Source organism: Caulobacter sp. 1776 (assembly GCF_040545685.1).
Taxonomy (GTDB): domain Bacteria; phylum Pseudomonadota; class Alphaproteobacteria; order Caulobacterales; family Caulobacteraceae; genus Caulobacter.
The window spans coordinates 1-56,537 of the sequence record NZ_JBEPMI010000007.1 but is presented as its reverse complement, the minus strand read 5'-3'; the positions used below and the strand labels follow the sequence as shown (position 1 = coordinate 56,537).

The 56,537-nt window shown below is 67.6% G+C and carries 51 protein-coding genes (1 of these 51 running past the window's edge); 22 read left to right on the top strand and 29 right to left on the bottom strand.

The genetic code is table 11. From position 1 onward, the window contains the following. A protein-coding gene (locus ABIC66_RS18950; protein WP_354072114.1) for a DUF805 domain-containing protein crosses the window boundary here: on the top strand, positions 1-135 show its 3' portion. Its footprint begins 354 nt before the window's first position; 135 of the gene's 489 nt are visible here — the last part of the coding sequence; its start codon lies beyond the left edge, outside the window; the stop codon is at positions 133-135. A gap of 75 nt (positions 136-210) precedes the next feature. Here ABIC66_RS18950 and ABIC66_RS18945 read toward each other — a convergent pair whose 3' ends face one another. Beyond that, entirely contained in the window at positions 211-744 is a 534-nt protein-coding gene (locus ABIC66_RS18945) for a porin family protein (protein ID WP_354072112.1), read from the bottom strand. A gap of 250 nt (positions 745-994) precedes the next feature. Here ABIC66_RS18945 and ABIC66_RS18940 point away from each other — a divergent pair, with 250 nt between their 5' ends. Then, positions 995-2,110 carry a beta-ketoacyl-ACP synthase III gene (locus tag ABIC66_RS18940; protein ID WP_354072110.1) on the top strand — a complete coding sequence of 372 codons (1,116 nt, stop codon included), beginning with the start codon at positions 995-997 and terminating at the stop codon, positions 2,108-2,110. A gap of 114 nt (positions 2,111-2,224) precedes the next feature. Here ABIC66_RS18940 and ABIC66_RS18935 read toward each other — a convergent pair whose 3' ends face one another. Further along, complete coding sequence (locus ABIC66_RS18935; protein WP_354072109.1) at positions 2,225-3,409, bottom strand: M48 family metallopeptidase; 1,185 nt, start codon at positions 3,407-3,409, stop codon at positions 2,225-2,227. Positions 3,410-3,584: 175 nt separating this feature from the next. On the opposite strand from ABIC66_RS18935, the gene tcyJ reads away from it, so the two are divergent. The 5 genes from tcyJ (at position 3,585) to recG (ending at position 8,327) form a co-directional block, all read left to right on the top strand. Next, positions 3,585-4,370, top strand: a complete 786-nt coding sequence (gene tcyJ, locus ABIC66_RS18930; RefSeq protein ID WP_354072107.1) for a cystine ABC transporter substrate-binding protein — start codon at positions 3,585-3,587, stop codon at positions 4,368-4,370. Between the two features lie 4 nt (positions 4,371-4,374). Next, positions 4,375-5,034, top strand: a complete 660-nt coding sequence (tcyL, locus tag ABIC66_RS18925; protein ID WP_354072106.1) for a cystine ABC transporter permease — start codon at positions 4,375-4,377, stop codon at positions 5,032-5,034. Continuing rightward, positions 5,031-5,771 (top strand): amino acid ABC transporter ATP-binding protein, encoded by a 741-nt coding sequence (locus tag ABIC66_RS18920; protein ID WP_354072104.1) that lies wholly within the window; start codon positions 5,031-5,033, stop codon positions 5,769-5,771. Before tcyL ends, ABIC66_RS18920 begins: the two co-directional genes overlap by 4 nt. A gap of 130 nt (positions 5,772-5,901) precedes the next feature. Next, on the top strand, positions 5,902-6,204 hold the full coding sequence (locus ABIC66_RS18915) for a hypothetical protein (protein WP_354072102.1): 303 nt from the start codon (positions 5,902-5,904) through the stop codon (positions 6,202-6,204). Between the two features lie 41 nt (positions 6,205-6,245). After that, the gene (gene recG / locus ABIC66_RS18910; RefSeq protein ID WP_354072100.1) at positions 6,246-8,327 is read left to right on the top strand and encodes an ATP-dependent DNA helicase RecG; all 2,082 of its coding nucleotides are present in this window, start codon (positions 6,246-6,248) and stop codon (positions 8,325-8,327) included. Here recG and ABIC66_RS18905 read toward each other — a convergent pair. Beyond that, the gene (locus tag ABIC66_RS18905; RefSeq protein ID WP_354072099.1) at positions 8,324-9,268 is read right to left on the bottom strand and encodes a DUF808 domain-containing protein; all 945 of its coding nucleotides are present in this window, start codon (positions 9,266-9,268) and stop codon (positions 8,324-8,326) included. The two genes, recG and ABIC66_RS18905, sit on opposite strands and share 4 nt — an antisense overlap. Positions 9,269-9,375: 107 nt before the next feature. Here ABIC66_RS18905 and ABIC66_RS18900 point away from each other — a divergent pair, with 107 nt between their 5' ends. Together ABIC66_RS18900 and ABIC66_RS18895 are read left to right on the top strand one after the other, a co-directional pair. Continuing rightward, on the top strand, positions 9,376-10,341 hold the full coding sequence (locus ABIC66_RS18900; protein ID WP_354072098.1) for a phosphotransferase family protein: 966 nt from the start codon (positions 9,376-9,378) through the stop codon (positions 10,339-10,341). Then, positions 10,338-10,718 (top strand): DUF6285 domain-containing protein, encoded by a 381-nt coding sequence (locus ABIC66_RS18895; RefSeq protein ID WP_354072096.1) that lies wholly within the window; start codon positions 10,338-10,340, stop codon positions 10,716-10,718. The genes ABIC66_RS18900 and ABIC66_RS18895 overlap by 4 nt, the downstream gene beginning before the upstream one ends. Here the strand turns inward: ABIC66_RS18895 and ABIC66_RS18890 are convergent. The 5 genes from ABIC66_RS18890 to kdsA form a co-directional block, all read right to left on the bottom strand. Next, positions 10,683-11,831: a DUF3089 domain-containing protein gene (locus tag ABIC66_RS18890; RefSeq protein ID WP_354072094.1), complete on the bottom strand. Its 1,149-nt coding sequence runs from the start codon at positions 11,829-11,831 to the stop codon at positions 10,683-10,685. The two genes, ABIC66_RS18895 and ABIC66_RS18890, sit on opposite strands and share 36 nt — an antisense overlap. A 31-nt stretch (positions 11,832-11,862) precedes the next feature. Then, positions 11,863-13,065: an acetyl-CoA acetyltransferase gene (locus ABIC66_RS18885; RefSeq protein ID WP_354072092.1), complete on the bottom strand. Its 1,203-nt coding sequence runs from the start codon at positions 13,063-13,065 to the stop codon at positions 11,863-11,865. A 9-nt stretch (positions 13,066-13,074) separates the two neighbouring features. After that, the gene (locus ABIC66_RS18880) at positions 13,075-14,541 is read right to left on the bottom strand and encodes a hydroxymethylglutaryl-CoA synthase family protein (protein ID WP_354072090.1); all 1,467 of its coding nucleotides are present in this window, start codon (positions 14,539-14,541) and stop codon (positions 13,075-13,077) included. 86 nt (positions 14,542-14,627) lie between these two features. Then, entirely contained in the window at positions 14,628-15,629 is a 1,002-nt protein-coding gene (rfaD, locus tag ABIC66_RS18875) for an ADP-glyceromanno-heptose 6-epimerase (RefSeq protein WP_354072088.1), read from the bottom strand. A gap of 3 nt (positions 15,630-15,632) precedes the next feature. Continuing rightward, positions 15,633-16,499 carry a 3-deoxy-8-phosphooctulonate synthase gene (gene kdsA, locus ABIC66_RS18870; protein WP_354072086.1) on the bottom strand — a complete coding sequence of 289 codons (867 nt, stop codon included), beginning with the start codon at positions 16,497-16,499 and terminating at the stop codon, positions 15,633-15,635. 61 nt (positions 16,500-16,560) lie between these two features. Between kdsA and ABIC66_RS18865 the strand changes: the two genes are divergently transcribed. The 4 genes from ABIC66_RS18865 (at position 16,561) to sseA (ending at position 21,348) form a co-directional block, all read left to right on the top strand. Next, positions 16,561-18,000 carry a cryptochrome/photolyase family protein gene (locus tag ABIC66_RS18865; RefSeq protein ID WP_354072084.1) on the top strand — a complete coding sequence of 480 codons (1,440 nt, stop codon included), beginning with the start codon at positions 16,561-16,563 and terminating at the stop codon, positions 17,998-18,000. A gap of 54 nt (positions 18,001-18,054) precedes the next feature. Continuing rightward, positions 18,055-19,284 carry a class I SAM-dependent methyltransferase gene (locus tag ABIC66_RS18860; protein ID WP_354072082.1) on the top strand — a complete coding sequence of 410 codons (1,230 nt, stop codon included), beginning with the start codon at positions 18,055-18,057 and terminating at the stop codon, positions 19,282-19,284. A gap of 173 nt (positions 19,285-19,457) precedes the next feature. Continuing rightward, a complete protein-coding gene (locus ABIC66_RS18855; protein WP_354072080.1) occupies positions 19,458-20,456 on the top strand; it encodes a cysteine synthase A in 999 nt (332 codons plus the stop codon). Positions 20,457-20,490: 34 nt separating this feature from the next. Then, a complete protein-coding gene (gene sseA, locus ABIC66_RS18850; RefSeq protein WP_354072078.1) occupies positions 20,491-21,348 on the top strand; it encodes a 3-mercaptopyruvate sulfurtransferase in 858 nt (285 codons plus the stop codon). An 11-nt stretch (positions 21,349-21,359) separates the two neighbouring features. Here the strand turns inward: sseA and ABIC66_RS18845 are convergent, their stop codons facing one another. Continuing rightward, entirely contained in the window at positions 21,360-22,442 is a 1,083-nt protein-coding gene (locus ABIC66_RS18845; protein ID WP_354072076.1) for an amino acid ABC transporter substrate-binding protein, read from the bottom strand. A gap of 76 nt (positions 22,443-22,518) precedes the next feature. Here ABIC66_RS18845 and metC point away from each other — a divergent pair, with 76 nt between their 5' ends. Continuing rightward, the gene (metC, locus tag ABIC66_RS18840) at positions 22,519-23,670 is read left to right on the top strand and encodes a cystathionine beta-lyase (RefSeq protein WP_354072075.1); all 1,152 of its coding nucleotides are present in this window, start codon (positions 22,519-22,521) and stop codon (positions 23,668-23,670) included. Here metC and ABIC66_RS18835 read toward each other — a convergent pair. Together ABIC66_RS18835 and ABIC66_RS18830 are read right to left on the bottom strand one after the other, a co-directional pair. After that, positions 23,667-24,185, bottom strand: coding sequence for a YdeI/OmpD-associated family protein (locus tag ABIC66_RS18835; RefSeq protein ID WP_354072073.1), 519 nt, complete (start codon positions 24,183-24,185; stop codon positions 23,667-23,669). The two genes, metC and ABIC66_RS18835, sit on opposite strands and share 4 nt — an antisense overlap. Positions 24,186-24,253: 68 nt before the next feature. Further along, entirely contained in the window at positions 24,254-24,664 is a 411-nt protein-coding gene (locus ABIC66_RS18830; protein WP_354072072.1) for a GFA family protein, read from the bottom strand. Positions 24,665-24,791: 127 nt separating this feature from the next. Between ABIC66_RS18830 and ABIC66_RS18825 the strand changes: the two genes are divergently transcribed. Then, positions 24,792-25,757 carry a hypothetical protein gene (locus tag ABIC66_RS18825; RefSeq protein WP_354072070.1) on the top strand — a complete coding sequence of 322 codons (966 nt, stop codon included), beginning with the start codon at positions 24,792-24,794 and terminating at the stop codon, positions 25,755-25,757. Here ABIC66_RS18825 and cobA read toward each other — a convergent pair. The 7 genes from cobA to ABIC66_RS18790 all read right to left on the bottom strand — a co-directional run bounded on the left by cobA (position 25,754) and on the right by ABIC66_RS18790 (position 35,205). Next, entirely contained in the window at positions 25,754-26,524 is a 771-nt protein-coding gene (gene cobA, locus ABIC66_RS18820) for a uroporphyrinogen-III C-methyltransferase (protein ID WP_354072068.1), read from the bottom strand. The genes ABIC66_RS18825 and cobA overlap by 4 nt on opposite strands. Further along, the gene (locus ABIC66_RS18815; RefSeq protein WP_354072066.1) at positions 26,514-29,192 is read right to left on the bottom strand and encodes a nitrate reductase; all 2,679 of its coding nucleotides are present in this window, start codon (positions 29,190-29,192) and stop codon (positions 26,514-26,516) included. Before ABIC66_RS18815 ends, cobA begins: the two co-directional genes overlap by 11 nt. A 4-nt stretch (positions 29,193-29,196) precedes the next feature. After that, complete coding sequence (gene nirD / locus ABIC66_RS18810; RefSeq protein WP_354072065.1) at positions 29,197-29,547, bottom strand: nitrite reductase small subunit NirD; 351 nt, start codon at positions 29,545-29,547, stop codon at positions 29,197-29,199. Continuing rightward, positions 29,544-32,012 (bottom strand): nitrite reductase large subunit NirB, encoded by a 2,469-nt coding sequence (gene nirB, locus ABIC66_RS18805; RefSeq protein ID WP_354072063.1) that lies wholly within the window; start codon positions 32,010-32,012, stop codon positions 29,544-29,546. The genes nirD and nirB overlap by 4 nt, the downstream gene beginning before the upstream one ends. A gap of 28 nt (positions 32,013-32,040) precedes the next feature. Further along, entirely contained in the window at positions 32,041-33,261 is a 1,221-nt protein-coding gene (locus ABIC66_RS18800; RefSeq protein WP_354072061.1) for a nitrate/nitrite transporter, read from the bottom strand. Positions 33,262-33,492: 231 nt separating this feature from the next. Next, a complete protein-coding gene (locus ABIC66_RS18795) occupies positions 33,493-34,635 on the bottom strand; it encodes an ABC transporter substrate-binding protein (protein WP_354072059.1) in 1,143 nt (380 codons plus the stop codon). After that, positions 34,636-35,205 carry an ANTAR domain-containing response regulator gene (locus ABIC66_RS18790; protein ID WP_354072057.1) on the bottom strand — a complete coding sequence of 190 codons (570 nt, stop codon included), beginning with the start codon at positions 35,203-35,205 and terminating at the stop codon, positions 34,636-34,638. It abuts the gene before it with no gap. Between the two features lie 307 nt (positions 35,206-35,512). On the opposite strand from ABIC66_RS18790, the gene ABIC66_RS18785 reads away from it, so the two are divergent. Next, positions 35,513-35,977: a DUF4126 family protein gene (locus tag ABIC66_RS18785; RefSeq protein WP_354072056.1), complete on the top strand. Its 465-nt coding sequence runs from the start codon at positions 35,513-35,515 to the stop codon at positions 35,975-35,977. Continuing rightward, on the top strand, positions 35,974-37,350 hold the full coding sequence (locus ABIC66_RS18780) for an FAD-containing oxidoreductase (RefSeq protein ID WP_354072054.1): 1,377 nt from the start codon (positions 35,974-35,976) through the stop codon (positions 37,348-37,350). Before ABIC66_RS18785 ends, ABIC66_RS18780 begins: the two co-directional genes overlap by 4 nt. On the opposite strand, the gene ABIC66_RS18775 is transcribed toward ABIC66_RS18780, so the two are convergent. The 4 genes from ABIC66_RS18775 to ABIC66_RS18760 are packed head-to-tail and all read right to left on the bottom strand — an operon-like array spanning position 37,347 to position 41,758. Further along, entirely contained in the window at positions 37,347-38,132 is a 786-nt protein-coding gene (locus ABIC66_RS18775) for an ABC transporter ATP-binding protein (RefSeq protein WP_354072053.1), read from the bottom strand. The genes ABIC66_RS18780 and ABIC66_RS18775 overlap by 4 nt on opposite strands. A gap of 12 nt (positions 38,133-38,144) precedes the next feature. After that, entirely contained in the window at positions 38,145-39,038 is an 894-nt protein-coding gene (gene ntrB, locus ABIC66_RS18770; protein WP_354072051.1) for a nitrate ABC transporter permease, read from the bottom strand. A 14-nt stretch (positions 39,039-39,052) separates the two neighbouring features. After that, positions 39,053-40,360: a CmpA/NrtA family ABC transporter substrate-binding protein gene (locus ABIC66_RS18765; RefSeq protein ID WP_354072049.1), complete on the bottom strand. Its 1,308-nt coding sequence runs from the start codon at positions 40,358-40,360 to the stop codon at positions 39,053-39,055. A 12-nt stretch (positions 40,361-40,372) separates the two neighbouring features. Further along, positions 40,373-41,758, bottom strand: coding sequence for an alginate export family protein (locus ABIC66_RS18760; RefSeq protein WP_354072047.1), 1,386 nt, complete (start codon positions 41,756-41,758; stop codon positions 40,373-40,375). A 502-nt stretch (positions 41,759-42,260) separates the two neighbouring features. On the opposite strand from ABIC66_RS18760, the gene ABIC66_RS18755 reads away from it, so the two are divergent. Then, the gene (locus ABIC66_RS18755; protein WP_354072045.1) at positions 42,261-43,334 is read left to right on the top strand and encodes an alkene reductase; all 1,074 of its coding nucleotides are present in this window, start codon (positions 42,261-42,263) and stop codon (positions 43,332-43,334) included. A 111-nt stretch (positions 43,335-43,445) separates the two neighbouring features. Here ABIC66_RS18755 and ABIC66_RS18750 read toward each other — a convergent pair whose 3' ends face one another. Beyond that, positions 43,446-45,083, bottom strand: a complete 1,638-nt coding sequence (locus ABIC66_RS18750; protein WP_354072043.1) for an NAD(P)/FAD-dependent oxidoreductase — start codon at positions 45,081-45,083, stop codon at positions 43,446-43,448. A gap of 110 nt (positions 45,084-45,193) precedes the next feature. Between ABIC66_RS18750 and ABIC66_RS18745 the strand changes: the two genes are divergently transcribed. Together ABIC66_RS18745 and ABIC66_RS18740 are read left to right on the top strand one after the other, a co-directional pair. Further along, the gene (locus ABIC66_RS18745) at positions 45,194-45,658 is read left to right on the top strand and encodes a hypothetical protein (protein ID WP_354072042.1); all 465 of its coding nucleotides are present in this window, start codon (positions 45,194-45,196) and stop codon (positions 45,656-45,658) included. A 98-nt stretch (positions 45,659-45,756) separates the two neighbouring features. Continuing rightward, the gene (locus ABIC66_RS18740; protein ID WP_354072041.1) at positions 45,757-46,116 is read left to right on the top strand and encodes a nuclear transport factor 2 family protein; all 360 of its coding nucleotides are present in this window, start codon (positions 45,757-45,759) and stop codon (positions 46,114-46,116) included. 76 nt (positions 46,117-46,192) lie between these two features. On the opposite strand, the gene ABIC66_RS18735 is transcribed toward ABIC66_RS18740, so the two are convergent. The 5 genes from ABIC66_RS18735 to ABIC66_RS18715 form a co-directional block, all read right to left on the bottom strand. Next, complete coding sequence (locus tag ABIC66_RS18735) at positions 46,193-46,513, bottom strand: L-rhamnose mutarotase (RefSeq protein ID WP_502910375.1); 321 nt, start codon at positions 46,511-46,513, stop codon at positions 46,193-46,195. A 73-nt stretch (positions 46,514-46,586) separates the two neighbouring features. Then, positions 46,587-47,399 (bottom strand): amidohydrolase family protein, encoded by an 813-nt coding sequence (locus ABIC66_RS18730; protein WP_354072038.1) that lies wholly within the window; start codon positions 47,397-47,399, stop codon positions 46,587-46,589. Next, complete coding sequence (locus ABIC66_RS18725; RefSeq protein ID WP_354072036.1) at positions 47,393-48,406, bottom strand: zinc-binding alcohol dehydrogenase family protein; 1,014 nt, start codon at positions 48,404-48,406, stop codon at positions 47,393-47,395. The genes ABIC66_RS18730 and ABIC66_RS18725 overlap by 7 nt, the downstream gene beginning before the upstream one ends. Before the next feature lie 2 nt (positions 48,407-48,408). Beyond that, complete coding sequence (gene fucP, locus ABIC66_RS18720; protein WP_354072034.1) at positions 48,409-49,710, bottom strand: L-fucose:H+ symporter permease; 1,302 nt, start codon at positions 49,708-49,710, stop codon at positions 48,409-48,411. Between the two features lie 171 nt (positions 49,711-49,881). Beyond that, positions 49,882-51,450 (bottom strand): alpha-N-arabinofuranosidase, encoded by a 1,569-nt coding sequence (locus ABIC66_RS18715; RefSeq protein WP_354072032.1) that lies wholly within the window; start codon positions 51,448-51,450, stop codon positions 49,882-49,884. A 225-nt stretch (positions 51,451-51,675) separates the two neighbouring features. Between ABIC66_RS18715 and ABIC66_RS18710 the strand changes: the two genes are divergently transcribed. Both ABIC66_RS18710 and ABIC66_RS18705 read left to right on the top strand, forming a co-directional pair. Continuing rightward, a complete protein-coding gene (locus ABIC66_RS18710; protein ID WP_354072029.1) occupies positions 51,676-52,980 on the top strand; it encodes a sugar MFS transporter in 1,305 nt (434 codons plus the stop codon). Positions 52,981-52,991: 11 nt separating this feature from the next. Next, positions 52,992-55,313: a beta-L-arabinofuranosidase domain-containing protein gene (locus ABIC66_RS18705; protein WP_354072026.1), complete on the top strand. Its 2,322-nt coding sequence runs from the start codon at positions 52,992-52,994 to the stop codon at positions 55,311-55,313. Between the two features lie 15 nt (positions 55,314-55,328). On the opposite strand, the gene ABIC66_RS18700 is transcribed toward ABIC66_RS18705, so the two are convergent. After that, a partial coding sequence (locus ABIC66_RS18700; RefSeq protein ID WP_354072025.1) for a dihydroxy-acid dehydratase domain-containing protein occupies positions 55,329-56,537 on the bottom strand: 1,209 nt, incomplete at its 5' end.

Sequence of the window (56,537 nt, the reverse complement as noted above, 5' to 3'; positions counted from 1 at the left end):
GACGGCACGCCGGGACCGAACCGCTACGGCCCAGATCCGAAGGATCGCGCCGGTCCGGCGGGCGGCGGCCCCGTGGTCCACAACCACTACTATGGCGGCGAGCCGCCGAAGCCGGCGGCCAGTATCGTCGAATAGCTGGCGTCACCGCCGCGAACGACCACGGCGCGCCTCGCGAGAGGCGCGCCGTTTTTCATGGCTTGAGGCTATCGGCTAGAAGCGGCGGACGTAGCCGACCGACACCGTGTCGGAGCTGAGATCGCCCTTGGTGTATTCCGACTTCGTGAAGTCGGCGCGCAGGCCGTTCTTGTCGTCGAACTTGTACTCGGCGCCGACGCCATAGTTCCAGCTGTCCTGGCTGCCGTCGAACTGCGCAGCGGCCGGATTGTTGGTCTTGAACTTGGTCGTGCCGTAGCCGGCGCGGGCCAGGAGGTCGAGGTTCGGGGTCACCGGCAGGTAGCCGACGGCGTAGCCCGCGACTTGGTGCTCCATCTTCACATTGGCCGGACCGCCGGGCGTATAGACCTTGTCACCGTCGACGCCGCCGGCCGCTTCGGCTTCGACGCCGAAATGCGGCGTAAGCTTGGCGCCCACGCGCCCTTGAATAGCGCCGGTGTCAGCGCCCTTCGTCCGAGTTTGGCCATAGTTCAGGGAGCCGTAGTATTCCGGCGAAGTCTGAGCCTGTGCAATGATCGGGGCCGCGAGAACCGAACCGGCGACCAGGGTGGTGGCGATGAGAGTCTTCATTGTTGTACTCCAATTCTACTCGTAGTCTTCAGCTCCCTCAGCCAGCCTAGGGCTAGGCCGATAACGCGGCGGGCATGCGGCGGTTCACGGCCGCGTTTAAGGTCATTGCGTGTCGTGGCTGAAAAGCCGCAGGGCCCGCGGAGGGATGACGGCGGCGTCATCCATGCTATCTACGGGTTCAAACAAGCGTCAGAACGCGGGCCCGCCCCAATCGAGGACGAGGTCCGCGCGTATCATCGGGACCGCCGTCTTGCCGCAAGCCGTCATCGCCGCCACGGGGCTGTACACCCCGCCCCACAGCATTTCGAACGCCGAGCTGGTCGAGGCCTTCAACACCTTCGTTGAGCGCTTCAACGCCGCCAACGCCGACGCCATCGCGGCCGGTGACGTGGTCGCCCTGGCCCCCTCCTCGCCCGAATTCATCGAGAAAGCGTCGGGCATCAAGTCGCGCTTCGTGATGAACAAGGCCGGCATCATCGATCCGGACCTGATGCGGCCGGTCATTCCCGAGCGCTCTAACGACGAACTGTCGATCCTGGCCGAGATGGCCGTCGCGGCCGCCAGGCAGGCGATCGAACGCTGGGGCAAGCCGGTCAGCGAGATCGGCGCGGTGATTTGCGCGGCCTCCAACATGCAGCGCCCTTACCCGGCCATGGCCATCGAGATCCAACAGGCGCTGGGGATCGACGGCTTCGCATTCGACATGAACGTCGCCTGTTCGTCGGCCACCTTCGGCATCAAGACCGCCGCCGACTTCGTGACGACCGGTAGCGCCAAGGCCGTGCTGATGGTCAATCCCGAGATCTGCTCGGGCCACCTGAACTTCAAGGACCGCGACAGCCACTTCATCTTCGGCGACGTGGCCACGGCCGTGATCGTCGAGGACGCCGCCCAGGCCAAGGACGGCTGGGAGATCCTGGGCGCGCGCCTGAAGACCCAGTTCTCGAACAACATCCGCAACAACTTCGGCTTCTTGAACCGCGCCGCGCCCGAGGGCGAAGGCGCCCGGGACAAGCTGTTCGTCCAGGAAGGCCGCAAGGTGTTCCGCGAGGTGGTGCCGATGGTCAGCGAGATGATCGTCGAGCACGCGGCCGACCTGGGCCTCGACCCGCACGCCCTCAAGCGCCTCTGGCTGCACCAGGCCAACATCAACATGAACGAGATGATCGGCCGCAAGGTGCTGGGCCGCGACCCGACGCCCGAAGAGAACGTCATCATCCTGGACGAATACGCCAACACCAGTTCGGCCGGCTCGATCATCGCCTTCCACACCGCCAATGACGACTTCGCGCCGGGCGAGACGGGGCTGATCTGCAGCTTCGGGGCGGGCTATTCGGCGGGTACGGTCTTCGTGCGCAAGCGGTGAACTTAAACATTGTCATCCCGGCCTTAGGGTAGCGAAGAGCCGGGACCGCCAAGAGCTCAGCGCTTCCGGCGGTCCCGGCTCGGCGCGCTCCGCGCTTGGCCGGGATGACAGATTTCAATGACCCTTCGGGTGCGTCGCCTTCCAATCCATGGCTCGGCGGATGCGCACGCCTACGGCCGGGTGGTCGTAGAACAGCACCTCCTCCAGCTTCGAGGGCGTGGCAGCGCGGTACTCGATGGTCTTGACGAGCGCCTTGGCCAGGCCGTCGGGCTCGTTGAAGTTCACCAAGCTGTAGCGGTCGGCGTCGCTCTCGACCTCGCGGATCAGGGTGTTGACGATCGGTCCGCCCACCAGGACCAACGCCGCCAAGATCACTGTCAGCACCGGCAGGCCGGCCGGATCGGCGATCCCGGTCACGCCCTTGGCGTTCAGCGCCGCGGCGAACCACGGGAAGGTCCGGTCGACGATGAAGAAGCCGCAGACGGCCAGCACCGAGAAGATCCCGGTGATCCACAGTGAGTGCTGACGAGCATAGTGGCCCATCTCGTGGCCGACGACGCCGCGCACCTCGGCGATGTCCGCGCCCTTCTTGAACATGGTGTCGCTCATCGCCACGCGGGCCGAGCCGCCCAGGCCAGAGACGTTGGCCGTATAGGCGTTGGACTGCTTGGAACCGTCGTAGACGAAGATCTTGTCGCTGGGGATGCCGACCGACTTGGCCATGGCCACGACCTCGTCGCGGACGGGACCAGCTGGCGCGGGCGTGTACTTGTTGAACAGCGGCTCGATGTAGATCGGCGCGATCAGCATACCGAACACGATGAAGACCGCCGTCAGCCCGCCGGCCCACAGCCACCACAGGCGGCGCGCGCGCCGGATCAGCAGATACAGCAGGGCGAGGAACAGCCCCGTGAATACGGCCGAGATCAAGGCCGACAGGATGTTTTCGCCTAGCCAGCCGGTGAACGCCTGGCTGGTCAGGCCATATTGCTTCTGCCTCCACCAGTCCGCGTAGACCGACCATGGCAACTCGAGCACCCAGCTGAAAGCCAGGTAGACAACCGCCACCACCAGGCTGGCCAGAAACGGTCTTCCCTTCTTCCGCTCGACGCCCTGCTCGACCTTGGTCAGCACGCCGGTGCGAATGACGATCCAGGCGGCCACGACCGAGACGACGAAGCCCCACAGCAGCAGCCAGTGTCCGCCTTGCGTGTACTGCTGAGCCTTGACGTGCGCTTCTGGCGGAAGTTGCGCCAGATAGGCGGCCGTGGCGGCCGCCGGGTCGAATGGATGTGCCATGGCCCCTCCCAGAGATGAACGAGGAGCAAGCCGCGAGTCCGCGACCGTCGTCAGCTTAAATCGACGACATGATCCGCCAACGGCGAAGTCCAGGTTGTCGGAGCCATGTTCGGGCTAGCGAACGGCGCGGTCCCGTATAGAAATGCGCGGGATTGTTTCGCTCAAAGGTCTGCCGATGCGATTCCCTGCCCGCCGCGCCGTTCTCTCCGGCCTCGGTGTTTCCTTGCTCGCCGCCTGCGCCAAGAAGCCCGCCGCCGGCGCCAGCAGCTGGGACCGGATCAAGGCCTCGGGGATCCTGCGCATCGGCCTGGAAGGCACCTATCCGCCCTTCAACTTCCAGGACAAGGACGGCGAACTGGCCGGTTTCGAGGTCGACTTCGGCAAGGCGCTGGCGGCGCAGCTGGGTTTGAAGGCCGAGTTCCATCCCGCCCCGTTCGCCGGCCTGCTCGGCTCGCTGGAATCGGGCCGCGTCGACGTGGTGATCAACCAGATCACCATCACCCCCGACCGCCAGGCCAAGTACGACTTCTCCGAGCCCTATACGGTGTCGGGCATCCAGATCATCACGCTGAAAGGCAAGACAGGTCTGACCAAGCCCGAGGACCTGGCTGGCAAGAAGGTCGGCGTGGGCCTGGGCACCAACTACGAGCAATGGATCCGCGCCAACGTCCCGACCGCCGACGTCCGCACCTATGACGACGATCCCACCAAGTACCAGGACCTCAAGGCCGGCCGCACCGACGCGGTGCTGAATGACCGCCTGGTCGCCGCCGACTTCATCAAGACCTCGCCGGAGTTCGTCGCCTCGGGCCCGCCCTTCGCGGCACAGGGCGCGGGCGTGGCCATGAAGAAGGATCCGGGCCTCAAGGTCGTGATCGACCAGGCCATCGACGCCCTGCGTAAGAGCGGCGACCTCGCCTCGATGTCGCAGCAGTGGTTCGGCATGGACGTGACCCGCTAGGCCCATGGAGACCGGCTTCGACCTGCTGCGCCAGTCCGCCCCCTTGCTGCTGAAGGGCGCGGGCTACACCGTCCTTCTGAGCGTCATCGGCATGAGCATCGGCGTGGTGCTGGGCTTTGGCCTGGCCCTGATGCGCCTGTCGCGCAGCCCGCTGCTGCGCTGGCCCGCGACGGTCTATGTCTCGGCGTTCCGAGGCACGCCCCTGCTGGTGCAGCTGTTCCTGATCTACTACGGGCTGCCGCAGTTCGGGATCGAGATGCCCGCCCTGCTCGCCGCCGGCATCGGCTTCTCGCTGAACGTGGCGGCCTACAGCTGCGAGATCTTGCGCAGCGCCATCGACGCCATCGACAAGGGTCAATGGGAGGCCGCCAGCGTGCTAGGCATGAGCCGCGGCCAAGCCTTGCGGCGCGTGATCCTGCCCCAGGCCGCCCGCACGGCGCTGGCGCCGCTGTCGAACAGCTTCATCGGCCTGGTGAAGGACACCTCCCTGGCCGCCACCATCCAGGTGCCGGAACTGTTCCGTCAGGCTCAGCTGATCACCGCGCGGACCTATGAGATCTTCACCATGTACCTGGCCGCGGCGGCCATCTACTGGATCGTCTCCACCGTGCTGGCGGGCCTGCAGCACCGCCTCGAGCGCCGCGCCGCGGAGGGCCGCCGATGAGCGCGATCGACGCCAAGGGCCTGAAGAAGAGCTTCGGCGACACGCCCGTGCTGGCGGGGGTGGACCTGACCGTCGTCCCCGGCGAGGTGGTGGCCATCATCGGCCCCAGCGGCTCTGGCAAGAGCACCCTGCTGCGTTGCCTGGCGGGGCTGGAGCCCCTGAACGGCGGCGACCTGACCATCGCGGGCGTCACCGCCGGCGGCAAGACGCCGCTGGCCAAGCAGCTGAATGGCCGGGTCGGCTTCGTCTTCCAGAGCTTCAATCTCTTCCCGCACCGCACGGCGCTGCAGAACGTAGCCGAGGGCCCCATCATCGTCCGCAAGACCGATCCCGCCCAGGCGCGCGCCAAGGCCCTGGCCCTGCTGGAAAAGGTCGGGCTGGGCGGGCGCGCCGACGCCTATCCCGCCGCGCTCTCCGGCGGCCAGCAGCAGCGCTGCGCCATCGCCCGGGCCTTGGCCATGGATCCCGAGGTCATCCTGTTCGACGAACCGACCTCGGCCCTCGACCCTGAGCTGGTCGGCGAGGTTCTCGCCGTGATCCGCGATCTGGCGATCGAAAAGCGAACGATGGTCATCGTCACCCATCAGATGGATTTCGCGCGAGATGTGGCCGATCGCACGATTTTCATGGACGGCGGCGTGATCGTGGAGCAAGGACCGTCTCGTCAGCTCCTCGCTTCGCCGCGCGAGGAGCGGACCCGTCGGTTCCTGGCCAGGTCAGGCGTTCTCCAGCCATAATTTGGCCCACGGGACGCTTCACGTCGTGGTAGCGCGTTAGGCGAAAGCGTAGGCGGCCTCGCTGCTCAGACGCGCTCTAAACATTTGAATCCAAAGCCCTACGCCGGGTGGCTTTTTTGGCGAGGACAGCGTGAAGCCTTACATCGAACTCAAGGGCGCCTCGGGCGCCGTCTATCGCTACAAGCTCGCGGAGAACGGTGATCCAAACACCACGATCGCCGGCAACTACGTCTATGTCGACAACAAGGGCGCCGTCGTCTACGCGGGCGAGGCCAACAATCTCGTCGACTCCAAGGCGCGCTGGTCCGAAGCCTATGCGCGTTACGGCGCCACGTATCTGTACACCCGCCTGAATGTCTCGGGCGCGTCTCGCGCCGACGAGTATTCCGACATCGTCATAGCCCTCACCCCGGTGATGAATCAGGCCGACTAGGGGCCTGTTCCAGGACGCGGACGCGGCTAAGGTCGCGACGGATGCGCCCTGAGATTCTCTTCCCCCTGTTCACCTCGGTGTCCACGCTGAAAGGCGTGGGCCCGCGCGTCGCGCCGCTGGTCGAGAAACTGGCGGGGCCGATCGTGCGCGATGTGCTGTTCACCGCGCCGACGGGCCTGATCCGTCGCGCGGTGACGACAATCGACCGGGCCGTCGAGGGCCAGGTCCAGACCTTCATCGTCACCATCGACGCCCACCAGCCGCCGCATCGCCTGGGCCAGCCCTGGAAGATCCGCGCCTGGGACGGCACGGGCTTTCTCACGCTGATCTGGTTCAAGGGCCACGGTCCGCACCTGGAGCGTCAGCATCCCAAGGGCGCGCGTCGGGCGGTCAGCGGCAAGGTCGAACGGCCGGATGGTTTCGCCTCCGAACTGCAGATCGCCCATCCGGACTACATCGTCGCCGAGGACCGCGCTGGCGACATCCCCGAGGTCGAGACCGTCTATCCGGCCACCGCCGGCCTGCCCTCGCGCACCTTCCGCAAGTTCGCGCTGGAGGCCTTGGAGCGAGCGCCCGAGCTTCCCGAATGGCAGGACGCCGCCTGGCGCGAGCGCGAGAAGCTGCCCGGCTGGCGCGAGGCCCTGGCGACCGTGCACGCCCCGACCAGCGAGGCCGACCTCTCGCCCCTGGCCCGCCCCCGCCGGCGCCTGGCCTATGACGAGCTCTTGGCCCACCAGCTGGCCCTGGCCCAGCGCAAGGCCTCGCGGCGATCACATCCCGCTCCGCGCATCCTGGCCGGTCCGTTGTCGGAGGCCGCCGAGAAAGCGCTGCCGTTCAGGCTGACCGGGGCCCAAATTCGCTCGCTGTCGGAGATTCGCGGCGATCTCGCCTCCGGCGAGCGGATGAGTCGGCTGCTGCAAGGTGACGTGGGGTCGGGCAAGACCGTGGTGGCCCTGCTGGCCATGGCCGACGCGGCCAGCGCCGGCTTGCAGTCGGCCTTGATGGCGCCCACCGAGATCCTGGCCCGACAGCACTTCGAGACCATCGCCCCGCCGCTACGGGCGCTGGGCTTGTCGGTGGTGCTGCTGACCGGTCGCGATAAGGGCGCGGGTCGATCGGCCAAGCTTTTGGGTCTCGCGGACGGGACGCACCATGTGGCCGTGGGCACCCACGCCCTGTTCCAGGACGACGTCGTCTTCGACTCCCTGGCCCTGACCGTGATCGACGAACAGCACCGCTTCGGGGTCAACGAGCGCCGCCGTCTGCAGGACAAGGGCGAAGGCGTCCACCTGCTGGCCATGTCGGCCACGCCGATCCCGCGCACCCTGGAGCTGACGGTCTTCGGCGACCTCGACGTCTCGCGCATCGACGAGAAGCCGCCGGGCCGCACGCCGGTCGCCACCCGCGCCGCGCCGACGCCGCGCGTACCCGAGATCGTCGAGCGTCTGCGCACGGCCGTCGCCGGCGGAGCCCAGGCCTTCTGGATCTGCCCGCTGGTCTCGGAGTCCGACAAGGTCGACCTACGCGCCGCTGAAGACCGCGCCGCCGACTTGGCGCGCCACTTGCCCGGCGTCGGCCTGGTTCACGGCCAGATGCCGGCCGCCGACAAGGACGCGGTCATGCAGCGCTTCGTCGACGGCGAGGTCAGTGTGCTGGTCGCCACGACCGTGGTCGAGGTCGGGGTCAATGTTCCCAACGCCAGCATCATGGTGATCGAGCACGCCGACCGCTTCGGTCTGGCCCAGTTGCACCAACTTCGGGGCCGCGTCGGCCGAGGCGCGCGCGAGAGCTCCTGCGTGCTGCTCTACGACCCGCCGCTGTCGGAGGTGGCCCAGCAGCGCCTCGACATCCTGCGTCGCAGCGACGACGGGTTCGAGATCGCCGAGAAGGACCTGGAGCTGCGCGGCGGCGGCGACCCGTTGGGCCTGAAACAGAGCGGCTTCCCGGCCTATCGCCTGGCCGATCCGGTGGCGCACCGCGACCTGATCGCCGTCGCCGCCGACGACGCCCGGCTCATCCTGGCCCGCGACCCCGACCTGACCTCGCCGCGTGGTCTGGCGGTGCGGATGCTACAGGAACTGTTCGACTGGAAACCAGCCTCGCCGCTGAACGAGGCGGGTTAGTGCGCCGCCGCGCCCTTGCGGTGATGCCAAAGATGCATGATCCCTGCCAGGGACCCGCCTACCACCAGGCCCACCACCGCCGAGCCCAGGGCAAAGGCCATCCAGCCGGTCAGGCCGCCGACGCCCGGAACCTGCCCGGCCCAGTGCGAGACCCCCTCGACCCAGCGCGGCACGGGCGTCAGGTGGAATTTCTCCAGACCGTGGACGATGATGCCGCCGCCGACCCATAGCATGGCCGCCGTGCCGATCACGGTCAGGGCCTCCATGGTCCAGGGCATGGCCTTGACCAGACCCCGGCCGAAGCCGGCGACGCCCTTGGACGAGCGCCGCGACAGGTGCAGTCCGATGTCGTCCATCTTCACGATCAGGGCGACGACGCCGTAGACGCCGATGGTCAGCAGCACGCCGACCAAGGCCAGAGCCCCGGCCTGGACCGGCAGCGGCTGGGCGGAAACGTCGGCCAGGGCGATGGCCATGATCTCGGCCGACAGGATCAGGTCGGTGCGGATCGCGCCGCTGACCTTCTGCTTCTCCAATTCCGGCCCGCTGAGCGCCAATTCCTCGATCGCCTCGCCCTCGGACTCCGGCGTGAAGGCCTCCAGGACCTTCTCGGTGGCTTCAAAGGCCAGATAGGCCCCGCCGCACATCAGGAGCGGTGTCACCGCCCAGGGCGCGAAGGCGCTGAGCAGCAGGGCGCCGGGCAGCAGGAACAGGAGCTTGTTGCGCAGCGAGCCCAGCGCGATCTTCCAGACGATCGGCAACTCGCGATCCGGCGTGAAGCCCATGGCGTAGCCCGGCGTCACCGCCGCGTCGTCGACCACCACCCCCACGGCCTTGGTCCCGGCCTTGCCGGCGGCGGCGCTGACGTCGTCGAGCGAGGCGGCGGCGAGCTTGGTGATGCCGGCGACGTCATCGAGCAGGGCGGCGAGACCGGAAGGCATGAGAGTTCCTGGCAGGTGCGTTGAACTTCAACGCCTAAGGCGCGCCGGGCTCGCCGTAAAGTCGCGAGGCCCTTGCCTGACGCAAGGTGAAGGCGGGACCATGTTCCATGGACGTCGCCACCGCCCTCGATCGTCTCGCCCGCCGCCTGTCGCCGACCGCGACCAGGGCGGCGAATCTCCGCCGGCTGTCGGGCGGCGCCAGCCTGGAGACCTGGGCGTTCGCCCTCGATGACGGGACGCCGCTCATCCTGCGCCGGCGGCCGGCCGGAGCGGCGATGCGCGAAACCGCCCTGCCCCTGGCGTCAGAGGCGGCGCTGATCCGCGCCGCCAAGGCGGTCGGCGCGCCGACGCCCGAGGTGGTCCATGTCTGCGATCCCAGCGACGATCTGGGCGAGGCCTATGTCATGCGTCGCCTAGAGGGCGAGACCCTGGGCCGGCGCATCGTCCGCGACGACGCCTTCGCCGCCGTTCGGCCTGGCCTGGCGCGCCGTTGCGGCGAGGTGCTGGCGCAAATCCACGCAGTCCCCGTCGACGGCCTGCCGCCGCTGGCGACCTCCGACGCGCGCGGCGAGCTGGCGCGCTACGAGGCTCTCTATCGCGACCTCGGCGCCCAGCGGCCGATCCTGGAGGCGGCGTTCCGCTGGCTGGAAACGATCGCGCCACCGCCACCCGAACGGGCCGTGCTGGTGCATGGCGACTTCCGCAATGGCAATCTGATGATCCATCCGGAAGGCGGCCTGGTCGGCGTGCTGGACTGGGAGTTGGCTCACCTGGGCGATCCGGCCGAGGACCTGGGCTGGATTTGCGTCAATTCCTGGCGCTTCGGCGAATGGAAGAAGCCCGTCGGCGGCTTCGGCGACTATGCCGATCTGCTGGACGGTCATGGCGGCGGGATCAGCTTGGAGCGCCTGCGGTTCTGGCAAGCCCTCGGCTCGCTGAAGTGGGGCGTCATGTGCCTGATGATGTATCACAGCTTCGCCACGGGCGCGGATCGCTCGATCGAGCGGGCCATGATCGGCCGGCGGACCAGCGAGGCTGAGATCGACCTTGTGGCGCTGATGGAGGCGGCATGATCTCGCACCCGACCGCCGTCGAACTCGCCGAAGCGATCGCCGCCTTCGAGGCCGAACCCGCCACGCCGGGCGACGCCCGCCGCGCCTTCCTGGACCGCGTCGCCGACAATGCCCGCGCCGCCTTGGCCCGCGAAGCCGAGCTCGGCGCAAGGCTGGAGGCCGAGGCGGTCGGACGGCTGGCCGCCTTGCTGGGCGCGCGCGGCGATCACGCCCCGCTCAATGCGCGACTGTGCGAAGCGCTGAGGGCGCGCACGATCGATCCGCAGGATCCGACCTTGCTGGCCCACCTGCGCGCCACGGCCATCGGACAGATCGCGATCGACCAGCCGAGTTACGGCGGCCTAGCGGCGTTGCTGGACGGCGGGCGTCACGGCTAGGGGCTGTCCGGTCATCGTCGCGACCCGCGCCAGGGCATCGGCCTCGAGGTCGGCGTAGAACAGGTTGTAGGCATCGACCTTGCGCCGGTCGGCCCACGACCCGCTGTCGCGCAGCGAGCTGGACTTGGGCTTGCTGGTGCGCAGCAAGCCATTCTCGCACCGCGCGGCGACCTGTCGCTGCAGGAAGGCCGGCCGAGCGCCCCAGTCCAGCCCGGTGGCGTTGGTCGCGCCCAGGTTCAGTCGCGCCGGCGCCCGCTCTAGTGTGACGCCGCCCAGCAGCGGATTGAAACACAGCGGCGTGCGGTGCTCGAGATTGATCAGCTGGTCGGCCCCGTCCCAGACCAGCGAGCGGCCGGTCAGTTCCTGGACGCCGCGGAAGTCCCCTTCCTGAGCCGAGGCCCAGGCCGCGACGCACTGGATCTCGCCGCGACGCTCGCAGGCCGGCAGCGGTGCGTCCGGCGCGTACTCGTCGGCGGGGACCACCGTCTCGATCAGATAAGCGGCGACCATGCGGCGCTTGAGCTCGGGCTTGGTGGCGATCTCCTCGCGCAACAGCCGCGCCGCCAGGGAGCCGCCCTGCTCGACTCCGACAATGATGAACGGCCGGTCGTGACCATAGCGCGACAGATAGGTCCGGAAGGCCTGCAGGACGTCGCCATAGGCGAAGCGCCGGGCGTCACGGGCGTCGTCGCGCAGCGTCAGATAGGTGTAGAGGCTGGCCTGCCGATAGCGCGGCGCGAACACCCGCCCCACGCGGTCGAACGGTCCGGCGTAGTTGGGCAGCACCACGCGCGACAGGAATCGCGCGGCCTTCGGCTGGTCGATGCCGCCGTTCCAGTCGCGCCCGCCGTCGAAGGTGGTCGGATGGACGAAGAAGACATCGACTGGTCGGTCCGCCGGCGCCGCGGCCTCGGCGTCCTTCGGCAGCAGCGCCCACGCGGCGCGCTTGCCGTAGTCCGGGGCCGGCGGCGGGCGATAGGTCAGAAACGGCACCTTGGGATCCAGGGCGTTGCTGAGGATGTCGTAGCGCCAGATGAACGCCGCCGCGACGACCAGCGCCAGGAACAGCGCCATGCCCGCGAAAATCCAGCGCCTCAGACCGATGACACCCATGCGGCCTGCCTACACCAAGGCCCGGCCCGCTTTAAGCCCCCTCTTGGCCTATGATCGCCACCGAGCAGACATTGCTGGCCGGCGCGCCGCCCAGGTTGTGAGTCATGCCGAAAACCGGATCGGCCAACTGCCGTTCACCGGCCCGTCCCTGCAGCTGCAGGTACATTTCGTAGAGCATCCGCAGGCCCGAGGCGCCGATCGGATGGCCGAAGCACTTGAGTCCGCCGTCGATCTGACACGGCAGCCCGCCGTCGGCGTCGTAAAAGCCATCCAGCACGTCGCGCCAGCCCTGCCCCTCCGGCGAGATGAACAGGTCCTCCATCGTCACCAGTTCGGTGATCGAGAAGCAGTCGTGCACCTCCATCATCGAGATCTGCTCGCGCGGCCGCTCGATGCCGGCCTCCTTGTAGGCCTTGCCGGCGGCGATGCGAGCGGTGTGGAAGTGGCTGCCATCCCAGCCGTTGTACTGGCTCTCATAGCCGTTCGAGACCGACAGCTGCAGAGCCTTGACCGTGACCAGACCGCGCTTGCCCAGGCTCCGGGCGATCTCGGGCGTGGTGACGATCGCCGCCGCCGCGCCGTCCGAGACGCCGCAGCAGTCGAACAGGCCCAGGGGCTCGGCGATCATCGGCGCGTTCAAGGCCTGCTCGGCGGTGATCGGCTTGCGGAGGTGGGCCTTGGGGTTCTTGGCGCCGTTGGCGTGGCTCTTGACCGAGACGTGGGCGATGGCGCGCTTCAGGTCGTCCTTGGAGACGCCGTGCTTGGCGCGATAGGCGCTGGCCAGTTGAGCGAAGTTGCCGGGGGCCGAGCCATTGGGCATCACCTGCGGGTTCAGCGTGCCCGGATTACCGACCGGCAGGCCGCCGTAGCCAGTGTCTTTCAGCTTCTCGACCCCGACCGCCAAGGCGATGTCGGCCGCGCCAGCCGCCACGGCGTAGACGGCGCCCCGGAAGGCTTCCGAGCCCGAGGCGCAGAAGTTCTCGACCCGGGTGACGGCGATGTTGGGCAGGCGCAGGGCGATCGACAGCGGCGTGCCGCCCTTGCCGCTACCGATCTCGTCGATGTGAGTTGAGAACCAGGCCGCATCCAGCTGGGTCGGTTCGATGCCGGCGTCCTGCATGGCCTCCAGATAGGCCTCGACCATCAGATCGTCGGGACCAGCGTCCCAGCGCTCGCCGAACTTCGAACAGCCCATCCCGAGGATGGCGACCTTGTCGCGGATACCCTGTGGCATGATCGGCTCCTATTCCGCCGCCTGGGCGGTCCGAGACGCGATGGCCGCGCGGTCGGGCGCGGCCTTCCAGAAATAGCGGACGAAGCCCCGCTTCTCGTCGACCTCCTTGATGCGGAACACCATCCGCACCGGCAGGCCGGTCTCCACATCGCCCGGCGCGACGTCGGTAATGTCCATCATGATCCGCCCGCCGCCCTCGAAGACGATCATGCCATAGTGGTTGGGCGGGCTCATCGAGAAGGTCAGGTAGTCGGCGGAGTAGCTGAGCACCGAGGCGCGGCGCTCGGCGAAGCGGTACGGTTCCTGGGTATCGACAGCCGGATTGTTCGGCGCGACCGAGACCCGGGTGCGCGGGAACTGGACAACGCCGGTCTCGCGGCAGCGGCCGCCGACCAGCCCCAGGATCATGTCCTCATTGCGATAGAGGGTGGTCAGGGCCGTCTTGTTGTCCTTCTCGGCCCGCATGCCCTTGTCCCATTCGACCAGGCCGTTGAAGGTCAGGAACTTCAGGTAGTTCGCTTCCTCCTGGCGGTCGGCCAGCGAACCGGTGACCCCGCGCGCCGGGCGTCGGCCCTGGCCCGTGGCGCGAAACACGAGGGCCTCGGCCCCTTGGCCGAACTGGGCGACCAGAATGACGTCGCCCGCCTTGGCGTCCTCCAAGGCGTGGGCCAGCATGATCGGCCCGTGCGCGCAGCCGGCCTCGCCCATGACGGCGGCGAGATTGTCGCGCACGGCCTCGGGCCGGATCCCCATCGTCTTGGCCAGGGTCGCGGCCATGCCGGCGAAGGTGGACGGAAAGCAGAAATGATCGACCTGGCCAGGATTTAGGCCGGCGACCTCGAGCGCCTGGCGGATGGCTGGCGGGACCAGCTTGACGACGCCCTCGTCGCGGATCCAGCGTTCCTCCCAATAGTAGTCGAAACCGCCGCCGTCGCCGCGGAAGTGGTCGACGAAGTCGTCGGTGACGGATCCGCGTCCCAGCAGTTCCGCCGCGCCAGGCTCCGCCGTGACCACGAAGGCCGCGGCGCCGTCGCCGAAGTCCAGCTCCTGGGTCGAGACCGCGCGGGCCTTGCGGTGCTCGCCAACGGCGACCAAGGCCGTTCCGCCCGCCGCCAAGGCCTGCCCTAGCGCCGTCAGTCCGCAGCGCTGCGAGCCGGTGATGTCGCTGGCGTTGATCGACTTTTCCAGGGTCAGGGCCGCCGAGACGATCCCCGCGTTCAGCCGGTCGGCGAACGGCGCGGTGGTCGAGGCGAAATAGAGGGCGTCGATGTGGGCGCGGTCGTCGTCGGGCCCGAGAGCGTCGCGCGCCGCCTCGACCGCCATGGTCAGGGCGTCCTCGTCCCAGTTGGCCACGGACCGTTCGCCCTTGCCCTTGGCCTTCAGGTTCGGGGCGACCCAGGCATTGGCCTCGGTCACGGCCTTGCGGCTCAAGCGCAGACGCGGCGCATAGGCGCCCCAGGCGGCGATGCCGGCCATGACGAACTCCCTGCCGTCGGGCTGAGCCCCGACTTATCGGCGTTCAGCTTACGCTCGCGGCAGAGACCGGCAACCGTGCCCTGACGTCAGCGATAAGGGTCTTCGGTGTTCAGATACCCGGCCACGTAGTCGGCCACGCCGTCCTCCAGCGCGGTCATTGGCGCATTGTAGCCCGCCGCCCGCAGCCGGCTCATATCGGCCTGGGTGTAGTACTGGTACTTGCCGCGCAGCACCTCGGGCATGTCGATATAGGTGATGTCGGGATCGCGCCCGGCGGCCTGGAAGGTGGCCGCGGCTAGGTCGCGGAACGAGCGCGCGTGACCCGAGCCGAGATTGAAAATCCCGTTCACCGCCGGGCTCTTGGACAGCCAGGCGATCACGTCGACCGCGTCGCGGACATAGACAAAGTCGCGCAGCTGGCCGCCATCCTCATAGTCCGGGTGATGGGACTTGAAGAGCTTGACGCTTTCTCCCGCGGCGATGCGCGGCCAGATCTGGGCGACGACCGACTTCATGCCGGCCTTGTGGTCCTCGTTGGGGCCGTAGACGTTGAAGAACTTCAGGCCGGCCCATTGGGCGGGCGCGCGCCCGCGATGGGCCTCGCGCACGGCGTAGATGTCGAACAGGGCCTTGGACCAGCCATAGGCGTTCAGCGGCCGCAGGGCCTTCAGCGAGTCGAGGTCGTCCTTGCCCTCGAAGCCGAGGGTCCCGTCTCCATAGGTCGCCGCCGACGACGCGTAGATCAGGCGCTTGCCGTGCTCCGCGCACCAGTCCCACAGGTCACGGGACAGCACGAAGTTGGACTGCACGATCTTGTCGGCGTCGGCCTCGGTGGTCGAGGAGACCGCGCCCATGTGGATGATCAGCTCGACGTCCTTGCCCCGGCGCGCCAGCCACTCGGTCAGCTGCTCGGGCGCGACGAAGTCGGCGATCGGGTGTTTGGCGAGGTTACGCCACTTGCCACTGGCCGCGTCGCCCAGGCGGTCGCAGACGGCGACGTCCAGCGCCGGGTCCTCGCAGAGGCGGGCCACGATGTTCGAGCCGATGAAGCCCGCGCCGCCGGTGACGAGTACGATGCGACGGCTCATGCCCTAAACCGCCGCCTTGGTCAGGGCGTCATAGGCCAGGAGGTTGGCGACCAGGGCCTCGAACTGGCTCATCGGCACCATGTTGGGACCGTCCGACGGCGCGTTGTCAGGGTCGGGGTGGGTCTCGATGAACACGCAGGCCACGCCGACGGCCACGGCCGCGCGGGCCAGGGTCGGCACGAACTCGCGCTGGCCGCCCGAGGACGTGCCCTGCCCGCCCGGCTGCTGGACGCTATGGGTGGCGTCGAAGACGACCGGGCAGCCGATCTCCTTCATGATCGGCAGGCTGCGCATATCGCTGACCAGGGTGTTGTAGCCGAACGAGACGCCGCGCTCGCAGGCCATGACGTTGGGATTGCCCGCGCCGGTCACCTTGGCGACCACGTTCTTCATGTCCCAAGGGGCCAGGAATTGGCCCTTCTTGATGTTGATCGCCCGGCCGGTATTGGCGGCGGCGACCAACAGGTCGGTCTGGCGGCACAGGAAGGCCGGGATCTGGATGACGTCGACCGCCTCGGCCACGATCGGGCAGTGGCTGGTCTCGTGTACGTCGGTCAGGGTCGGCAGGCCGGTGACCTCGCGGATCTCCTGAAAGATCGGCAGACTGTCATGCAGGCCGATGCCACGCTGGGCGTTGGCCGAGGTGCGGTTGGCCTTGTCATAGGAGGTCTTGTAGATCAGGCCGACCCCGAGGCGCTGAGCCATCTCCTTCAGCGCGTGAGCGGTTTCCAGCGCGTGCTGGCGGCTTTCCATCTGGCAGGGGCCGGCGATGATCGACAGCTTCTCGCCGTTGCCGACGCGGACGGGCGCGCCGTTGGGCGTCTTGATCTCGACCACGGCATTGGGGGCTACGGCTTGCGGCTGACTCACGGCAACTATTCCAGCTGGTAGGGATTTCAGGCGCCCAACAGGTGACCCCTTGGGCGAGGCGGTGCAAGTGCGGAAGAACAGTGACGACAGTGGGGCGATCATCGTCTGGTTCCGCAACGACCTGCGCTTAGCCGACAATCCCGCCCTGCGCCATGCCGCCGACAGCGAAAGGCCAGTGATCCCGCTCTACATCCTCGACGAGACGCCCGGCGTTCGCCCCCTGGGCGCGGCGTCGCGGTGGTGGCTGGACAAGTCGCTGAGGCGCCTGGCGCAGGACCTTGAAAAGCTTGGCAATAGGCTCGTCCTGCGCAAGGGCGTCGCCGCCGAAGTGCTTGACGACGTGATCGCCCACACCGGCGCGACCTGCGTGCTGTGGAACCGGCTCTACGACGCGGCCAGCATCGACCGCGATAGTGAGATCAAGGCGCGGCTCAAAGCCGTCGGCGTCGATTGTCAGAGCTTCAACGCCGGCCTGCTGAACGAGCCTTGGACGGTCAAGAACGGCTCGGGCCAGCCCTACAAGGTCTTCACGCCCTACTGGCGCGCGGCGCGCGAACACCTGATCCATGTCACCGTAGAACCTGCGCCGAAGACGCTGAAATCACTGGATCATTTCCCGCGAACCGAAGGCCTGGCGAACTGGAGGCTGCACCCGAGCAAGCCCGATTGGTCCAAGGGCTTCGATCTCTGGACACCCGGCGAAGCGGGCGCGCTGGAAAGGCTGAACAGCTTTCTCTCCGGTCCGGTCGGCGGCTATGGCGAGCAGCGTGACTTGCCCGGCGTGGAGGCCACTTCACGCCTGTCGCCGCACCTGCATTTCGGCGAGATCGGCCCGCGCCAGGTCTGGCTGGCCGCGCGCAACGCCGCCGACCACGGCGACGCCCCCGCGGGCGAGGTCGAGAAGTTCCTCTCCGAGCTTGGCTGGCGCGAGTTCAACCATTCGATCCTGTTCCATTGGCCGGACCTGCCGACCAAGAGCTTCCGGCCCGAGTTCGACGGTTTTCCCTGGGCGCGGAACGACGTTGCCTTCGAAGCCTGGACGAAGGGCGAAACCGGCTATCCGATCGTCGACGCGGGCATGCGCGAGCTCTGGGCGACGGGCTTCATGCACAATCGGGTGCGGATGATCGTCGCCTCGTTCCTGATCAAGCACCTGCTGATCGACTGGCGCGAGGGCGAGGCCTGGTTCTGGGATACGCTGGTCGACGCCGACCTCGCCAACAATGTCGGCAACTGGCAATGGGTCGCCGGCAGCGGCGCCGACGCCTCGCCCTATTTCCGGATCTTCAACCCCATCACCCAGGGTGAGAAGTTCGACCCGCGCGGCGCCTATGTCCGGCGCTGGATACCGGAACTGCGAGGCGTTTCAGACGAACTTATCCACAAGCCGTGGACCCGCCCCTTGCATCTGCCGGCGGAAGCCAAACGTCTCTATGAGCGACCGATCGTCGATCACGCTCAAGCGCGCGAAAAAGCCATGGAGGCCTATAGGAGCCTTTAGCGGAGCGGGGCTTTACGAGCCGGTCGTTAACGGCGTTAATAAACGCGTCACCGGATGCGAGGCCCCGCCTTGGATACTGTGCTCTGGAACGATCCTGACCTGAAGACCGCCCCGGCCGCCTTCCGCGCCGCGTTACGGGTCGTCACGACCCATTGGGAGATCGGCTCGGTCACCTGGATCCTGCCGACGGGCAAGGCCCTGACCGTCACGGGCGGCCAGTCCGGTCCCGCGGCCATTGTTCAGATCAACGACTATCACTTCATTCGCCGCGCCTTCACCTCGGGTTCCATTGGCTTCGCCGAGGGCTTCATGGCCGGTGAGTGGGAGACGCCTGACCTTTCGGCGGTGCTGGAAGCGTTCTCGCTGAACTTCGACAAGCTGACACCGCTGCTGGCAGGCAATCCGGTGATGCGGGTAGTTAATGTTCTTTACCACCTGTTCCACCGCAACAGCCGCGAAGGCTCGCGCAGGAACATCCATGCCCACTACGACCTGGGCAATAGCTTCTACTCGCGCTGGCTGGACCCTAGCATGACCTATTCCTCGGCGCTCTATGAGCGGCCGAACCAGCCGCTGCCCGAGGCCCAGCGCGCCAAGTACGCGGCCCTGGCCAGGACCATCGATCTCGCGCCCGGCAAGCACGTGCTGGAGATCGGCTGCGGCTGGGGCGGCTTCGCCGAGTTCGCCGCCAGGGAGGTCGGGGCCCGCGTGACCGGCATCACCATCTCCCAGGCTCAGTACGATTTCGCCCGCAAGCGCCTGTTCGAACAAGGCCTTTCGGAAAAGGCAGACATCAAGCTGATCGACTATCGCGACGTTCGGGGCCAGTTCGACGCCGTGGCCTCGATCGAGATGTTCGAAGCGGTCGGCGAGGAATATTGGCCGACCTATTTCGGCAAGATCCGCGAGGTGCTGCGCCCCGGCGGCCGCGCGGGCCTGCAGATCATCACCATCCGCGACGAGCTGTTCAGCCGCTACCGCAGCCGCACCGACTTCATCCAGCGCTACATCTTTCCGGGCGGCATGCTGCCCAGCGAGGCGCGCCTGAAGGAGGAGACCGAGCGCGCGGGCTTGGAATGGAGCGATCTCAAGCGCTTCGGCCAGAATTATGCCGACACCCTGGCCGAGTGGGGACGGCGGTTCGAGGCCGCGTGGAGCGATATCCGCAAGGATGGTTTCGACGAGCGCTTCCGGCGGTTGTGGCGGTTCTATCTCAGCTACTGCGAGGCCGGTTTCCGCACCGAGCGGACCAATGTCATCCAGCTGGGGCTGAGCCGGAGCTGACACAAAGCCCATCGGCTCAGTATCGCTCGCCAATATTTGTGGATAACCGGCCAAGGCCACGGCCAAGCTAGGGTTTGTCTCCGCGCCTCATCCGTCTTCAGGAAAACTGGGGTTGCGCCGGCCGGCCGCCGCACGATCTACCAGCGGTCCGGAACCGCCGAAGAAGGCCCGCCATGACCGTTCTGCCCAGCGTCCTGGACGCCATCGGAAACACCCCGCTGATCCGCTTGGCCCGCGCCAGCCAGGCCACGGGCTGCGAGATTTTGGGTAAGGCCGAGTTCATGAACCCCGGCCAATCGGTCAAGGACCGCGCGGCCTTGGGCATCATTCGCGACGCCGAGGCCAAGGGCCTCCTGAAGCCCGGCGGCCGGATCGTCGAGGGCACGGCCGGCAATACGGGCATCGGCCTGGCCATGGTCGCCTCGGCCTTGGGTTACAAGACGACGATCGTCATCCCCCGCACCCAGAGCCAGGAAAAGAAGGACGCCATCCGCCTGCTGGGCGCGGAACTGGTCGAGGTCGACGCCGTCCCCTACTCCAATCCTGACAACTATGTCCGCTATTCCGGACGCTTGGCCGAGGAACTTGCCAAGACCGAGCCGAACGGCGCGATCTGGGCCAATCAGTTCGACAACGTCGCCAACCGCGACGCCCACTATCGCACAACAGGCCCAGAGATCTTCGAGCAGACCGGCGGCGAGATCGACGGCTTCATCTGCGCGGTCGGTTCGGGCGGCACCCTGTCCGGCGTCGCCGCGGCCCTGCGCGAGCGCAAGCCGGCGGTGAAGATCGGCCTGGCCGACCCGTACGGCGCGGCGCTTTACAGCTGGTACAAGGACGGCGAGCTGAAGTCCGAAGGAACCTCGATCAGCGAGGGCATCGGCCAGGGCCGGGTCACCGCCAACCTCAAGGACCTGGTCGTCGACCATCCGTTCCGCGTCGACGACACCGAAATGCTCGAGGCGATCTACGATCTCGTCCAGTACGAGGGCCTGTGCCTGGGCGGTTCGTCCGGGATCAACATCGCCGGCGCGATCAAGCTGGCCAAGGAACTGGGCCCGGGCCACACCATCGTGACCATCCTGTGCGATCACGGCTCGCGCTACCAGTCCAAGCTGTTCAATCCCGAGTTCCTCAAGGAAAAGGGCTTGCCGACGCCGCCCTGGATGTAAGCTGCGGCCGAGTCAGAAACCGAAAGGCGTCCTCATGGCCATTCCGTCCGATCCGCTGGTCTCCACCGCATGGCTGGCCGAGCATCTCGACGCGCCGGACGTGCGGGTCGTCGATGCCTCCTGGCACATGCCGGCCGCCCAGCGCGATCCGGGCAAGGAGTTCCTGGCCGCTCACATCCCGGGCGCGGTGTTCTTCGACATCGACGACATTTCCGACGAGACCTCGGATCTGCCGCACATGATCCCGACGCCGGTGAAGTTCGCGTCGAAGGTCAAGAAGCTGGGCCTGGGCGACGGGTCGCGGATCGTCGTCTACGACAGCATCGGCATCCTGCCGGCCGCCCGCGCCTGGTGGCACTTCCGCGCCATGGGCCACGAGGATGTGGTGGTGCTGGACGGCGGCCTGCCCAAATGGATCGCCGAGGGCCGCCCGATCGAGGACGGCCCGGCCTCGCCGCAGGAACGCCACTTCACGCCGCGCTACCAGGCCGACATCTATCGCTCGGTCGAGCAGATGCGCGACATCGTCGCCAGCGGTCGCGAGCAGATCATCGACGCCCGCGCCGCCGGCCGTTTCGAGGGCAAGGACCCGGAGCCCCGCGCCGGCCTGCGCGGCGGCCATATGCCTGGCGCGCGCAACATTCCGCTTTCGGCCATGATCGCGCCGGACGGGACCCTGCTGACGGCCGACAAGCTGAAAGCGGTATTCGAGGCCGCCGGCGTCGACATCAACAAGCCCATCGTCTCGACCTGCGGCTCGGGCATCACCGCCTCGGTGGTCGCGCTGGCCCTGGCCCGCATGGGCAAGCCGCGCTCGGCGGTCTACGACGGCTCTTGGACGGAATGGGGCGGCTTGGCCGACGTTCCGGTCGTGACCGGCCCGGCCGACTAGCGCCATAGGATCTAGCGCAGAGGCGGCGCGTACAGCAGGCCAGGCTTCGGCGCATTCCAGAGGGCGTTCAAGCCGCGATCCAGCTTCAGCGCCGACCCGCCGCCAATGTCACGGTCGAAGATCTCTCCGTAGTTGCCGCCAGCCATGATCGCCCGATAGGCCCAGTCGGCGTCCAGGCTGAGCATGGCCCCATAGCCGCCCTCGCCCAGCAGCCGCCGCGCCTCGGGATCGGCGCCGGTCTTCATGACCTTGGCGTTAGCTTTGGTGACCCCGTGCTCCTCGGCCAGGATCAGGGCGTAGAGGGTCCAGCGGACGATGTCGGTCCAGGCCGGGTCGTCCTGGCGCACCAGCGGCCCCAGCGGCTCCTTGGAGATGGCGTCGGGCAGGATCACGTGGGCGCCCGGGTCGTCGAGCACCGAGCGCGCCGCGGCCAGGGCCGAGATATCGGCGGTGAAGGCGTCGCACTTGTCGGCCTGGTAGGCGGCGCGAGCCTGATCCTCGCTGTCATAGACCATCGCCGTGTAGGCGATGCCGCGCGTCCGGAAGAAGTCATCCAGGTTCTGGGCCGAGGTGGCGTTGCTCTGGACGCAGATCTTGGCGGTGTTCAACTCGACCGCGCTGGTCAGGTTCAGGCTGCGGCGGACCAGGAAGCCTTGGCCGTCGAAATACGAGATCGCCGCCATGTCCAACTGGTCGCCGGCGTCGCGCGAGAAGGTCCAGGACGTGTTGCGCCAGAGGACATCGACCTTCCCCGAGCGCAGGGCCGCGATCCGCTCGTCATTGCCCAGCGGCACGAAGCGGACCTTGTCGGGTTTACCCAGCACGGCGGCGGCCACGGCGCGACAGAAGTCGACATTGAAGCCCCGCCAGCGCCCGCCATTGTCCTGGAACGCGAAGCCCGGCAGCTCGGGATTGACCCCGCAGCGCAACTCGCCCCGCGCCCGAATGGCCTTCAGGGTCGGACTGGGCGCGGCGGGCTTGATCGCCAAGGACGGCGTGGCCTCGGCGGACTTCGGCGGGGCCTCGGGCGTGCGCTGGTCGCAGCCCGCCAACACGAGGGCCGCCAGAACCGCCAAGCCAAAACGCACCGACACCCGATCGCTCCCTTGAACCGCGCGCGCTGAGCCTTAAACCACAAGGCTTGGACCGCGTCGCCGAAGAGTGCCTGCCATGGATGAAGAAACCCGCCTGATCCGCAAGGGCTCCCAGCCCGCTGGGCTGGCGCGAACGGTCAATCCGCCCATCCAGCGCGGTTCCACGGTGCTGATGCCCAACGCGGCGTCACTGTATGACGACACCCAGATGTCCTACGGCATCACCGGCCTGTCCTCGCCCGCCGCCTTGCAGCAAGCCCTGGCCGAACTGGAGGGCTCGCCGGACGTCACCCTCTATCCCTCGGGCTTGGCGGCGATCACCGGCGCGATGCTGGCGGTGCTGAAGGCCGGCGACGAGATCCTGGTGGTCGACAGCGCCTACAAGCCGACCCGCAGGTTCTGCGATCGCGTGCTGACCCGCTTCGGCGTCCAGACCACCTATTACGACCCGGCCCTGGCGCCCGAGGCGCTGATGGCCCTGGCCACGCCGAAGACGCGACTGATCCTGCTGGAATCGCCCGGCTCCCTGACCTTCGAGATGCAGGACATTCCGGCCATCGCCAAGGTCGCCAACGATCGCGGGATCCTGACCCTGATCGACAACACCTGGGCCGCCGGCCTCTATTTCAAGCCGCTGGCGCACGGCGTGACGATCAGCGTCCAGGCCCTGACCAAGTATGTCGGCGGTCATTCCGATTGCTTCATGGGCTCGGCGACCACCATGGACATCGTGATCGGCAATCAGCTGGGCGACGCCATGTGGGACATAGGCTGGTCGGTCTCGCCCGACGACGCCTACACCATGCTGCGCGGGCTGCGCACCCTGGCCACGCGCCTGCCGCGTCACCAGGACAACGGCCTCGCGATCGCCCGCTGGCTGCAGGACCGGCCGGAGGTGTCGCGGGTGCTGCACCCCGCCCTGCCAGGCGATCCCGGCCACGCGCTGTGGAAGCGCGACTTCAGCGGCGCCTGCGGCCTGTTCGGCGTGGTTCTGCGGCCCTGTTCGCAGCGCGCCGTCCATGCCTTCCTGGATAACCTCGAGCTGTTCGGCCTGGGCTTCTCGTGGGGCGGCTACGAGAGCCTGGCCATCCACTGCGATCCGCAGCTGAAAAGCCGAACCGCCGCCCCCGTCAATCTGGAAGGCCCGCTGCTGCGGCTGCACATCGGCTTGGAGGCCGTGGAGGATTTGAAGGCCGATCTCGACCAGGCGTTCGAGAAGCTCGTCTAGACGACCGCGCCGTCCTTCCATTCCCGCGCCATGAACCGGCCGGACGCGCCGCCCAGCACCGCCAGGGCGGCCTCGATGTTCCGCGTCCTGGCTTGCTCCGACTTCACGCTGGCGAAGCGGCGCAAGGCCTCCTTCCGCAAGCTGGGCGTGAGGGCGTCCCAGGCCTTGGCGGCGGCCGGGTCGTGCCTCAAGCCATGCGCGAAGGCCTCGGGCATCGGGTGGGCCGGGCCGCCGCGATAAGCCTCGTCGAACGTCACCTCGACGTCCACGGTGTCGCCGACGCCCACGCCGGCCGCCTCGCGAACCTCGCCGTGCAGATAGAGGAAGAAGCCGCCGTCGCCCCTTGGCATCATGTTGATGCGCCAGGGCTCGGCGGGGGCGCCGTTGACCTGAACCCGCACCGGCATCGGCTTGCGCCAGCCCTCGCGCAGGCGCGCGGCCTGCTCGGCGTCGAGCGGTACGAACGGATTGATGCCGTTGATCTCGATCCTGGCCTTGAAGCGAAGGCTGGTCATGGGGCTCTATCTCAAACATTTAGAGCGTGGCAGGCGCCGAAACCGCTCATACTTTCGGCTGCCACGCTCTAGAGGTAGCGAATCTCGGCCTCGGTCGGCCGCTCCCACCAGAGATTATCGCGGCCATTGCCATAGGTGATCGGCATGGCCGCCAATTCTTCGATCGTGGCGTCATCCAGAGTCGCGACCTGGATCGAGACGAAGTCACCGCCAAGCTCGGCGACATGGCCGTGCCCGAAGGTGCGTACGCCACAGGTCGAACAGAACCGGTGGTGGCCGCTCATCGTGCCGAACTGATAGTCGCCCAGGCGATCCTCGCCCGCGAGCAGGCGGAACGCGTCCGGCTTGATCAATACGCCCCAGCCGCGGGCCTTCTTGCAGATCGAGCAGTTGCAGCGGCTGGCGCCGGCGTCCAGATCGATGTCGGCTTCGTAGCGGACCGCGCCGCAGTGGCAGCTGCCGGTATAGGTCTTGAGCATGGATCGTCCCTCTCGACTGGCGTCATTCGTTGGGCATCGTTCTACGGCGGGCCTGCTGCCACCCTACTGTCAGTATCGCACGCTGAAGCTGGTTCGAAACCTGCAGCGAAGCGCCTCCGAGATCCCATTGCGAGACACCGTCATGCCGTCGATGATCGAGTTCCCCGACCAGAACGCCTCAAAGATCAAGGACGAGATCGTCCGCTTCAATCATCGTCTGGCCGAGACCGGCCTGTTCACGGACGAGGCGCTGGCCCAACTGCTGGACGAATATCCGCGCGACCAGGTCACGATCTGCACCATGCGCGAGAACCCGCCGCCCGCCGAACGCTGGATCGCGGGCGACGCGGACGGCCTGTCGGGCGCGGAACTGGTCGAGGCGGCGCGACGCGGCCGTCTTTGGATCAGCCCCCGCACCGCCATGACCGATCACCCGAAGTACCGCGCCGTGTTCGACAAGATCATGGCCGACTTCTCCAAGGAAACCGGCGTCCAGGTGCTGCGTGGCAGCGCCGCGGTGCTGATCTCCAGCGCTCGGATGGGCGTCTTTCTACACGTCGACGCCGCCGAAACGATGCTGTGGCATGTCCGCGGCGACAAGACGATGTACGTCTACCCGCCCAAGGACGAGCTGATCTCGGAGCGCTCGCTGGAAGCCATCCTGCTGAAGGAGACGCTCAGCGACCTGCCCTACCAGCCGTGGATGGAGGCCGAGGCCATCCCCGTCGCCCTGGCGCCCGGCGAGGCCGTGTCGTGGCCCATCCACTCGCCGCACCGGGTGGTCAACGGCGACAACACCAACGTCTCGGTGTCGGTCGAATACACGACCCGCCGATCGATGCTGACCAACGGCGTCCTCTGCCTGAATGGCCGCCTTCGCCGTGAAATGGGCCTGAACCCCAGCGCGCGGAGCGTCCCCGGCGTCTTGAAGCCCGCCTACTGGGCCGCGAACAAGGCCTGGCAGAAACTGGCGCCGCCTAAGCACAACGCCTTGGCCAGCCACGGCCGCCAATTCGATGTCGACCTTTCGGCGCCAAACTGCGTGCGTTGGCGTCCGGGCTTCGGTCCCCAGGCGACGGCGAAAGCCGCCTAGGCCGTCTTCCGGACGGTTTCGACGATCTCGGCCACCGCGTGGGCCCGGGCGGCGACCTCGCCGACCACGATCAGCAGCGGCCCGTCGCCAGCCTCGGCTACGCGCTCGGCCAGGGTGGCCAAGGTCGCCGTGTAAAGTTTGGCGTCCGCGCCGCCAGCCTTCTCGACCGCGACGGCGGGCGTGTCGGCCGGACGGCCCGCGGCGATCATCCGCTGGGCGAGATCCGCCGCGACGTCGCCGCCCATATAGACGGCGAGGGTCGCTTCGGGATCGGCCGCGGCGCTCCAGTCGCCCGACAGCTTGCCCGCCTCCAGCCGCGCCGTGGTGAACACCACCCGGCGCGCCTCGCCACGGTGGGTCAGGGGAAAGCCGAACTGAGCGGCGGCGGCGCAGGCGGCGGTGACGCCGGGCACCACCTCCGTCTCGACGCCGAAGCCGTTCAGGAACGCGGCCTCCTCGCCGACCCGGCCGAAGATCGACGGATCGCCGCCCTTCAGCCGGACAACCTTCAGGCCCTTGCGGGCCAGGCGCAGCATCAGGCGATTGATCTCGTCCTGCTTCATGCTGGGCTTGCCGGCGCGCTTCCCGGTCTGGATGCGCACGCAGCCGGCCGGCGCCAGGGCGATGGCCTCCTCCGAGCACAGGGCGTCGTAGAGCAGCGCCTGGGCGCTCTCGACCGCGCGGAAGGCGCGGACGGTCATCAGGTCCACCGGACCGGGACCTGCGCCGACCAGCAGCACCTTGCCGAGCGTGTTCTCAAACGACATGGGCAGGCTCCTTAGGAGTAACGGCCAAGACCTTGATCATGCGCGCGATTTCGGGACGACAGGACCCGCAGTTGGTCCCCGCGCCCGTGACCGCGCCGACGGAGTCCGGGGTATCGGCCCCGGCCGCGATGGCGGCGTCCACCGCCTTGGCCCCAACCTTCAGGCAGGCGCAGACCATCGGCCCCTTATCGACCGGCGCGCCGGGCGGGCGGCCGAACAGCAGGGCCGAGCGGGCTTCGGCGGTCAGGGTCTGCTCGCCGAACAGTTCGGCCAGCCAATCGCGCGGCGGCAGACGGCCGGTGGCCGTCATGTAGAAGACCGCAATCAGGCGGCCATCCTTGATCCAGGCCTCGCGACGCGCGCCGGTGGCGGCGTCCTCGTAGGCGACGACCTCGCCCTCCAGCTTCTTCGTCAGGATCTTGCGGAGGGCGTCGCGCTGGCCCTGTTCGCCGCGGCCGGCGAACTCGTGCTGCTGGCAGGCGTCCTGCGGGACCCGGCGCCAGACGAGATCCAGGCCTGGCGACATGACGGCGTCGCGGCTGAGGAAGAAGCCCTTCCAGGTCTCGCGGTAGGCGCGAACGCGGGCGGGCGTGTGCTTGAACTCCGGCTGGCCCGAGGTCGGATCGACGTTCGGCGCGACCAGGGCGTTGGCCCGGCCCGACGGCGCGAAAGCGTCGGTCCAGTGCATCGGCATGAATAGGCTGCCGCGACGCTGGCGGTCGCTGACCTTGGCCACGGCGACGGCCTCGGCGCGCGACGTCGTCACCCGCGCCAGGGCGCCGTCCTTCAGGCCCAGGGCGTCGGCGTCGTCGGGATGGATCTCGACATAGGGCTCGGGCGCGTGACGACACAGGTCGGGAGCCAAGCCCGTACGGGTCATGGTGTGCCAATGGTCGCGGATACGGCCGGTGTTCAGCGACATCGGATAGGCGTCGCCGGTCGCCTCGGCGGGTCCTTTCGGCTTGACCGGGACCATGCGGGCGCGCCCATCGGGAGTCTGGAAGCGACCGTCGACGAACAAGCGCGGCGTGCCCTTGCCATCGGCTTTGACCGGCCACTGGATCGGCAGGAGCTCGCTGTAAGTCTCTGGCGTCAAAGCCGAAAGACCGGAAAGATTCAGCTGGCGGTCGTCGTTTTCGTAGGCCGTCAGGCGGGCCCATTCGCGGAAGACGCTGGCGTTGTTGGCCCAGCCGAAACCGCCAAAGCCCATGGCCGTGGCGACGTCGGCCATGATCCTCCAGTCCGCTCGCGCATTGCCCGGCGCGGGGAACAGAGCCCGCTGGCGCGAGATCCGGCGCTCGGAATTGGTGACCGTGCCGTCCTTCTCGCCCCAGCCCAGGGCCGGCAACTTGACGTCGGCGAAGGCGGTGGTGTCGGTCTCGACGCAGTCGGAGACCACCACGAACGGGCACTTGGCCAGGGCCTCGCGGATCGCGCCGCTGTCAGGGAGACTTACGGCCGGATTGGTGGCCATCACCCAGATCGCCTTGATCCGCCCGTCGCGGACGGCCTCGAACATCTCGACGGCCTTCAGGCCGGGCGCGCGGGCGGTGTCGGGCGCCCCCCAGAAGCGGGCCACGCGGTCGCGGTCGGCCGGGGCGAAGTCCATGTGGCCGGCCAGGGTGTTGGCCATGCCGCCGGTCTCGCGCCCGCCCATGGCGTTGGGCTGGCCGGTGATCGAGAACGGGCACGCGCCCGGCTTGCCGATCCGGCCGGTGGCCAGGTGAGCGTTGATGATGGAGAGGCCCTTGGCCACGCCCTGCGCCGACTGGTTGGCGCCCATCGAGAACAGGCTGACCGTCCGCGCATTCGCGGCGAACAGATCGTAGAAGGTCCGCAGATCCTCGATGGCCACGCCACAATCGGCGGCCACGGCGCTCAGAGACTGATCATTTTCCGCAAGCGCGGCGAGCACTTGGTCGAAATTGTTCACGTGCTCGGCGATGTAGTCGCGATGGATCGCGCCGCGCCGAACCAGGTCGGCCAGCAGCCCGTTCCACAGACGCACGTCGCTCTGCGGCGCGATGGCCAGGTGCAGATCCGCGCCCTCGGCCGTGTCGGTGCGGCGCGGGTCGATGACCACGTGCTTCTGGCCGCGCGCCCTGGCCGCCTCCAGGCGGCGGAACAGCACCGGATGGGTCCAGGCGGCGTTGTGGCCGCTGAACACCACCAAGTCCGCGACATCGAGATCCTCGTAGCAGCCGGGCACCAGGTCGGCGCCGAAGGCCTGCTTGTGGGCGGCGACGGCCGAGGCCATGCAAAGGCGGCTGTTGGTGTCGATATTGCCCGAGCCGATGAAGCCCTTCATCAGCTTGTTGGCGACGTAGTAGTCCTCGGTCAGCAGTTGGCCCGAGACGTAGAAGGCCACGCTGTCGCGGCCGTGACGGGCGATGGTGTCCTTGAAGCGCTTGGCGACCAGGGCCGTGGCCTCGGCCCACGAGGCGGTCTTGCCGCCGATCGTGGGCTCTAGCAGGCGACCTTCCAGGCTCACCGTCGCGCCGAGCGCCGAACCCTTCGAGCATAGGCGGCCGAGATTGGCGGGGTGGACCGCGTCGCCGGCGATCGAGACTGACCGCCCCTCGCCCACCGCGCCCGCGACCCCGCAACCGACGCCGCAGTACGCGCAGGTGGTCTTGATCGTCGTGAGCGCTGCGGAGCCGTCGGCCATGCGGTCAGTCCGCCATCGCCGGTTGGGCCAGCAGGATGCGGCCGTCCTTGACCAGCACTGGCACCACGGGCGTACAGCCCTTGCCGGCGTCGGCGCCCGTCGGTTGGCCGGTGGCCAGGTCGATGACCCAGCTGTGCAACGGACAAGTCACGCCGTGACCGTGGACGATGCCCTGGCTCAGCGGTCCGTGCTTGTGGGGACAGCGGTCGACCAGGGCGAAGACCTGGCCGTCGCCGGTGCGGAACACCGCGACGTCGCCCTGGGCCGTGGCCACCCGACGCGCGCCGCGTTCGGGGATGTCGGTCACGGCGCCGACGTCACGCCAGTCGGGATCGATATGGGCTTGAACGGTCATTCGGCCGCCATCTCCAGGGGAAGGGTCGCCATGGGCGCAAATTCGCCGGCCGCCACGCCGCCGGTGGCGCGCTCGGCCCATGGGTCGATCTGCGCGGTTTCCTGCGAGACGACGAAGCGGGCGTAGAGCGCCGCGCGGTTCTCAAGGTCGTCCACGGTGGCGGCGCGGATCGTGTCGAGGCCGATGCGGGCCATCCACTTGTAGATCCGTTCCAGATACCAGCCGCCCTCGCGATACATCTGCATGACCGCGGCGATCAGCTGGATCGCTTCTTCCTCGGTGGCGACCTTGGTCAGCAGCTCGGTGCCCTGGATGTGCAGGCCCGCGGCGCCGCCGACATGGATCTCGTAGCCGCTGTCGACGCAGATCACGCCGATGTCCTTGCAGGTGGATTCCGCGCAGTTGCGGGGACACCCCGACACGGCCAGCTTGACCTTGGCGGGCGCCCACGAGCCCCACATGAACTTCTCGAGCTTGATGCCGAGACCGGTCGAATCCTGGGTGCCGAACCGGCACCAGTCGCTGCCCACGCAGGTCTTCACCGTGCGCAGGCCCTTGGCGTAGGCGTGGCCGCTGACCATGCCCGCGGCGTTGAGGTCGGCCCACACCGCCGGCAGATCGTCCTTCTTGACGCCCAGCAGGTCGATGCGCTGGCCGCCCGTTACCTTGACCGCCGGGATGTCGTACTTGTCGGCGACGTCGGCGATGGCGCGTAGCTCGGAGGGGCTGGTCATGCCGCCCCACATGCGCGGCACGACCGAATAGGTGCCGTCCTTCTGGATATTGGCGTGAACGCGCTCGTTGATGAAGCGCGACTGGCTGTCGTCGACATATTCGCCAGGCCAGGCGCACAGCAGGTAGTAGTTCAGGGCCGGGCGGCACGAGGCGCAGCCATCGGGCGTATGCCATTCCATGGCCTGCATGACGGCGGGCATGGACTTCAGCTCAAGCTCGACGATCGCCTTGCGCACGTCGCCGTGCGGATGATGCGTGCACTTGCACATCGGCTTCGGGCCGGTCTGGGCCTTGAAGCCGTCGCCGAGGGTCAGGCGGATGACTTGCTCCACCAGCGGCGTGCATGACCCGCACGAGGCCGAGGCCTTGGTCACCGCGCGGACGTCGTCCAGTGTGGTCAGGCCGTTGGCCGTGATCGCGCCGGTGATCGCACCCTTGCAGACGCCGTTGCAGCCGCAGATTTCCTGCGTGTCGGGCATGGCCGCAACGGCCGCGCTAGGGTCCAGGCCCGAAAGGCCCTCCGTGATCGCTTGCCCAAAGATCAGGGTCTCGCGGATTTCCGCGACGTCCGTCCCCGCCTTCATCAGGTCGAAGTACCAGCCGCCGTCGGCCGCGTCGCCGAACAGCACCGCGCCGGCGACCTTGCCGCCCTCGATGACCACGCGCTTATAGACGCCGCGCGCGGCGTCGCGGAACACGATGTCCTCGCAGCCGTCGCCGCCGGCGAACTTGCCGGCCGAGAACACGTCGACGCCAGAGACCTTCAGGCGGGTCGAGAGCACCGAGCCCTCATAGCCCCCTTGGCCGTCCGTTAGCTCTTCGGCCAGAGCCCGGCACATGTCCCAGATGGGCGCCACCAGGCCATAGCAGTTACCCCGGTGCTCGACGCACTCACCGACCGAGAACACGGCCGGATCCGAGGTGCGCATGGCGTCGTCGACGATGATGCCGCGATTGACCTGCAGGCCCGAAGCCTTGGCCAGGGTCGCGTTCGGGCGGATGCCGACCGCCATGACCAGCAGGTCGCACGGCAGGACACGGCCGTCCTTCAGCTTCAGGCCAGCGACCTTGCCGTCCTGGCCGACGATCTCTTCCGACTGGGCGCCCAGCACCGTCTCGACGCCGCGTTCGGCCAGGGCCTCGCGCAGCAGATAGCCGGCGCTCTCGTCAAGCTGGCGCTCCATCAGCACGTCCATCAGGTGGACGACCGTGGCGGCCATGCCTCTGCGCGCCAGGCCGTAGGCGGCTTCCAGGCCCAGCAGGCCGCCGCCGATGACCACCGCGCGGGCGCCGGCCTTGCCGGAGGCCTCGACCATGGCCTCGACGTCGTCGAGGTCGCGGAAGGTCACCACGCCCTTGAGGTCCGAGCCGGGCAGCGGCAGGCGGAACGGATCCGAGCCGGTGGCCAGGATCAGCTTGTCGTAGCCGACCTCGAGACCGCCCTCGGCGACCACCTTACGACCGTCCAGGTCGACCGCCGTGACGGCGCGACCGGCGTGCAGGGTGATGGCGTTGTCGCGGTACCAGGCCTCGTCGTTGATGACGATGTCGTCGAAGGTTTTCTCGCCCGCCAGAACCGGCGACAGCATGATGCGATTGTAGTTCACCCGCGGCTCGGCGCCGAAGATGGTGACGTCGTAGCGATGGGGGTCGCGCTTAAGCACTTCCTCGACCGCTCGGCAGCCGGCCATGCCGTTGCCGATGACGACCAGATGTTCCTTGGAGGACATGAACGATCTCGCTTGTCGGAGGAGGTGATCAGACGCGGACGCTGGCGGCGTCGCCGTGCAGGGTCGGCCAGATGGCGCGCCAGCGGGCCTTCAGGCTGTAGAGGGCGACGAAGGCGAACAGGGCCAGCAGCGCGAAGCCGATGAAGCCGGACTGGTAGGAACCGGTCATCTTCTTGGCCATGCCCAGGGTCGAGGCCAGGTAGAAGCCGCCGATGCCGCCGGTCATGCCGATCAGGCCGGTCATCACGCCGATTTCCCTGCGGAAACGCTGCGGGGCCAGCTGGAACACCGCGCCGTTGCCCGCGCCCAGGACCAGCATCGAGAACATCAACACGCCCAGGGCGATGAACGGCGACGGCAGTTGGAAGCTGGCCGTGGCCAGGCCGGCGGCGGCTAGGACGTAGACGAAGCTCAGGGTGCGTACGCCGCCGAAGCGATCGGCCAGGGCGCCGCCCACCGGACGGACGAACGAGCCGGCGAAGACGCAGGCGGCGGTGAAGAAGCCGGCGATCACCGGGTCCAGGCCGTATTCCGAATTGAAGTACATGGTCAGCGACGAGGCCAGACCGACGAAGCCGCCGAAGGTCACGCCGTACAGCAGCATCAGCCACCAGGCGTCCGGGACCTTCAGGACGTCGAGATACTCAGCCAACTTCTTCGGGGCCGGCTGCTCCGGCGCGTCCTTGGCCAGCAGCATGTAGACGACGAAGGCGACGGCCAGAGGGATGGCGGCCAAGCCGATCACGGTCTGCCAGCCGAACGCCTTGGCCAGGGCCGGCGCGAACAGGGCCGCGAGAGCCGTGCCCGAATTGCCGGCGCCGGCGATGCCCAAGGCCAGGCCTTGATGCTCCTGCGGATACCAGCGCGAGGCCAACGGCAGGGCCACGGCGAACGAAGCGCCGGCGACGCCCAGGATGACGCCCAGAGCCAGGACCTGCTGATAGTTGTGGATCCCGACCGCCCAGGCCAGCACCAAGCCGGCCAGCACGATCAGCTGACCGATCATGCCAGTCTTCTTGGGGCCGATCCGATCGACCAGCACGCCGTTGACCAAGCGCAGCACGGCGCCGGCCAGGACTGGGATGGCGACCATCAGGCCCTTCTGGGCGGGGTCGAGTTGGAAGTCCTTGGCGATGGCGACGCCCAGCGGGCCCAGGATCACCCAGACCATGAAGCTGAGGTCGAAATAGAGGAAGGCGGCGAACAGGGTCGGCGCATGGCCGGCCTTCAGGAAATCGCGAGAGAGCATGACGGCCTCGGATGTTGCGTTCTGCGAGAGCGGAGCGTCGTCGCCCCGGACGGGTGACCGCATCCGAGCGGTCCTCTGGCAGCCGCGAACGCCGTTGTTCGTAGGCCTTGAGCTTAGTGAAGACGTGTGTTGGGCGTCCTGTCACGGCTCATGCCGCGCTGCAGCGCCTTCATGTTTGCGACGCACACTTGCTCAGCATTTATGCACGAGCGGTGCCCAGGAAGCGTGCACTCAGATCAGGGCGCGGTGGATGTCGAAGGCGGCGGCATAGGCGCGCGCGGCCTTGGGATCGAACGCGCGACCATCGAACAGCCGCGCTTCCACCGCGCCGGCGGCGTCGGGGAATGCCAAGGCCGGCTCCAGAATCGGCAGGGACAGAGCCGCCTCACGATAGAGGTCTGGGCGATAGACCCGATCGACAAGCGCCTGCAGATCGTGCTCGGCGCCGATCTGCCCCCAGCGAGTCATCTGAGACAGGAACCACAGGCCATGCTCGCGGCGCGGCAGGCCGGCCGCGTCGCGGTGGAAGACGATCTCGCCCTGCAGCGCGCGCGCGATCGCGGTCGGCGCCGCGCCGATCCGGTCGGGCCGAGCCAGCAGCTCGATCAGCGTCTCGCGGTTCTCGGCCTGGTCGGCCCAGGCGGCTCCACGCATCACCGCCCGCAGGCAGGCGCGCAGCTCGTCGGGCCGCTCCGCGCCCAGTTCGGTGGTGACGCCCAGCACCTTGTCGGGACCGCCGGGCCAGAATTGCGAGGCCGCGATCAGGATCCGGCCGACGCCGCCGGCCTCGGCTACCGCGTTCCAGGGCGCGCCGACGCAGAAGCCGTCGATCTCGCCGGCCCGCATCCGCTCAACCATGCGCGGCGGCGGAATGACCACCAGGCGCACGTCGCGGTCAGGATCGACCCCGCCCTGCGCGAGCCAATAGCGCAGCAGGTAGTTGTGCATCGAATAGGGAAAGACCACGGCGAAGGTCAGCGCCCCCCGCCCTTTCGCGCGCCGCGCGGCGACCACCTTGGCCAGGGCGGCGGCGGTTACCGGCGTTCCCGCCAGAGCGTCGGGATCCACGGCCTGGATCGCTTCGATCAACGCGGTCGACACCGTGACGGCGCTGCCGTTCTGGTTCAGGGCCAGCGGCGCCAGGATCGCGCCCTCCCCGTTCGCCGTCGCCGCCAGCGCCATCGGGGCCAGCATGTGGGCGCCGTCAAGCGCGCCAACGGCGACCTTGTCGCGGATGGTGGCCCACGACGCCTCGCGGACCAGCTCGACGTTCAGCCCCTCCTCCTCGAAGAAGCCGAGCGCGTGCGCGGCCGCCAGGGGCGCGCAATCGGTCAGCGGAATGAATCCGAGACGCAAGTCCGACAGGCCGCTCACCTAGCCGTCCCCCTTCAGCACGCCAGCGAAGGCCAGCAGGTCGGCGGCCACGGCCCCGATCGGCTTGCCCCGGTCCATGGCCAGCTTACGCAGCAGCCGGTAGGCGCCGTCCTCGTCTAGGCCGCGTTCCTTCATCAAAAGGCCCTTGGCCCGTTCGACGGTCTTGCGCGATTCCAGGTCCGCCTTGGCCTTGGCGAGGTCGCCGCGCAGTTGCTGGGTCAGGGCGAAGCGGCTCATGGCCACGTCGAGGATCGAGCGCACGCGGCTGGGCGCCAGACCATCGACGACATAGGCCGCGACGCCAGCTCGAACGGCCTGTTCGGCAAGTCCCGGCTCGGAACGGTCGACGAACATGACCACGGCGTGGCCCTGGCTGGACTCCTGCAGACTGTCGAGCGTGTCGCGGTCTGGGCTCTCGGCGGCGATCACCACCACGTCGGGCGCGAAGGCCATGACCTCGGCCTCGTCATAAACGGCCGAACGGCGCACCTCGAGCGGCTGCACGCCCTCCAGCCCCTGGGCCACGAGCGCGGCGCGCGCGGTATCTGGATCAATGACGAGCACCCGCATCGCCTTCGTCCTAAGCGGCGCCTGGTGAAGCGATGGGAACTTTCCCCTGCTAGGGGCGCACCCTCTAGATATTGCGCAGAAAGCGGGCGCCGACGTCCATTTCTTGGGCGAAACGGCAAGCCCTGCCCGCGACGGAACCGAGGTCGCACCGCTCTGTCGCACAGTCGGCCGGGCCGGCAACACCTTGCCGCGCGAAACGCCGCCTTGGCGTCGAACACCATCGGAACGTGCAAGAACGGCGATCGGCCTTGCACTGTCCTGTCGGCTCGCGCCAGATCCGGCGACACAAAACCCAGCGGAGCCCTTCATGTCCCTCTACCTGTTCGCTCTGTTGATCGGCGCGGTCGCCGGATTGCGCGCCATGACGGCGCCCGCCGCCGTGGCGTGGGCCGCGCGCCTGGGATGGCTGCCGCTGGCGGGCTTTCCCCTGAGCTGGCTAGGCGGCGTCATCCCCGTCCTAGTTCTGACGGCCCTGGCGGCGCTGGAGCTGGTCGGCGACCAGTTGCCGAAGACGCCCAGTCGCAAGGTCCCCGTCCAATTCATCACCCGCGTCCTGACCGGCGCCTTCAGCGGCGCGGCCTTGATGATGCCCAGCGGCCATTGGCTCCGCGGCGCGGTGATTGGCGCGGTCGGCGCCGTGATCGGCACGCTCGGTGGCGCCGAGGCTCGCGCGCGCCTGGCCAGGCTGTTCGGCAAGGACACGCCCGCCGCCCTCATCGAGGACGTGATCGCCGTCGGCGGCGCCATCCTGATCGTGGCGGTCGCGCTATGACTAGACGCTTTGACGCCATCATTATCGGCGCCGGCCAGGCGGGACCTTCGTTGGCCGGACGCCTGACAGCCGCCGGCCAGACCGTGGCGATGATCGAGCGCAAGGACTTCGGCGGCACCTGTGTCAACACCGGCTGCATGCCGACCAAGACCCTGGTCGCCAGCGCTTATGCCGCGCACCTCGCTCGCCGCGCCGACGAATACGGCGTGACCCGGAGCGGCCCGGTGGGTGTCGACATGAAGCGGGTCAAGCAACGCCAGCAGACCGTGGTTCGCAACGCGCGCGGCAATGTCGAGACGTGGCTGCGCGGCATGCCGGGCATCACCGTAATCCAGGGCCACGCGCGCTTCGAGAGCGCCGACACGATCCGGGTCGGCGACGCGCTTTTGACCGCGCCGAAGATCTTCCTGAATGTCGGCGGACGCGCCAACGTGCCTGACATGCCCGGGATCGGCGATATCTCCTACCTGACCAATGTCGATATGATGCAGCTGGATACGCTGCCCGAGCACCTGGTTATCGTGGGGGGCAGCTACATCGGGCTGGAGTTCGCCCAGATGTTCCGCCGCTTCGGCAGCCAGGTCACCGTCGTCGAGATGGGGCCGCGCCTGATCGGCCGCGAGGATCCGGAAATCTCGGACGCCATTCGCGGGATCCTGGAGGCCGAGGGGATCGCCGTCCGCCTCGACGCCGAGTGCATCAGCTTCGCACCATCCGACGAAGGTGTCTGCGTGCACGTGACCTGCGAGGCCGGCGCGCCGCGGGTGACCGGCTCGCACGTGTTGCTGGCCGTGGGCCGCAAGCCCAACACCGACGACCTGGGCCTCGACAAAGCCGGAATCGAGACTGACAAGCGCGGCTACATCGTCGTCGACGATCAGTTGCGCACCACTGTTCCCGGGGTTTGGGCGATGGGCGACTGCAACGGCAAGGGCGCCTTCACCCACACGGCCTACAACGATTTCGAGATCATCGCCGCCAACCTGTTGGACGATGATCCGCGCAAGGTCAGTGATCGCATCACCTGCTACGGTCTGTTCGTCGATCCGCCCCTGGGCCGGGTCGGCATGACCGAGGCCGAGGCCCGCGCCACCGGCCGTCCGCTGCTGATCGGCCAGCGTCCGATGACCAGGGTCGGCCGCGCCGTCGAGAAGGGCGAAACCCAGGGCCTCATGAAGGTGGTGGTCGACGCCGAGACCAAACAGATCCTCGGCACCGCCATCCTGGGCCTGAATGGCGACGAGGCCATCCACGGCATGATCGACCTGATGTACGCCAAGGCGCCCTACACGGTAATCTCGCGGGCGGTTCACATCCATCCGACAGTGTCCGAACTGATCCCGACGATGCTTCAGGAGTTGAAGCCAGCCTAGGCCGCGCGTCGGGCGTACAGGAACTCGATCACCGCCGCCCGCGCGTGGACGTAGGTCGGGAGCTCGGCCACCGCCAGGCGATCGCGCGGACGGGGTAGAGCGACGTCCAATACCTGACCGACGCAGGCGCGCGGGCCGTTGGTCATCATCACGATGCGGTCCGACAACAGGGTGGCCTCGTCCACGTCGTGGGTGATCATCAGCACGGTGTTCTTCAGCGCCGCGTGGATCTCCATGACGCTATCCTGCAGATGGGCGCGGGTCAGGGCGTCCAGGGCTCCGAACGGTTCGTCCAGCAAGAGGACCTTGGGCTCCATGGCCAGGGCCCGGGCGATGCCGACCCGCTGCTTCATGCCGCCGGAGATCTCGGCCGGGCGCTTGTCGAGCGCGTGGGTCATCTTGACCAGATCCAGATTGTGCAGCGTCCAATCGCGACGCTCGGCGGCGGACTTGCTGCTCCCGAACACCTTGTCGACGGCCAGGGACACGTTCTCGCGAACCGAAAGCCATGGCAGCAACGAATGGTTCTGGAAGACGACGGCGCGGTCGGGGCCAGGCGCGTTGACCTCCTGCCGGTCCAGGATCACCGCCCCGGTGGTGACGGGCGTCAGGCCGGCCACCACGTTCAGCAGGGTGGACTTGCCGCAGCCGGAATGGCCGATGATCGAGACGAACTCGCCCTTCTCGACCTTCAGGTCGATGCCGTTCAGCACCTCGCTGCGCGCGGCGCCCTTGGTGAAGGTCACGCCGACATTCTCGATGGAAAGATAGGCCTTGGCCATGTGCGTGACTCCCTAACTGGCCGCGCTGCCGCGCGAGACGAAATGGCCGACTAGGGCCACCAGGCGATCGAGGAAGAAGCCTGTCATGCCGACCCAGGCCAGAGCCACGATGATGTCGGCGATGCGCGAGGCGTTGTACTGGTCCCAGATGAAGAAGCCGATGCCGACGCCGCCCAGCAGCATTTCCGAGGCGACGATGGCTAGCCAACTCATGCCGATGCCAATCCGCAGGCCAGTGAAGATGTAGGGCGTGGTGGCCGGCAGCAGGATCTTGAAGAAATACTCGATCGGCGACAGGCGCAGCACCTTGGCGACGTTGACGTAGTCGCCGGGAATGTTCCGCACGCCGACGGCGGTGTTGATGATGATCGGCCAGATCGCGGTGACGAAAATCACGAACAGGGCCGAGGGCTGGGCTTGGTGGAAGGCCGCCAGCGAGATCGGCAGCCAGGCCAGGGGCGGCACGGTGCGCAGGACCTGAAAGATCGGATCCAGGCCCCGGTGCGCCCAGCGGTTGGAGCCGACGAACACGCCCAGCAGGATTCCGCAGACCGCCGAGATCGAAAAGCCGATCCCGACGCGCTTCAGACTTGTGAACACGTGCCAGAACAGACCCTTGTCGACCCCGCCGTGGTCGTAGAACGGGTGCAGAATCAGGTCCTTGGACTCCAGCCACACCTGTTTGGGCGACGGCAGGCCTGTATAGGAATCCCCCACCATCAACTGCCATAGACCCAGCAGGACCAGCAGGGTCAGCAGCGGCGGGATCACCACGCCGGCCGCAGCCTTGGCGCGGCGGCCCAGCTCGGACAGAGCCGTCGGCTTGGCCATCACGGGCGTTACGGCGGCGACCGTGGCGGCCGGCGCCGGCGTCGCCTGGGTGAACGAGGGCTTGGGGTAGGTCATGACACGCCCTCCCCTCAGACCAGCTTCTTGATCGGCTGGCTGGCCAGGTAGGCGCCCGGATTGACCGGGTCGAACACCTTGCCGTCGAAGAAGCGCTCGACGCCGCGGCTGTCGCCGGCCGGACCGTTCTGGCCGATCGTCTTGGCCGCCGCGCGCCAGATGTCCGAACGGTTGACCTTGTCGACCAAGGCCTTGGTGTTGGTCTTTTGCGGCAGCACGCCCCAGCGGACGTCCTCGGTCAGGAACCACAGGTCGTGGGACTTGAACGGGAAGCTGGCGTTGTCGGCCCAGAACTTCATCCGGTGCGGCGAGTTCTTCAGCGTTCGGCCGTCGCCATAGTCCACCGTGCCCTGCAGGCGGGGCAGGATGTCGCCCATCGGCACGTTGATGTATTGGCGCCCGGAGACGATCGAGCACATGGCCGGCAGGTTCGAGGCTTTGTCGCACCACAGCTGCGCCTCTTGCACGGCGGCGGTGATGGCCTGGGCGGCGCGAGGGTACTTGTCGACCCAGGCCGCGCGCATGCCGAGCGCCTTTTCCGGGTGGTTCATCCAGAGTTCCGACGTCAGGCAGGCGGTGTAGCCGACCTTCTGATTGACCAGCTGGCCGTTCCAGGGCTCGCCCACGCAGAAGGCGTCCTGGGTGCCGGCCTTCATGTTGGCCACCATCTGCGGCGGCGGGATCACGATGGTGGCGACGTCGGTCTCGGGGTTGATGCCGCCAGCCGCCAGCCAGTAGCGGACCCACAGGTCGTGGGTGCCGCCCCGGAAGGTCATGGCGATCTTGGCGATGTTGCCGGCCGCCTTCAGCTGCTGGAACTTGGCCTTGGCGCCGGCGCTGTTCAGGCCGACCTGAACACTCTTGAGGTCATTGCCGACCGAGATGCCCTGCCCGTTGGTGTTCAGGCGGGCCAGGATGTACATCGGCGTCGGGACGCCGTTGGTGATCGCACCGGTGGTCATCAGATAGGGCATCGGCGACAGGATGTGCGCCCCGTCGATGCCGCCGCGCTCCGAGCCCAGCACCAGATTGTCGCGGGTGGCGGCCCACGACGCCTGCTTGACGACCTCGAGGTCGGGCAGGCCGTACTTGGCGAACAGGCCGCGCTCCTTGGCGATGATCACCGGCGAGCTATCGGTCAGGGCGATGAAGCCCAGGCGGGCCTTGGCGACTTCCGGCCCCGCGCCCGCGGCGTGGGCGCCGGCCGGGAACGCGGCCTTGGCGGCGGCGACGGTGGCGGCGGCGCCGATCAGGGCGTGACGGCGGGTCAGGCCGGGCGCCTTCAGGCCAGACTGGGTCATGTCGGTCTTGCTCATGGTCATGCGTCCCGAGGGCTAGAATTTATATTCGAGGGTGAACCAGGCCTTGGTCCGCGCGGCCGGCGGTGTCGCCGTGCCGACAGGCACGCTCGTGACGCGCTGGAAGTCGGCGTATTTCAGCTGGATCGAGAGCTTGGTGGTGATGGCGGCGGTGAACTGGACGTCCCACTCGTGGCCGAGATCCGCGCCGGTCCGCTGGTCGTCGAAGTCGTGGTAGCGGACCACGACGTCGCTGTTGAAGAAGTAGGTCCGGCGGAAGCGCGGCTTGACGTTCAGGCTGAGGTTCAGGTCCTCCAGCCCGTCGACGAAGCTCTTGTTGCCACCTGGAGAGACGAAGGCGTCGGCCCAGCCGTTGAAGGCGTGGGTGGTGGCCAGCGGCGTGGTGAAGCCGCGCGTCCCGTCGCCTTCCAGCGACTCGTAGCTGACCTTGACGGTGTAGATGTCAAAGGTCCCGGCCAAGTCGGCGCCGTAATAGTCCAGATCGAAGTTCGGCGTGTTGTGGCGATAGTCCGACTGCTTGGCGTAGGTGGCGTTGTAGGCCAGCTGATAGAGGCCCAACCACGTCTTGCCCGAGGCCTTGACGCCCTTGGTGATCGACGAATTGGCCGCCGAATTGCCGAAGTCGAGCGCGTAGACGAAGCCCTGCAGGCGCAAGGCTTCGGCCGGCGACCAGGTGGCGTTGAAGAGGTGGCTGTCGGAGTCCCAGTCGCGCAGCTCGCCCAGCACCCGGTTGATGTGGGTGACATAGGCGTAGGTCGCCTTGAAGCGGCCCAGGGCCATGTCGGCGCGGACAGCGTCGAAGGTCTGCTCGTCCTGACGCCAGCCGACATTGCCGACGAAACGTTGGTCGTCCAGCAGGATGCGCTGGCGGCCGGCCGTGACCTGCAGGGCCGCGCTGGGCGTCCAGGTCAGCTGGGCGCGGTTCAGTTCGGTGACGTCCGGATCGTTGACGATCGGATAGCGCGCCTTGTCGACGCCATTCAGCGGCAGGGTCGCCGCGCCCGGCACGTTGACGGCATAATGCTCGGAGCCGATCTGGCGGACATCCTCGAATTCGATCAGGCCTTTCACGCCCTTGAACTCGGCGCTCTCCCAGCCGAAGCGGGTCCGGACGGTGAAGGCGTTAGCCTCGTCACGCAGGGTCGCTGTGCGGGTCTGATCGACGTTCTCGTAGCGGGCCCGCACTTCCAGGATCAGCTTGCCGGCGCCGATCTGGTCGCTGATCGTTGGCGGCGGCGCGGGCGGTAGCGGTTCCGGCGCCGCTTCGGCGGTAGGCTCGGCGGCCGCCTCTTCAGGGGGTTTCGGCGCTGGGTCCGGCGCGGTCTGGGCCAGAGCGGCCGTGCTCCAGGCGAGCGCCATCGCGGCCGCACCGCAGTGCAGCATAAGTCGAACGGATTTCATGCCTTCATCCCCTAAGGCCAAAACAAAAAGACGCCCGGCGAGACCACGCGCAGCGGTCTCTCCGGACGTCGTTGTCCAAGCTTGCCAGACGGCTACATCGCCGACGGCGGCCCTTACAGGCCAACGGGGAACGTCGTTGTCCCCCGTGTCGTGATCAGGAGGCGGCCGACGCGTCGAACCGGCAATCGCAAAACCGCGTTCTCGATGGCCGCAACGCACAAAAGACGCCATTTTGCACAGCAGCAAAGCAGGCCAAAGCAGCGCTTTGCTCGCAAATTCCGCGTTTGGACCATCAGAACCCGGCTGAGTTTCTTCCGGCGTCGGTCCGCGGCGGATCGCCGATGCGCGCCGCCCCGCCAGCGCGCGCCTCTAGGTTTCAGATTTTGTCGTCCTCGCTTTCAGACGAAATCAGAGCCTGTTGCGGTTGCGATATAACACCCAGCCCCCAGATAGCTGCGCAGACGCCGACGGAGGGTTGGCGCCGCTTTCGATGGATTGTCTCATGGCTAACCTGTTCGACCCGCTGCGCGTCGGCGCCCTCGACCTGCCTAACCGCGTCGTCATGGCTCCGCTGACTCGGCTGCGCGCTGGTCCGACCCACGTGCCCAACGCCCTGATGGCCGAATACTACGGTCAGCGCGCCTCCGCGGGTCTGCTGATCACCGAGGGGGTGCCGGTCACGCCCCAGGGTGTCGGTTACGCCGGCGTTCCGGGCATCTGGTCGAAGGAGCAGACACAGGCCTGGAAGCAGATCACCAAGGCCGTGCACGACAAGGGCGGCCGCATCTTCATGCAGATCTGGCACGTTGGCCGCATCTCCGACCCGTCGCATTTGAATGGCGAGACCCCGGTCGGCCCCAGCGCCATCGCCGCCAAGGGCCATGTCAGCCTGCTGCGCCCCGAACGCCCCTACCCCACGCCCCGTCCCCTTACGACCGAGGAGGTCGCCGGTGTCGTCGAAGCCTTCCGCCAGGGCGCGGAAAACGCCCAGGCCGCCGGCTTCGACGGCGTCCAGTTGCACGGCGCCAACGGTTATCTGCTCGACCAATTCCTGCAGGACGGCGCCAACCAGCGCACCGACCAGTACGGCGGCCCGATCGAGAACCGGGCCCGGCTGCTGCTGGAAGCCACCGATGCCGCGATCTCCGTATGGGGCGCCGATCGCGTGGGCGTCCACCTGGCCCCGCGCGCCGACAGCCACGGCATCAGCGACAGCAACCTGCCCGCCACGTTCGGCTACGTGGCCAAGGCGCTGGGAGAACGCAAGATCGCCTTCGTGTCGGCCCGCGAGCACGAGGCCGCCGACAGCCTGGGCCCGGCGCTGAAGGCCGCGTTCGGCGGGGTCTATATCGGCAACGAGAAATATGACGTCGCCAGCGCCAACGCCGCCATCGCGGCCGGGCGGGCGGACGCCGTGGCCTTCGGCAAGGCCTATATCGCCAACCCGGACCTGGTGGAGCGCCTGCGGAAGGGCGCACCGCTCAACGCGCCCGACTCGACCACCTTTTACGGCGGCGACGGCAAGGGCTATGTGGACTATCCCACCCTGGCCCAGATCACCGAACCGGCCGAGTAGGCGCCTAACGCAAGCGCGAACGGGACGTCGGGTCCAGGCGCAGACCCTGGGCCAGACGCTCCTCCGCGTCGGCGATGGCCCGGCGCTAGGCCGCGCCGAATGAGGCGCCGCCTAGGCCGGGATCAGCCCCTCGGCGAGATAGGCCAGCGCCACGGCCTCCGCGACCTTGATGCCGTCGACGGCGGCCGAGAGAATGCCGCCGGCGTAGCCCGCGCCCTCGCCCGCTGGGAAAAGCCCCCCGGTGTTCAAGCTCTGATAATCCTTGCCGCGAGTGATCCGCACAGGCGAGGAGGTCCGGGTCTCAACGCCGGTCAACAGCACGTCGGGATGGTCGTAGCCGGCGATCTGGCGGCCGAACATCGGCAACGCCTCGCGCATGGCCTCGACCACGAAGGGCGGCAGGCAGGCCGACAAGTCCGTCAAGGTCACGCCCGGCTTGTAGGACGGCGCGACCTCGCCCAGCTCGGTGGAGGGCCGACCGACCATGAAGTCGCCGACCTTCTGGCCCGGCGCCCGGTAGCTGGAGCCGCCCGCCACATAGGCCAGGCTCTCCCATTTGCGCTGAAACTCGACGCCGGCCAGCGGATGGCCTGGATAGTCGCGCTCGGGATCGATGCCGACCACGAAGCCGGAATTGGCATTCCGCTCGTTGCGCGAATATTGGCTCATGCCGTTGGTGACGACGCGGCCTGGCTCGGACGTCGCGGCCACCACCGTACCGCCCGGGCACATGCAGAAGCTGTAGACGGTGCGACCGTTGCTGCAGTGATGCGACAGGCTGTAGTCGGCCGCGCCCAGGTCCGGATGGCCCGCGCAGCTGCCGAAGCGCGCCCTGTCCATCCACGACTGGGGGTGCTCGATCCGCACCCCAATCGAGAACGGCTTGGCTTCGATATGGACGCCGCGATCGTGTAGCACCTGGAAGGTGTCGCGGGCGCTGTGACCGACGGCCATGACCACGTGGCGGGCCGGCAGGTAGTCGCCGTTCGAGATGTGCAGGCCCTTCAGCCGCCGCGCGCCGCCGGCCGCGACCTCGATGTCGAAATCCTCGACCCGATGTTGCCAGCGGTATTCGCCGCCCAGGCTCTCGATCAGCGCCCGCATGTTCTCGACCATGTGCACTAGGCGGAAGGTGCCGATGTGCGGGTGGGCCTCGGTCAGGATTTCCTCGGGCGCGCCGGCCTTGACGAACTCTTCCAGCACCTTGCGGCCCAGGAAGCGAGGGTCCTTAATCTGGCTATAGAGCTTGCCGTCCGAGAAGGTCCCCGCCCCGCCCTCGCCGAATTGGACGTTGGACTCGGAGTTCAGCTCGCTCTTGCGCCACAGGGCCCAGGTGTCCTTGGTCCGCTCCCGCACGACCTTGCCGCGGTCCAGAATGATCGGCTTGAGACCCATCTGGGCCAGGATCAGGCCGGCGAACAGGCCGCAGGGGCCCGCGCCGATCACCACCGGGCGCGGACCGTCGAACCCCTCCGGCGCCCTGACCACGAACCTGTACTCGGTGTCGGGCGTGACGCGGACGTGGTGATCGCCCTCGAAGCGGCGCAGGACGGCGGCCTCGTCGCGCAGAACGACATCGACCGAATAGACCATCAAGATCGCCGCCTTCCGGCGCGCGTCGTGGGCGCGGCGGGCGATCTGGCAGCTCACCAGGTCCTCGGGCGTGATCCCGAGACGCTCGACAATGGCGGACGCCATGGCCTCCGGCGGGTGGCCGAGCGGCAGCTTCAGTTCCGAAATACGCAGCATGCCCGCGTCTTAGCCGGAAGCCGGCCGATATGCCATCTCGCGGCGCCGGCGTTGCGATCGCGGCGGTCGTCATTAGTTAAGCTTCCCACGTAACCGCGTTCGGTGTGTCCATGCTCGCTCTCTTCTTCGCCTCGGCCGCCCTCCTGGCCGATCCGGCCCCGTCGCCATGGACCTATTTCGAGGGCGCCTGGAGTTGCGAGGGGGTCTTTCTGCCTTCGAACCGCGCCCTGGCCTCGGACATCACCTTCCGTATCGATCCGCGCACCGACGCCCTGGTGAAGGATCATCTGGATCGACCGCCAGGCCGCTACGCCGCCACCGAGACCTGGGCTCTGGCGCCCGACGGCAAGACCTATCGCGCTAGCATCGCCTCGAACGGCGGCCTGCGCTGGTATCGCTCCGAGGGTTGGAGCGGCGACCAGTGGGTCTGGTCCCGTCAGCGCGACGCCGCCGAGCCCGAGGAAGCGTTCGTCTTCATCCGCCAGGATCCGGCCACCATGGTCGTCGAGTGGCGGATCTCGCGAAATGGCGCGCCGATGGTGGTCGGCGATCGCCTCACCTGTCGAAAGGGCTGAAACGCGCCATCATTACCTGGCGCGTAATCGCGCGGCCTCGCGGAGCGCGGCATCAAGAGGGGCCTGGAGACGCCACGCGCCTTCCTTGGAGACCCCTCATGACCAACGCCGCCCAGATCGCCCAACGCTATATCGACAGCTGGAACGAGACCGACGCTGCTCGCCGCGCTAGCCTGCTGGCTACGCTGTGGACCGAGGACGCCCGCTATGTCGATCCGATGATGGCCGGCGAAGGCCGCGGCCAGATCGACGCCCTCATCGCGGGCGTTCACCAGCGGTTCCCCGGCCTTCGCTTCGCGCTGACCGGCAGGCCGGACGGCTATGGCGACAAGGTCCGCTTCTCGTGGATCCTAGGTCCTGAAGGCGGCGAAGGGTTGGTCGAGGGGACCGACTTCGGCGTGGTCGAGAATGGCCGGCTGCGCGCCGTCACGGGCTTCCTCGACAAGGTTCCCGGCTAAGCTGTCGGTTCGCCGCCGACTTGGCCGGACGGGACTAGCCTTAGCCCTCCGGCCAAATGCGCGATCTTCGGGATCGCTAGGGCTGTTCATTCAAGGCGAAGATCCGCCGCATCGGGATCCACTTCTCCCCCGGCGCCGCGCTCGGCAGCGGCCGTTGAAACTCCCACATCAGCCGCTCCCATGCTTGGACGTCCTCGGAGGCCATGTCGGCCGCGGCCTTGGCTTCGGGAGAGAAGTCCGCGCCAACGTCCATGATCATGAAGAGCCGCGTCTCGACCCGCCAGATCTCGAGGGTCTGAATGTCGGCGTCGCGGATGGACCGGATAACCGCCGCCGGCACCGCGCCCGGCGCGTGCCAAGCCTCGTAGCGCGCGATCAGCGCCGGATCGTCCGCCAAGTCAAGCGCCAGGCAATGCCGAACCAATTTCATGAGCCTTGTCCTTGGCTTGTGTGGACGAATTGATCGCCTGCTAGAGGCGATAGAACCGCTGGGCGGTCTGACCAAAGACCGCCGCGCGATCCTCCGGCGCGACCCAGGCCTCGCACATCGCGCGCCACGACGCATAGTCGGCGGACAGGGTGAGCACCGGCCAGTCGCTGCCCCACATCAGGCGCTCCGGACCGAACACCTCGAGCAGATGCTTCGCGTACGGCGCGACGATTTCCACTGTGGGCGTACCCCCCGCCTCGGTCAGTAGGCCCGACAGCTTGCAATGGATTCCCGGCCGCTCGGCCAGGGCCGCGATCTGGTCGCGCCAGGGATCCAGGAGGCCCTCGCCGATCCGCGGTTTGGCGCCGTGATCCACAACGAGACGCAGATCCGGCCAGCGCTGGACCAAGGTCAGGATATGCGGCAGGTGGCGCGGCTTGATCAGGGCGTCGAACGCTAGATCCGCCGCGATCATCGCCGCGATGGCGGGCTCGAGCGCCGGATCGAGGATCCAATCGCCGGGCAGGTCCTGCAGCATCGGCCTCAGACCCTTGAGCAGTGGATTCCTGGCCAGGGCCGCGATCCGCGTCGGCGCGTCAGGCGCGGCCAAATCGGTCCAGCCGACCACGCCGAGCGCCAAGGAGTCTGCGGCGGCCGTCGCCAGCAGCCACTCGGTGTCGCGCTCGCCGGGTTGAGACTGCACGAGAACGACGCCAGAAAGCCCCGACGAATCAGAGACTTTCATCAAATCTTTCAGGTCGAAATCCCGATAGATCGTCGCCAGATCCGGCGTCGGCCATTCGTGATCATTCTCGCCGATCCGCCAGATGTGGCAGTGGGCGTCGATCAGCACGACACGATCGCTTTGATGACCCCCGCCGACGGCTCCATCCAACCTGGCAAGGCGTCGGCCAGGTCTTTCAACGACGCCTTGTGCGTGTTCAGCGCCGCCGTGGGCACCTTCCCCGCCTTGATCGCCGACAGGACGTGGTCGAAGTCCTCGACCGTGGCGTTGCGACTGGCCAGCAGCGACATCTCGCGCTTGTGGAACTCGGGGTCCGAGAAGGTGATGTCGGCCGAGACGACCGAGATCAGCACATAGGTCCCGCCATGGCCGACATAGGCGAAGCCCTGCTGCATTGCCGCGGCGCTGCCGGTGGCGTCGAACACCACATCGAAGAATGCGCCGTCCGTCAGGGCCGCGAGCGCGGTCGGAGTCGCGTCGCTCAGAGTCACGACATGGTCGGCGCTCAGATGCTCGCGGCAGAACGCCAGGCGGTCCGCGCGGGCGTCGAGCACGGCGACGGTCGCCCCAGCCAGCTTGGCGAACAGGGTCGCGGCGATGCCGATCGGGCCCGCCCCGACGACTAGCGCCGACTGCCCCGGCTCGATCCGCGCGCGGCGAACGGCGTGGGCCCCGATGGCCAGGAACTCGACCATCGCCGCCTCGTCCAGGCCGACGCCGTCGATCTTGCGGACGAAGCCGACCGGCACGGCCAGGAACTCGCAGAGCCCACCGTCCATGTGAACGCCCAGCACGCGGATGTTCATGCAGCAGTTGGGCTTGCCCTTGGCGCAGGCCGGACAGGTCCCGCACGACAGGTAGGGCATGACATAGGCATGGTCGCCCTTTGCCAGACCACTTGCCGCCGGGGCCGAAACCACCTCACCCGATAGCTCGTGACCCATCACGCGGGGATAGCTGAGGAAGGGCTGAGTGCCGCGATAGATGTGCATGTCTGTGCCGCAGATCCCGACCCGACGGACGCGCAGCAGCACCTCGTCGGGACCCGGTTCGGGCGCCGGACGTCGCTCGATCTTGAGCTCGCCCGGAGCGGCGCACACCAACACGTCCATCATCGTCAGTGACCTCCAACCAGTACGGCGTCGCGGGCGGTGACGTCACGCTTGGGCGCGGTGATCGCGAACAGACCCACGGCCGCGAAGCAGGCGCACGGCACCAGGATCGCGAAGCGGATGGCGCTGACGTCGGAGATCCCGCCCATCAGCGTCGTCAGGACCGCGCCGCCGATGATGCTCATGACCAGGAACGACGAGCCGGTCTTGGTTAGCGGCCCCAGGCCCTTCAGCGAGCTGGCGAAGATGGTCGGGAACATGATCGACATGAAGAAGCTGGTGGAGGCCAGGGCCAGCAGACCCAGATGTCCGCCCACGGTCACGGCGACCAGGGTCAGGCCGACATTGGCCGCCGCGAACAGCGCCATCAGGCGCGAGGGATCGACGCGGCTCATCAGGGCCGTGCCGGCGAAGCGCCCGGCCATGAAGCCGACCAGCGACCACGACAGATAGGCCGCAGCGGTCTTTTCGCCCATGCCCGGGACCTGATCCTGAGCGTAGCGGATCATATAGCTCCACACCCCGACCTGAGCGCCGACATAGAAGAACTGGGCCAGGACGCCGAACAGGAAGCGCGGCCGGGCGAAGAGGCCCAGGATCGGCTTGTCGACGCGCTCCTGATGCTGATCCTCGGCGGTCGGCCGGCTGGCCTGGGGCGGGAAGCGGGTGATCGCCACCAGCACCACCCAGGTCAACACCACGGCGGCGATGATCAGATACGGGATCTGCGTCGACTTGGCCTCGGCGCCCTGGAAGGCGGCCAGTTGTTCAGTCGACATGGCCGCGAACTGGGCCTTGGTCGGCTCGTTGCCCGACAGGATGAATTGGCGGCCCACCACGACGGCGGTAATCGACCCTAGGGGATTGAAGGCCTGGGCCAGGTTCAGCCGCTGCTCGGCCTTGGCCGGGTCGCCCAGCACGGTGACCAACGGATTGGCCGAGGTCTCGAGGAACGCCAGGCCCGAGGCGATGACGAACAGGGCCGAGAGGAAGAAATCGTAGCGGCGCAGCTCGGCCGCCGGCCAGAAGAGAAGAGCACCAGTTCCAAACAGGACCAGTCCCACCATCACCGCGGCCTTGTAGCCGTAACGGCGCATCAGCAGACCCGCCGGCAGGGCCAGGAAGAAGTAGCCAAGATAGAAGGCCAACTGCACCAGGCCCGACTGCAGATCGGTCAGGAAGAAGGCCTTCTTCAGGTGCGGGATCAGGACGTCATTGAGATTGTTGGCCACGCCCCACAGGAAGAACAGCGCGACAATCAGCACCAACGGCGCCCATCCCGCGCGCGGGTTCGAACCTTGGGTCATGAATCAGTCCTCCAGCCGCGCCCTCTGGCGGAGCGCCTCGCCGAAGGGACATCATATATGAACTCTTGCGTCAAATATGAAATGAGACTTCGCCCGTGTGAGGATACGACGGCGCCGGCGATGCGGTAGCGAAGGGCAAGGCCGGCGAGATTCGCCGGCCTTGCCCTCTGACTACTCGACAGCCACGACCACGACCGACTTGGACGGAATATCCAAGGTCAGCGCGCCGCCCGAGAGCTTGGCGCCCTTGAAGGCGACCGGCGCGACGGTCGGCTTGGCGCCAAAGGCGTTCATCGCGTCCATCTTGTCGGCGGTCATGACCTGACCCGACACCGACTTGGCCTTCAGCGTTCCCAGCGACACGCTGAGCTTGATGCTGTCGTCCGGCGACATGTTGGCCACCGCAACATAGGTCTTGCCGTCCTTGCCCTTGGCCGCCGAGGCGTTGAAGGCCGGGATCTTGCTTCCCGCCACGTCGATCTCGGGCGCCGTGACGTCCAGCGGGATCGCCGTGGAGTCCTGGAAGGGCGTGTACATCTTGTAGGCGTAGTAGGTGGGGGTCAGGACGATCTGGTCGCCCTTGGTCAGGATCATCGCCTGCAGAACGTTGATGGTCTGGGCGATGTTCGTCATCCGGACACGGTCGGTATAGTGGTGGAAGATGTTGAAGTTGGCCGCCGCGAGCACGCCGTCACGCAGCGTGTTGAGCTGATAGAGGTGCCCCGGATTGGTGCCAGGCTCGACATCGTACCAAGTGCCCCATTCGTCGACGTATAGGCCGATCCGCTTCTGCGGGTCGTTCTTGTCCATCACCGCGACGTGCTGCTTGATCAGGTCGTCCATGCGCAGGGTCTGGGCCATGGTCTTGCCCCAGGCCGCTTTGTCGAAGCCCGTGGCCGCGCCCTTCTTGTCCCAGTTGCCGGTGGGCAGCGTGTAATAGTGCAGCGAGATGGCGTCCATGAACCGACCGGCGTTCTTGGTCACCACGTCGGTCCAATTGGTGTTGAACGCATTGGCGCCAGAAGCCACGCGCACGGCCGGATTGTCGTCGTTCTTGTGGAAGAACGCCGAGAACCGACGATATTCGTTGGCGTAGTACTCCGGCGTCATCTCGCCGCCACACCCCCAGCTTTCGTTGCCGATGCCGACGAACGGCACCTTGAACGGCTTGTCGCGGCCGTTGGCGCGGCGTTCCTGAGCCAGGGTGTCGTCGCCCGGCGAGGTCATGTACTCAATCCACTCGCGCATCTCGGTCGGATCGGACGAACCGACATTGATCGAGACATAGGGCGCGGCGCCGACCTGCTCGGCGAAGTCCATGAATTCGTGCGTGCCGAACGCATTGGTCTCGGGCGAGCCGCCCCACCAGTTGTTCTTGCGCGACGGACGCTTGGCGCGCGGACCAATGCCATCGCGCCAGCGGTATTCGTCGGCGAAGCAGCCGCCCGGCCAGCGGATCACGGGCGTCTTGATGTCCTTCAGCGCGGTGACGACGTCGGTGCGTATGCCGCGGACGTTGGGAATCTTGGAGTCCGGCCCGACCCAGACGCCATCATAGATGCCCGCGCCCAGGTGCTCGGAAAACTGACCGTAGATGTAGCGGGAGATCGGCGCGCCAGGTTGGTCGACCTTCAACGTTGCGCTGGCCGTCAGTTCGGCGGCCTGGACCGCCATCGGCGCGCTCGCCGCCATCGCCAGGAGCGCGACCGCCGCGCCCACGAATCTTTTGGCCTTCGCCATGCTTTGTCTTCCTCTCCGTGGGAGCTGTAAGCCGCGCCCTGAAAATTACCGCTGTTTGGTAGCAGGCTTATTTTTGTCCTACAATACCAGCCACGCTTTTGGCGTTCTTACTCTGCGGGGCGGACGATATCGCGCGCGTTGACGGCTCGATCCCGACAATATACTCGGACAAAATATCCTAGAGCGGCATAGGCCGCCGAAGCCTGCTTCGACAGAGAGGAAACGATGCCCGCCATTCCGCAAAGCGCGCCGTCCGCGGCCGCCAACGAAGGTTCGCAGCAGCGCTACGGCTCAGCCCTGAGCCTGCTGGCCAGCCTGTTTTTCATGTGGGGCTTCATCACGGTCATCAACAACACGCTGCTGCCACACCTGCGTAGCGTGTTCGTGCTGGACTACACCCGCACGACCCTGATCGAGTCGGTATGGTTCATCGCCTATTTCGTGGCCTCGATCCCGTCGGCCAAGCTGATCGAGCGGATTGGCTACCAGAAGGCCATCGTCGTCGGCTTGCTGAGCATGGCGGTCGGCGCGGCCATGATGGTCCCGGCCGCCATGTTGACCTCTTACGCTCTGGTGTTGACGGCGCTGTTCGTGATCGCCAGCGGCATCACCCTGCTTCAGGTGGCGGCTAATCCTTATGTCGCGGTGATCGGTCCGCCCGAGACCGGCTCGGCGCGCCTCAATCTGGTGCAGGCGTTCAATTCGCTGGGCACCACCCTGGCCCCGCTGTTCGCCGGCTACCTGATCCTGGGCCGCTCCAAGAGCGGCACGGCCGGAACCGACGCCGTCCTGACCGCCGCCGAGCGCCACGCCGACGCCCAGTCGGTGATCCTGCCCTATGTCATCGTGACGATCGCCCTGGTGCTGCTGGCCGTGGTCATGGGGCGCGTGAAGCTGCCGGCGATCGGCCAGGCGACCCAGCGGTCCTCGCGCGAGAACCGCAAGAAGCTTTCCCTGTGGTCGCATCGCAATCTGGTGTTCGGCGTGCCGGCGATCTTCATTTACCTGATCGCCGAGATCGGCGTGGCCAACCTGTTCATCAACTTCGTCTCGCAACCGACCATCGCCGCGATCACCCACGAGGCGGCCTCGCGCTACCTGGCCATTCTGTGGGGCGGCATGATGGTAGGCCGGTTCCTAGGCAGCGTGCTGATGCGCCGCTTCGCCGCCGAGCACGTGCTGGCCGCCTTTTCGATCGGCGCGTTCGTGGTGATGCTGATCACCACCTTCGCCCATGGCCCCGTCGCCATGTGGTCCTTGATCGCGGTCGGCTTCTTCCACTCAATCATGTTCCCCACCATCTTCACCCTGGGCATCAAGGGCTTGGGTCCGCTGACCGAGGAGGGCTCGGGCCTGTTGATCATGGCCATCGCCGGCGGCGCGCTGGTCATCGTCCAGGGCTGGCTGGCCGACACCTTCGGCCTGCAGTGGTCGTTCCTGCTGACGGCGGCCTGTGAGATCTATGTGCTGTTCTATGCGCTATGGGGCTCCAAGCCGACCAACGCGCTGCCCGACCAGCACGTCGCGTAAAGGGTCGTCCCATGAACGGACCGTCGCGTCGAACGGCGCTCAAATCAGCCGCCGCGCTCGGCGCGACGGCTCTGGCCTCGCCCGCCCTCGCCCAGCCGATCGGCAAGAGTGGCTTGCAGCCTTTCCCGCTGTCGCAGGTGCGGCTGAAGCCCTCGCGCTTCCTCACCGCGACGGAGACGAACCAGCGCTACCTGCTGTCGCTGGAACCCGACCGCCTGCTGCACAACTTCCGCGCCGGCGCTGGCCTGGCGCCCAAGGGCGAGGCCTATGGAGGCTGGGAAAGCCGCGGCATCGCCGGTCACAGCCTGGGCCACTACCTGTCTGCGGTCTCGCTGACCTGGGCGCAGACCGGTCAGCCGGAGTTCAAGAAGCGCGCCGCCTATATCGTCGAGGAACTGGCGGCCTGCCAGGCCGCGAACGGCGACGGCTATGCCGGCGGCACGACCGTGGACCGCGACGGCAAGACCATCGACGGCAAGATCGTCTACGAGGAGGTCCGCGCCGGCAAGATCGACACCGCCGGCTTCGGCCTCAACGGCGGCTGGGTGCCGATCTACACCTATCACAAGGTCCTGGCGGGGACTCTGGACGCTCACGCCTTGTGCGACGATCCCAAGGCCCTGGCCGTCGCCATCGGCCTGGCGGACTATCTGGGCAGGATGTTCGAGGCGCTGGACGCCAAGCAGGTCCAGACCGTCCTGCGCGCCGAGCATGGCGGCATCGTCGAGAGCTTCGCCGAACTGCACGCCCGGACCGGTCAACAACGCTGGCTGGATCTGGCGCGCCGCGTCCAGCATGAGGACATCATCGGCCCGTTGGCCGAGGGCCGCGACGACCTGGCCGGCAAGCACGCCAACACCCAGATCCCCAAGCTGATCGGCGAGGCCCGGCTCTACGAGACCGGCGGCGACGCCCGCACGGCCAAGGCCGCGATGTTCTTCTGGGAGACGGTCGTCCACGACCACTCCTACGTCATCGGCGGCAATTCCGAGTTCGAGCACTTCGGCAAGCCGCGGCAGCTGTCGACGCGACTGGGCCAGCAGACCTGCGAGTGCTGCAACAGCTACAACATGCTCAAGCTCAGCCGGCATCTCTACGCCTGGTCGGGCGAGAGCCGATATTTCGACTTCTACGAACGCGCCCATCTGAACCACATCCTGTCGCAGCAGGATCCCGACACGGGCATGTTCACCTACTTCTCGCCGCTGGCCTCGGGCTATGCGCGAGGCCACTCGACGCCGACGGACTCGTTCTGGTGCTGTGTCGGCAGCGGCATGGAGAACTATTCCAAGCTGGGCGACAGCATCTTCTGGCGCGATGGCGATCGGGTGCGGGTCAACCTCTACTACCCTTCGACGCTGGACTGGACCGAGACGGGCGCGAAGCTCGAGATCGACACCGACTTCCCCTATGGCGATCAGGTCGTCCTGACGCTCTCGAAGGCCAAGGCCCCGACGTCGGTGTCGCTACGTGTCCCCGCCTGGTGCGCCGCGCCGTCGGTGAAGGTCAATGGCCGCCCGCGCGCGGTCACGACCAGGAACGGCTATATCGATCTCGTCCTGCGCGCCGGCGACAAGGTGACCCTGACCTTGCCGATGGCGGTGCGGACGGAGGCCATGCCGGACGATCCGAATCTGATCGCCTTCCTGAACGGCCCGTTGGTGCTGGCCGCGGATCTCGGCCCCGCCGACCAGCCATGGGACAGCTTCGATCCGGTGGTGGTCGGGACAGCGGTCCTGAAGCCCGCCGGCGGTCCGCAGCGCTTCGCTCTGGCCGACCACGGCCGTCCCGTGAACTTGGCGCTGCGTCCCTATTTCGAGCAGCATCACAATCGCACGGCCGTCTACTTCAGGCGATTGACCCCGGCCCAATGGGCGGAGGCCGAGCCGCGCCTGACGGCCGACGCCAAGGCCCGCGCCGACATCCGCGACCGCACGGTCGACGTCCTCCGCTTCGGCGAGCAACAGCCCGAGGTTGACCACGCCCTGACGGCCAGCGCCGGCACCCAGGACTCCGGCAACCTAACGGTCCGGAGCCGCGTCCTGAACAAGGGCGAGATCAGCTTCCGCATGGCCGCCGCGCCAGGCCCCCTGGTCCTGCAGGTCACCTATGATGGTTCGGCCCGCAACAAGGACTTCCGGATCCTGGTGGAAGGCCAGGAGGTCGCGCGCGAAACCCTGTCTGGCGAGCGCACGGCGCCCCTGAACGTGAAGACCTATCCCCTGCCCCCGGCGCTGACCGGCGGCAAGGATAAGGTCACGGTCAGCTTCGAAATGGCCGCCAACCAGTGGACGGCGGTGTTCGAGGCGCGGGTGTTCAGGGCGGCGCGCTGAGCGCCGCCCCTCGGTCTAATGATTATCGCGCGGCAAGCCCTTGGTCTGGGCGATGCGCTGGTATTTGACGGCGGGTTCGAGGACGGCGCCGGTTTCCATCTGGCCGACGACGGCGCGCTGCAGTTCCTGCCACGGGGTCTGGCTTTCGGGGATGGCGAAGCCGCCGGCCGCTTCCAGGGCCTTGCGCCGCGCGACGATCTCGGACGGCGAGACCAGCACGTCGACGCGCGACTTGCGCAGGTCGAACCGCACCTTGTCGCCGCTCTTCAGCAAGGCCAGACCCCCGCCGGCCGCCGCCTCGGGCGAGGCGTTGAGGATCGAGGGCGAGCCCGAAGTGCCCGACTGGCGGCCATCGCCAATGCAGGGCAGCTGGTGGATCCCCTGTTTGATCAGGTAGTCGGGGGCGCGCATGTTGACCACCTCGGCCGCGCCCGGATAGCCGATCGGCCCGGCCCCGCGCATGAACAGGATCGAGTTGGCGGTGATCCCGACCGCCGGGTCGTCGATCCGGCGGTGATAGTCCTCGGGCCCGTCGAACACGATGGCGTCGCCCTCGAAGGCGTCCGGATCGTCGGGGTTGGACAGGTAGCGGTCGCGGAACTCCTTGGCGATCACGCTGGTCTTCATGATCGCCGAGTTGAACAGGTTGCCGCGCATGACCACGAAGCCGGCCCGCTCGACCAGCGGCCGCGAGAACGGACGGATGACGTCCTCGTCCTCGATCGGGGTCCCGCGGTACTGCTCGCCGATCGACTGGCCCGAGACGCAAGCGGCCTCCTCGTGGATCAGGCCCTGCGCGATCAGCTGGCCGAACACGGCCGGCACCCCGCCGGCCCGGTAATAGTCCTCGCCCAGATACTCGCCGGCCGGCTGCAGATTGACCAGCAGCGGCACGTGCTCGCCCTTCTCCTGCCAGTCGTCGAGGGTGAGCTCGACGCCGACGTGGCGGGCCAGGGCGTTCAGGTGGATCGGGGCGTTGGTCGAGCCGCCGATCGCCGAATTGACGACGATGGCGTTCAGGAACGCCTCGCGGGTCAGGATGTCCGAGGGCTTGAGGTCCTCATGCACCATGTCGACGATGCGCAGGCCGGTGCGGTAGGCGTTCTCCTGCCGGTCGCGATAGGGCGCGGGGATCGCCGCCGAGCCGGGCAGCGACATGCCCAGGGCCTCGGTCAGCGAGTTCATGGTCGTGGCCGTGCCCATGGTGTTGCAGTAGCCGGTCGA

What these genes read in the sequence shown, in the direction of transcription:
- ABIC66_RS18715 (WP_354072032.1), bottom strand. Translation starts at nt 51,450, where the DNA reads ATGGCGAAGGCCAAAAGATTCGTGGGCGCGGCGGTCGCGCTCCTGGCG.
- ABIC66_RS18705 (WP_354072026.1), top strand. Translation starts at nt 52,992, where the DNA reads ATGAACGGACCGTCGCGTCGAACGGCGCTCAAATCAGCCGCCGCGCTC.
- ABIC66_RS18750 (WP_354072043.1), bottom strand. Translation starts at nt 45,083, where the DNA reads ATGCTGCGTATTTCGGAACTGAAGCTGCCGCTCGGCCACCCGCCGGAG.
- ABIC66_RS18890 (WP_354072094.1), bottom strand. Translation starts at nt 11,831, where the DNA reads ATGGGTGTCATCGGTCTGAGGCGCTGGATTTTCGCGGGCATGGCGCTG.
- ABIC66_RS18920 (WP_354072104.1), top strand. Translation starts at nt 5,031, where the DNA reads ATGAGCGCGATCGACGCCAAGGGCCTGAAGAAGAGCTTCGGCGACACG.
- ABIC66_RS18740 (WP_354072041.1), top strand. Translation starts at nt 45,757, where the DNA reads ATGACCAACGCCGCCCAGATCGCCCAACGCTATATCGACAGCTGGAAC.
- ABIC66_RS18775 (WP_354072053.1), bottom strand. Translation starts at nt 38,132, where the DNA reads ATGGCCAAGGCCTATCTTTCCATCGAGAATGTCGGCGTGACCTTCACC.
- ABIC66_RS18835 (WP_354072073.1), bottom strand. Translation starts at nt 24,185, where the DNA reads ATGACCAGCCTTCGCTTCAAGGCCAGGATCGAGATCAACGGCATCAAT.
- rfaD (WP_354072088.1), bottom strand. Translation starts at nt 15,629, where the DNA reads ATGAGCCGTCGCATCGTACTCGTCACCGGCGGCGCGGGCTTCATCGGC.
- tcyL (WP_354072106.1), top strand. Translation starts at nt 4,375, where the DNA reads ATGGAGACCGGCTTCGACCTGCTGCGCCAGTCCGCCCCCTTGCTGCTG.
- ABIC66_RS18745 (WP_354072042.1), top strand. Translation starts at nt 45,194, where the DNA reads ATGCTCGCTCTCTTCTTCGCCTCGGCCGCCCTCCTGGCCGATCCGGCC.
- ABIC66_RS18800 (WP_354072061.1), bottom strand. Translation starts at nt 33,261, where the DNA reads ATGCTCTCTCGCGATTTCCTGAAGGCCGGCCATGCGCCGACCCTGTTC.
- metC (WP_354072075.1), top strand. Translation starts at nt 22,519, where the DNA reads ATGGATGAAGAAACCCGCCTGATCCGCAAGGGCTCCCAGCCCGCTGGG.
- ABIC66_RS18725 (WP_354072036.1), bottom strand. Translation starts at nt 48,406, where the DNA reads ATGATGGACGTGTTGGTGTGCGCCGCTCCGGGCGAGCTCAAGATCGAG.
- ABIC66_RS18855 (WP_354072080.1), top strand. Translation starts at nt 19,458, where the DNA reads ATGACCGTTCTGCCCAGCGTCCTGGACGCCATCGGAAACACCCCGCTG.
- ABIC66_RS18895 (WP_354072096.1), top strand. Translation starts at nt 10,338, where the DNA reads ATGATCTCGCACCCGACCGCCGTCGAACTCGCCGAAGCGATCGCCGCC.
- sseA (WP_354072078.1), top strand. Translation starts at nt 20,491, where the DNA reads ATGGCCATTCCGTCCGATCCGCTGGTCTCCACCGCATGGCTGGCCGAG.
- ABIC66_RS18860 (WP_354072082.1), top strand. Translation starts at nt 18,055, where the DNA reads ATGCGAGGCCCCGCCTTGGATACTGTGCTCTGGAACGATCCTGACCTG.
- recG (WP_354072100.1), top strand. Translation starts at nt 6,246, where the DNA reads ATGCGCCCTGAGATTCTCTTCCCCCTGTTCACCTCGGTGTCCACGCTG.
- nirB (WP_354072063.1), bottom strand. Translation starts at nt 32,012, where the DNA reads ATGTCCTCCAAGGAACATCTGGTCGTCATCGGCAACGGCATGGCCGGC.
- ABIC66_RS18880 (WP_354072090.1), bottom strand. Translation starts at nt 14,541, where the DNA reads ATGGCCGGCATCGCCGCCTGGGGCGCCTATGCGCCGCGTCTGCGCTTG.
- ABIC66_RS18885 (WP_354072092.1), bottom strand. Translation starts at nt 13,065, where the DNA reads ATGCCACAGGGTATCCGCGACAAGGTCGCCATCCTCGGGATGGGCTGT.
- ntrB (WP_354072051.1), bottom strand. Translation starts at nt 39,038, where the DNA reads ATGACCTACCCCAAGCCCTCGTTCACCCAGGCGACGCCGGCGCCGGCC.
- ABIC66_RS18905 (WP_354072099.1), bottom strand. Translation starts at nt 9,268, where the DNA reads ATGCCTTCCGGTCTCGCCGCCCTGCTCGATGACGTCGCCGGCATCACC.
- fucP (WP_354072034.1), bottom strand. Translation starts at nt 49,710, where the DNA reads ATGACCCAAGGTTCGAACCCGCGCGCGGGATGGGCGCCGTTGGTGCTG.
- ABIC66_RS18945 (WP_354072112.1), bottom strand. Translation starts at nt 744, where the DNA reads ATGAAGACTCTCATCGCCACCACCCTGGTCGCCGGTTCGGTTCTCGCG.
- tcyJ (WP_354072107.1), top strand. Translation starts at nt 3,585, where the DNA reads ATGCGATTCCCTGCCCGCCGCGCCGTTCTCTCCGGCCTCGGTGTTTCC.
- cobA (WP_354072068.1), bottom strand. Translation starts at nt 26,524, where the DNA reads ATGTCGTTTGAGAACACGCTCGGCAAGGTGCTGCTGGTCGGCGCAGGT.
- nirD (WP_354072065.1), bottom strand. Translation starts at nt 29,547, where the DNA reads ATGACCGTTCAAGCCCATATCGATCCCGACTGGCGTGACGTCGGCGCC.
- ABIC66_RS18830 (WP_354072072.1), bottom strand. Translation starts at nt 24,664, where the DNA reads ATGCTCAAGACCTATACCGGCAGCTGCCACTGCGGCGCGGTCCGCTAC.
- ABIC66_RS18935 (WP_354072109.1), bottom strand. Translation starts at nt 3,409, where the DNA reads ATGGCACATCCATTCGACCCGGCGGCCGCCACGGCCGCCTATCTGGCG.
- ABIC66_RS18760 (WP_354072047.1), bottom strand. Translation starts at nt 41,758, where the DNA reads ATGAAATCCGTTCGACTTATGCTGCACTGCGGTGCGGCCGCGATGGCG.
- ABIC66_RS18765 (WP_354072049.1), bottom strand. Translation starts at nt 40,360, where the DNA reads ATGACCATGAGCAAGACCGACATGACCCAGTCTGGCCTGAAGGCGCCC.
- ABIC66_RS18755 (WP_354072045.1), top strand. Translation starts at nt 42,261, where the DNA reads ATGGCTAACCTGTTCGACCCGCTGCGCGTCGGCGCCCTCGACCTGCCT.
- ABIC66_RS18900 (WP_354072098.1), top strand. Translation starts at nt 9,376, where the DNA reads ATGGACGTCGCCACCGCCCTCGATCGTCTCGCCCGCCGCCTGTCGCCG.
- ABIC66_RS18815 (WP_354072066.1), bottom strand. Translation starts at nt 29,192, where the DNA reads ATGGCCGACGGCTCCGCAGCGCTCACGACGATCAAGACCACCTGCGCG.
- ABIC66_RS18780 (WP_354072054.1), top strand. Translation starts at nt 35,974, where the DNA reads ATGACTAGACGCTTTGACGCCATCATTATCGGCGCCGGCCAGGCGGGA.
- ABIC66_RS18710 (WP_354072029.1), top strand. Translation starts at nt 51,676, where the DNA reads ATGCCCGCCATTCCGCAAAGCGCGCCGTCCGCGGCCGCCAACGAAGGT.
- ABIC66_RS18785 (WP_354072056.1), top strand. Translation starts at nt 35,513, where the DNA reads ATGTCCCTCTACCTGTTCGCTCTGTTGATCGGCGCGGTCGCCGGATTG.
- ABIC66_RS18790 (WP_354072057.1), bottom strand. Translation starts at nt 35,205, where the DNA reads ATGCGGGTGCTCGTCATTGATCCAGATACCGCGCGCGCCGCGCTCGTG.